The sequence below is a fragment of the Arthrobacter sp. efr-133-TYG-118 genome, assembly GCF_030209755.1.
Classification (GTDB): domain Bacteria; phylum Actinomycetota; class Actinomycetes; order Actinomycetales; family Micrococcaceae; genus Arthrobacter.
Genome location: NZ_JARVRH010000015.1, coordinates 1 through 55466 on the forward strand (window position 1 = coordinate 1; position 55466 = coordinate 55466).

Annotated in this window: 55 protein-coding genes and 3 riboswitches (1 of these 58 running past the window's edge); of the genes, 33 read left to right on the plus strand and 22 right to left on the minus strand. The window is 64.3% G+C overall.

Translation table 11 applies throughout. The features are described 5' to 3' along the window. Positions 1-149: 149 nt before the first annotated feature. A riboswitch (glycine riboswitch) is annotated at positions 150-253 on the minus strand. A 1-nt stretch (position 254) separates the two neighbouring features. Continuing rightward, a riboswitch (glycine riboswitch) is annotated at positions 255-353 on the minus strand. A gap of 119 nt (positions 354-472) precedes the next feature. Continuing rightward, complete coding sequence (gene trmB / locus QRN59_RS13890; RefSeq protein ID WP_284983093.1) at positions 473-1396, minus strand: tRNA (guanosine(46)-N7)-methyltransferase TrmB; 924 nt, start codon at positions 1394-1396, stop codon at positions 473-475. A 77-nt stretch (positions 1397-1473) separates the two neighbouring features. Between trmB and QRN59_RS13895 the strand changes: the two genes are divergently transcribed. From QRN59_RS13895 to QRN59_RS13925, 7 genes are all read left to right on the plus strand, one after another. After that, entirely contained in the window at positions 1474-2760 is a 1287-nt protein-coding gene (locus QRN59_RS13895) for an MFS transporter (RefSeq protein ID WP_284983094.1), read from the plus strand. Positions 2761-2831: 71 nt separating this feature from the next. Then, positions 2832-3803: an Lrp/AsnC family transcriptional regulator gene (locus QRN59_RS13900; protein WP_284983095.1), complete on the plus strand. Its 972-nt coding sequence runs from the start codon at positions 2832-2834 to the stop codon at positions 3801-3803. Between the two features lie 204 nt (positions 3804-4007). Continuing rightward, a complete protein-coding gene (locus QRN59_RS13905) occupies positions 4008-5438 on the plus strand; it encodes an amidase family protein (protein ID WP_284983096.1) in 1431 nt (476 codons plus the stop codon). Next, a complete protein-coding gene (locus QRN59_RS13910) occupies positions 5435-5749 on the plus strand; it encodes a hypothetical protein (RefSeq protein WP_284983097.1) in 315 nt (104 codons plus the stop codon). Before QRN59_RS13905 ends, QRN59_RS13910 begins: the two co-directional genes overlap by 4 nt. Further along, on the plus strand, positions 5749-7245 hold the full coding sequence (locus tag QRN59_RS13915) for a sodium:solute symporter family protein (protein WP_284983098.1): 1497 nt from the start codon (positions 5749-5751) through the stop codon (positions 7243-7245). The genes QRN59_RS13910 and QRN59_RS13915 overlap by 1 nt, the downstream gene beginning before the upstream one ends. Further along, positions 7242-8486: a CaiB/BaiF CoA transferase family protein gene (locus QRN59_RS13920; RefSeq protein WP_284983099.1), complete on the plus strand. Its 1245-nt coding sequence runs from the start codon at positions 7242-7244 to the stop codon at positions 8484-8486. Before QRN59_RS13915 ends, QRN59_RS13920 begins: the two co-directional genes overlap by 4 nt. Then, positions 8483-9949 (plus strand): carboxyl transferase domain-containing protein, encoded by a 1467-nt coding sequence (locus tag QRN59_RS13925; RefSeq protein ID WP_284983100.1) that lies wholly within the window; start codon positions 8483-8485, stop codon positions 9947-9949. The genes QRN59_RS13920 and QRN59_RS13925 overlap by 4 nt, the downstream gene beginning before the upstream one ends. 81 nt (positions 9950-10030) lie before the next feature. Here the strand turns inward: QRN59_RS13925 and QRN59_RS13930 are convergent, their stop codons facing one another. Next, positions 10031-11323, minus strand: coding sequence for an MFS transporter (locus QRN59_RS13930; protein WP_284983101.1), 1293 nt, complete (start codon positions 11321-11323; stop codon positions 10031-10033). 27 nt (positions 11324-11350) lie between these two features. Then, on the minus strand, positions 11351-12583 hold the full coding sequence (locus QRN59_RS13935; protein WP_284983102.1) for a M20 metallopeptidase family protein: 1233 nt from the start codon (positions 12581-12583) through the stop codon (positions 11351-11353). Positions 12584-12726: 143 nt separating this feature from the next. Here QRN59_RS13935 and QRN59_RS13940 point away from each other — a divergent pair, with 143 nt between their 5' ends. The 3 genes from QRN59_RS13940 (at position 12727) to QRN59_RS13950 (ending at position 15554) form a co-directional block, all read left to right on the plus strand. Continuing rightward, positions 12727-13782 (plus strand): Lrp/AsnC family transcriptional regulator, encoded by a 1056-nt coding sequence (locus QRN59_RS13940; RefSeq protein ID WP_284983103.1) that lies wholly within the window; start codon positions 12727-12729, stop codon positions 13780-13782. Positions 13783-13874: 92 nt separating this feature from the next. Beyond that, complete coding sequence (locus QRN59_RS13945; RefSeq protein ID WP_284983104.1) at positions 13875-15338, plus strand: MFS transporter; 1464 nt, start codon at positions 13875-13877, stop codon at positions 15336-15338. Positions 15339-15350: 12 nt separating this feature from the next. Further along, a complete protein-coding gene (locus QRN59_RS13950) occupies positions 15351-15554 on the plus strand; it encodes a hypothetical protein (RefSeq protein WP_284983105.1) in 204 nt (67 codons plus the stop codon). Between the two features lie 470 nt (positions 15555-16024). On the opposite strand, the gene QRN59_RS13955 is transcribed toward QRN59_RS13950, so the two are convergent. After that, positions 16025-16564, minus strand: coding sequence for a MarR family winged helix-turn-helix transcriptional regulator (locus QRN59_RS13955; protein ID WP_284983106.1), 540 nt, complete (start codon positions 16562-16564; stop codon positions 16025-16027). A gap of 100 nt (positions 16565-16664) precedes the next feature. Here QRN59_RS13955 and upp point away from each other — a divergent pair, with 100 nt between their 5' ends. From upp to QRN59_RS13990, 7 genes are all read left to right on the plus strand, one after another. Then, entirely contained in the window at positions 16665-17363 is a 699-nt protein-coding gene (gene upp / locus QRN59_RS13960) for a uracil phosphoribosyltransferase (protein WP_284983191.1), read from the plus strand. After that, a complete protein-coding gene (locus QRN59_RS13965; RefSeq protein WP_284983107.1) occupies positions 17354-18307 on the plus strand; it encodes an EamA family transporter in 954 nt (317 codons plus the stop codon). The genes upp and QRN59_RS13965 overlap by 10 nt, the downstream gene beginning before the upstream one ends. 26 nt (positions 18308-18333) lie before the next feature. Further along, positions 18334-22218 carry a non-ribosomal peptide synthetase family protein gene (locus QRN59_RS13970; protein WP_284983108.1) on the plus strand — a complete coding sequence of 1295 codons (3885 nt, stop codon included), beginning with the start codon at positions 18334-18336 and terminating at the stop codon, positions 22216-22218. After that, positions 22215-22352, plus strand: coding sequence for a hypothetical protein (locus QRN59_RS13975; protein WP_284983109.1), 138 nt, complete (start codon positions 22215-22217; stop codon positions 22350-22352). The genes QRN59_RS13970 and QRN59_RS13975 overlap by 4 nt, the downstream gene beginning before the upstream one ends. Next, on the plus strand, positions 22349-23257 hold the full coding sequence (locus tag QRN59_RS13980; protein ID WP_284983110.1) for a pseudouridine-5'-phosphate glycosidase: 909 nt from the start codon (positions 22349-22351) through the stop codon (positions 23255-23257). The genes QRN59_RS13975 and QRN59_RS13980 overlap by 4 nt, the downstream gene beginning before the upstream one ends. Positions 23258-23334: 77 nt before the next feature. Beyond that, positions 23335-24027 carry an HAD family hydrolase gene (locus tag QRN59_RS13985; RefSeq protein WP_284983111.1) on the plus strand — a complete coding sequence of 231 codons (693 nt, stop codon included), beginning with the start codon at positions 23335-23337 and terminating at the stop codon, positions 24025-24027. A gap of 376 nt (positions 24028-24403) precedes the next feature. Then, a complete protein-coding gene (locus tag QRN59_RS13990; RefSeq protein ID WP_284983112.1) occupies positions 24404-26857 on the plus strand; it encodes a hypothetical protein in 2454 nt (817 codons plus the stop codon). A gap of 59 nt (positions 26858-26916) precedes the next feature. Here the strand turns inward: QRN59_RS13990 and QRN59_RS13995 are convergent, their stop codons facing one another. Together QRN59_RS13995 and QRN59_RS14000 are read right to left on the minus strand one after the other, a co-directional pair. Beyond that, the gene (locus QRN59_RS13995; protein ID WP_284983113.1) at positions 26917-27102 is read right to left on the minus strand and encodes a hypothetical protein; all 186 of its coding nucleotides are present in this window, start codon (positions 27100-27102) and stop codon (positions 26917-26919) included. A 22-nt stretch (positions 27103-27124) separates the two neighbouring features. Further along, positions 27125-27805: an SAM-dependent methyltransferase gene (locus QRN59_RS14000; RefSeq protein WP_284983114.1), complete on the minus strand. Its 681-nt coding sequence runs from the start codon at positions 27803-27805 to the stop codon at positions 27125-27127. Positions 27806-28135: 330 nt separating this feature from the next. On the opposite strand from QRN59_RS14000, the gene QRN59_RS14005 reads away from it, so the two are divergent. Then, entirely contained in the window at positions 28136-29860 is a 1725-nt protein-coding gene (locus tag QRN59_RS14005; RefSeq protein WP_284983115.1) for a DEAD/DEAH box helicase, read from the plus strand. 219 nt (positions 29861-30079) lie between these two features. Here QRN59_RS14005 and QRN59_RS14010 read toward each other — a convergent pair whose 3' ends face one another. From QRN59_RS14010 to QRN59_RS14030, 5 genes are all read right to left on the minus strand, one after another. Next, entirely contained in the window at positions 30080-30730 is a 651-nt protein-coding gene (locus QRN59_RS14010; protein ID WP_284983116.1) for an MBL fold metallo-hydrolase, read from the minus strand. A gap of 36 nt (positions 30731-30766) precedes the next feature. Continuing rightward, positions 30767-31786 (minus strand): aldo/keto reductase, encoded by a 1020-nt coding sequence (locus QRN59_RS14015; RefSeq protein WP_284983117.1) that lies wholly within the window; start codon positions 31784-31786, stop codon positions 30767-30769. Between the two features lie 76 nt (positions 31787-31862). After that, positions 31863-32228 carry a DMT family transporter gene (locus tag QRN59_RS14020; RefSeq protein ID WP_284983118.1) on the minus strand — a complete coding sequence of 122 codons (366 nt, stop codon included), beginning with the start codon at positions 32226-32228 and terminating at the stop codon, positions 31863-31865. Between the two features lie 2 nt (positions 32229-32230). After that, the gene (locus QRN59_RS14025) at positions 32231-32545 is read right to left on the minus strand and encodes a DMT family transporter (RefSeq protein ID WP_284983119.1); all 315 of its coding nucleotides are present in this window, start codon (positions 32543-32545) and stop codon (positions 32231-32233) included. 9 nt (positions 32546-32554) lie between these two features. After that, a riboswitch (guanidine-III (ykkC-III) riboswitch) is annotated at positions 32555-32620 on the minus strand. Positions 32621-32819: 199 nt separating this feature from the next. Further along, complete coding sequence (locus QRN59_RS14030) at positions 32820-33482, minus strand: HutD/Ves family protein (protein WP_284983120.1); 663 nt, start codon at positions 33480-33482, stop codon at positions 32820-32822. 133 nt (positions 33483-33615) lie between these two features. On the opposite strand from QRN59_RS14030, the gene QRN59_RS14035 reads away from it, so the two are divergent. The 6 genes from QRN59_RS14035 to poxB all read left to right on the plus strand — a co-directional run bounded on the left by QRN59_RS14035 (position 33616) and on the right by poxB (position 38314). Then, positions 33616-34212: a phosphoribosylanthranilate isomerase gene (locus QRN59_RS14035; protein ID WP_284983121.1), complete on the plus strand. Its 597-nt coding sequence runs from the start codon at positions 33616-33618 to the stop codon at positions 34210-34212. 255 nt (positions 34213-34467) lie between these two features. Next, positions 34468-34818, plus strand: coding sequence for an ArsR/SmtB family transcription factor (locus QRN59_RS14040; protein ID WP_284983122.1), 351 nt, complete (start codon positions 34468-34470; stop codon positions 34816-34818). Continuing rightward, positions 34815-35288: an SRPBCC family protein gene (locus tag QRN59_RS14045; protein ID WP_284983123.1), complete on the plus strand. Its 474-nt coding sequence runs from the start codon at positions 34815-34817 to the stop codon at positions 35286-35288. The genes QRN59_RS14040 and QRN59_RS14045 overlap by 4 nt, the downstream gene beginning before the upstream one ends. A gap of 116 nt (positions 35289-35404) precedes the next feature. Next, a complete protein-coding gene (locus QRN59_RS14050) occupies positions 35405-35890 on the plus strand; it encodes a hypothetical protein (RefSeq protein WP_502871058.1) in 486 nt (161 codons plus the stop codon). A gap of 196 nt (positions 35891-36086) precedes the next feature. Next, positions 36087-36488: a YccF domain-containing protein gene (locus QRN59_RS14055; RefSeq protein ID WP_284983125.1), complete on the plus strand. Its 402-nt coding sequence runs from the start codon at positions 36087-36089 to the stop codon at positions 36486-36488. A gap of 89 nt (positions 36489-36577) precedes the next feature. Beyond that, the gene (gene poxB, locus QRN59_RS14060; RefSeq protein WP_284983126.1) at positions 36578-38314 is read left to right on the plus strand and encodes a ubiquinone-dependent pyruvate dehydrogenase; all 1737 of its coding nucleotides are present in this window, start codon (positions 36578-36580) and stop codon (positions 38312-38314) included. On the opposite strand, the gene QRN59_RS14065 is transcribed toward poxB, so the two are convergent. From QRN59_RS14065 to QRN59_RS14100, 8 genes are all read right to left on the minus strand, one after another. Continuing rightward, complete coding sequence (locus QRN59_RS14065) at positions 38311-40068, minus strand: sialidase family protein (protein WP_284983127.1); 1758 nt, start codon at positions 40066-40068, stop codon at positions 38311-38313. The two genes, poxB and QRN59_RS14065, sit on opposite strands and share 4 nt — an antisense overlap. A 38-nt stretch (positions 40069-40106) precedes the next feature. Next, complete coding sequence (locus QRN59_RS14070) at positions 40107-40868, minus strand: ABC transporter permease (RefSeq protein WP_284983128.1); 762 nt, start codon at positions 40866-40868, stop codon at positions 40107-40109. Continuing rightward, positions 40865-41665: an ABC transporter ATP-binding protein gene (locus QRN59_RS14075; protein WP_284983129.1), complete on the minus strand. Its 801-nt coding sequence runs from the start codon at positions 41663-41665 to the stop codon at positions 40865-40867. The genes QRN59_RS14070 and QRN59_RS14075 overlap by 4 nt, the downstream gene beginning before the upstream one ends. Continuing rightward, positions 41662-42042 carry a DUF1048 domain-containing protein gene (locus QRN59_RS14080; RefSeq protein ID WP_284983192.1) on the minus strand — a complete coding sequence of 127 codons (381 nt, stop codon included), beginning with the start codon at positions 42040-42042 and terminating at the stop codon, positions 41662-41664. Before QRN59_RS14080 ends, QRN59_RS14075 begins: the two co-directional genes overlap by 4 nt. Before the next feature lie 2 nt (positions 42043-42044). After that, positions 42045-42374 (minus strand): PadR family transcriptional regulator, encoded by a 330-nt coding sequence (locus QRN59_RS14085; protein ID WP_284983130.1) that lies wholly within the window; start codon positions 42372-42374, stop codon positions 42045-42047. A 100-nt stretch (positions 42375-42474) separates the two neighbouring features. Continuing rightward, on the minus strand, positions 42475-43254 hold the full coding sequence (locus QRN59_RS14090) for a 2-phosphosulfolactate phosphatase (protein WP_284983131.1): 780 nt from the start codon (positions 43252-43254) through the stop codon (positions 42475-42477). Continuing rightward, complete coding sequence (locus QRN59_RS14095) at positions 43251-44120, minus strand: DUF4031 domain-containing protein (protein WP_284983132.1); 870 nt, start codon at positions 44118-44120, stop codon at positions 43251-43253. Before QRN59_RS14095 ends, QRN59_RS14090 begins: the two co-directional genes overlap by 4 nt. Before the next feature lie 17 nt (positions 44121-44137). Further along, a complete protein-coding gene (locus tag QRN59_RS14100) occupies positions 44138-44494 on the minus strand; it encodes an SRPBCC family protein (protein ID WP_284983133.1) in 357 nt (118 codons plus the stop codon). A gap of 234 nt (positions 44495-44728) precedes the next feature. On the opposite strand from QRN59_RS14100, the gene clpB reads away from it, so the two are divergent. Next, complete coding sequence (gene clpB / locus QRN59_RS14105; protein WP_284983134.1) at positions 44729-47398, plus strand: ATP-dependent chaperone ClpB; 2670 nt, start codon at positions 44729-44731, stop codon at positions 47396-47398. A gap of 16 nt (positions 47399-47414) precedes the next feature. Here clpB and QRN59_RS14110 read toward each other — a convergent pair whose 3' ends face one another. Further along, complete coding sequence (locus QRN59_RS14110; RefSeq protein WP_284983135.1) at positions 47415-48017, minus strand: septum formation family protein; 603 nt, start codon at positions 48015-48017, stop codon at positions 47415-47417. Between the two features lie 243 nt (positions 48018-48260). On the opposite strand from QRN59_RS14110, the gene QRN59_RS14115 reads away from it, so the two are divergent. Continuing rightward, positions 48261-48494, plus strand: a complete 234-nt coding sequence (locus QRN59_RS14115; protein ID WP_028265518.1) for a DUF3073 domain-containing protein — start codon at positions 48261-48263, stop codon at positions 48492-48494. 154 nt (positions 48495-48648) lie between these two features. Here QRN59_RS14115 and QRN59_RS14120 read toward each other — a convergent pair whose 3' ends face one another. Next, positions 48649-49275 (minus strand): GntR family transcriptional regulator, encoded by a 627-nt coding sequence (locus QRN59_RS14120; protein WP_284983136.1) that lies wholly within the window; start codon positions 49273-49275, stop codon positions 48649-48651. A gap of 111 nt (positions 49276-49386) precedes the next feature. Between QRN59_RS14120 and QRN59_RS14125 the strand changes: the two genes are divergently transcribed. From QRN59_RS14125 to QRN59_RS14155, 7 genes are all read left to right on the plus strand, one after another. Next, positions 49387-50463 carry a succinylglutamate desuccinylase/aspartoacylase family protein gene (locus tag QRN59_RS14125; protein WP_284983137.1) on the plus strand — a complete coding sequence of 359 codons (1077 nt, stop codon included), beginning with the start codon at positions 49387-49389 and terminating at the stop codon, positions 50461-50463. Further along, positions 50450-51394: an ABC transporter substrate-binding protein gene (locus tag QRN59_RS14130; protein WP_284983138.1), complete on the plus strand. Its 945-nt coding sequence runs from the start codon at positions 50450-50452 to the stop codon at positions 51392-51394. Before QRN59_RS14125 ends, QRN59_RS14130 begins: the two co-directional genes overlap by 14 nt. Beyond that, complete coding sequence (locus QRN59_RS14135; protein ID WP_284983139.1) at positions 51391-52332, plus strand: amino acid ABC transporter permease; 942 nt, start codon at positions 51391-51393, stop codon at positions 52330-52332. The genes QRN59_RS14130 and QRN59_RS14135 overlap by 4 nt, the downstream gene beginning before the upstream one ends. After that, complete coding sequence (locus QRN59_RS14140) at positions 52329-53129, plus strand: amino acid ABC transporter ATP-binding protein (protein WP_502871059.1); 801 nt, start codon at positions 52329-52331, stop codon at positions 53127-53129. Before QRN59_RS14135 ends, QRN59_RS14140 begins: the two co-directional genes overlap by 4 nt. A gap of 43 nt (positions 53130-53172) precedes the next feature. Then, positions 53173-53523 (plus strand): ArsR/SmtB family transcription factor, encoded by a 351-nt coding sequence (locus tag QRN59_RS14145; RefSeq protein WP_284983140.1) that lies wholly within the window; start codon positions 53173-53175, stop codon positions 53521-53523. Then, complete coding sequence (locus QRN59_RS14150; protein ID WP_284983141.1) at positions 53520-54500, plus strand: TIGR03086 family metal-binding protein; 981 nt, start codon at positions 53520-53522, stop codon at positions 54498-54500. Before QRN59_RS14145 ends, QRN59_RS14150 begins: the two co-directional genes overlap by 4 nt. A 110-nt stretch (positions 54501-54610) precedes the next feature. Continuing rightward, on the plus strand, positions 54611-55396 hold the full coding sequence (locus QRN59_RS14155; RefSeq protein WP_284983142.1) for a VOC family protein: 786 nt from the start codon (positions 54611-54613) through the stop codon (positions 55394-55396). 67 nt (positions 55397-55463) lie between these two features. On the opposite strand, the gene purM is transcribed toward QRN59_RS14155, so the two are convergent. Next, on the minus strand, positions 55464-55466 hold the final stretch of the coding sequence (purM, locus tag QRN59_RS14160; protein ID WP_284983143.1) for a phosphoribosylformylglycinamidine cyclo-ligase. 1158 nt of this gene lie beyond the right edge of the window; only the last 3 of its 1161 coding nucleotides appear in the window; its start codon lies beyond the right edge, outside the window; the stop codon is at positions 55464-55466.

The following is a 55466-nucleotide window of genomic DNA, read 5'->3' on the forward strand; positions in this document are numbered from 1 at the left end:
GGACCTTGGCCTTGATCCACTCGGGCTTGCGTTCGACCGGGACGGCTTTGTTGCGTTGTTCAACGCGCAGCAGCTTACGGCCTTCAGGTGCCAGGGTCATGAGGAACTCCATAATTCAGGTGGCGCGGGCGCACCACGATGATTCGGTTCCTCCCCGCTCTGTATTGGACCTGAGAGTTTCCGCGTCTCCGCCTCGCGGCTGGACGCTTGCACCGTCGGTGAGTCCGGTTGCCCGGGCTGCTTTCCAGAGTTGCCTTGCCGCGGCGGTACATGGGCCTGAGAGATTCCTGGGGAGGATTTGCTCCTACGGCGCCTGCTGAAACGTACCGGCAGGGCTCTCCCGCCGCAGATCATAAGCACGTGCCGCCTTTCGGTGACACGTCTCACATGGTATCCGGTGCCTGTGCGGCACGCAAAGAATCTCTGCGCAGATGACGTGACTGCGGGCTCGCTCCGAGCCAGCATGGCGAGGCTAGATCCTGCGATAACTCAGGTCGAAGATCATGCGTCCTGCCTCGTGGGCCTTGTTTTCGAAGCTCGTGCGGATCCGGCCATCGAAACGCGGAGCCCATCCGCCTACGTGGTCCACTCCCTCGTTGGGGCCAGTGTGCTCGGTGCTGACCGGTGCGCGGCCTTCCTTGACGGGGGCCCCGCCCACCATGGATTCGACTCCGGATTCCCACACTTGGGTGAGGGGGCTGTCCGCGCCGGTCCGTTCGCCGTCGTGCACGTTCTCAAACTCGGTGGAGCCGGCAAGGACCTCGCGGACGTGGATGGCGTAGTTGGACCAGTCTGTGGCGATCCGCCACAGGCCACCCTTCTTGAGGGACCGCGCAGCAAGTTCGGCGAATGCGGGCTGGATGAGGCGGCGTTTGTGGTGCCGGGATTTGTGCCATGGGTCCGGGAAGAAGACCCAGAGCTCGCTCACCGAAGCCGCGGGGAGCATGGTGGCCAGGACCTCCGGGGCGTTGGCTTCCACCACGCGTACGTTGCTGAGCCCGCGGCTGTTGATTTTGATCATCGTGTTGGCCAGGCCCGGGGTGTAGACCTCCACGGCGAGGAAGTCCTTGTCCGGGTTCTCCTCCGCTGCGTGGCACACTGCGTCGCCGAGTCCCGAACCGATTTCGACGATCAGCGGTGCCTTGCGCCCAAACTCGGCTTCGGCGTCGAACACGTAGTCCGGGTGCACGGAGGTGTTGGCGACATGCCGCGGAACCTGGATGGCCCAGCGGTCCGAGTGCTCTTCCCACGCTGCCTGGCGACGGCCCTGAAGACGCGTCCCGCGGCGCACGAAACTGACCGGCCGGCCACCATACGTGCCGAAGGAGGCCTGGCTGCCTGGGGTTACGGGGCGCGAAGACTGCGGTGTTTCAGGGGATTCTGGGGTTTCACTCATCTCCTCCAGAATACCGTTGCAGGGCCAAACGCCCGCGGCGGAACCTGCGTATGTGGACAAACTGCCAGAATGGGTTGGTGACCCGTGCCTCAAGCTCCCCCGAGAACACCAAGCCGCACTCCGGCGTCCCGGAGATCCTCGTCGACGCCGAGATCGACGAGGTTCCCGCCGCCGAGCCCACCCAGGTCCAGACGCGCGCCGGACTCGTTTTCCTGGGGATCTGCCTGGTGCTCATCGGCCTGAACCTGCGGACGGTGTTTTCGAGCTTTTCGGCGGTTCTTCCGGAAGTCACCGCCGACGCCGGGCTGCCGGGCTGGGCAGTGGTTGTCCTCACCACTGTGCCAGTGACCTTGTTGGGTGTCTTTGCGCCGCTGGCGCCGGTCCTGGCGCGTCGTTTCGGCGCCGAGAGAGTATTGCTCGGCGCGATGGCAGTGCTAACGGCGGGGCTGCTGCTCCGTCCCGTGGACCTCGCCGGCGCCGGGCACTTGCCGGCCCTCCTTGCCGGTACCGCGGCGTGCGGCGCCGCGATCGCGCTATGCAACGTGCTGCTTCCCGGCGTGGTCAAGCGCGACTTCCCGCATCGGCTTGGGCTCATGGGCGGGCTATATACGACGGCGATTTGCGCGTCCGCCGCACTTGGTGCCGGTTTCACCTATCCCGTCTTCACGGCGGCCGGGCACTGGACCTCGGCGCTGTGGTTCTGGGCGCTGCCCGCCGCCGTCGTACTTTTGCTTTTCTTGCCGCTGGCGATCCGTCAGCATCCTGTCCGGCACAACGCGGCCGACGGCGGTACGAACGTCTGGCGTTCCGCCGTCGCCTGGCAGGTCACCATCTTCATGGTGTTGCAGGCGATGATGTCCTTCAGCGTGTTCGCCTGGCTGGCGCCGATTCTGCGCGATCGCGGAATCGACGGCGGGACGGCCGGCTTGATCGTGTCCGTCTCGATTGTGCTGCAGATGCTTGGTTCGTTCATTGCCCCGGGGCTCGCGGCCCGTTTCAAGGATCAGCGCGTCATCAACACCGTGGTGGCCCTCATGACCGGCGGCGGCTTCGCCTTGAGCATCTTCGGTCCCACGAATTTGATTTGGGTGTGGACCGGACTGTTGGGCCTGGGGCAAGGGAGCCTCACGGCGGTGGCGCTGACCATGATCATGCTGCGTACCCGTGATTCGCATACCGCGGCGCACCTTTCCGGCATGATGCAGGGCGTCGGCTACGGCTTGGGCTCCACGGGAACCCTGATGGTCGGCCAGTTGCACCACGCGACCGGTGGGTTCGCGGCTGCGGGCATCCTGTTCCTCGTGGTGGGATCCTTGGCGGCCTTCTTCGGCTTCCGCGCCGGCCGGAACCGCTACGTCAGTTAAACGAAGGCGGCGGCGCGGAACGGGATTTGTCATGTGCTGGATTTGTCCAGCCAGGCGGCATAATCGGGTACATGGTCATGCTGGCACCCTCGCGCGAGCTGGACGGGCTCGATCGGCGGATTGTCGGTGCTCTCCAGGTCAACGGCCGTGCTTCCTGGCGGCGCATTGCCGAAGTCCTCGGCGAGCCGTTCAGCACGGTAACCCGCCGCGGTATCGCACTGCTGGATTCGAGTATCGTGCGCGTGGCCGGCCTGGTGACGCTCGGCCCGACCCATCTTGTCGAGGTTCACTGTGAGCCCGCGCGGTTGGTCGCCATCGCGGACGAGCTCTCCCGCGACCCGGACGCTATTTTCGTCTATGCGCTCACCGGCCCCACCCGGCTCCTGTTCGAAGTGCAGGCCCGTCCGGGACGCCTCTCGAGCCTTGTGCTGGAGGAACTGCCAGCCCTCGACGGCGTTGTGCAAGTGAGCGCTTCGCCCGTCATGGAGTACTTCCGCACGGTGGCCGAATGGCACCCGGGCCCGGTCACCGTCGAGGAAACTGCCGCGCTCCAGGAAGTGCCGCCTCCGCCGTCCCGGCCGAGTGCGAGTGGAGCGCTCGACGACGTCGACTCCCACCTTGTGCGGATCCTCGTGGCTGACGGTCGCGTTCCAGTCGCCGAGCTGGGGGAAGCCGTAGGGCTCTCCGCCCCTGCCGTGCGCCGACGGCTCAACACCCTTCTCGAGGAGGGCACGCTGAGTGTCCGGGCGATCGTTGAGCCCTCGGACATCGGCCTTCCGATCGAAGCCGTGGTCTGGGTCCGCACCGCCCCGTCCGACGCCGTTGAGGTTGGCCGGCTGCTCGCTGAAGCACCCGGGGTCCGCTACGCGGTCATGGCAATGGGCGAATTCCAGCTCATGGCCAACGTCACCCTTGCCAGCTTGAACGAACTCCGCGATTTCCTCACGTCATCTCCGTGGGCTGCGCGTGCCCTGGCTGTGCGCAGTTCCCTGGTCGTGCGAGCGTACAAGCGCGGTGGCGTGCGCATGCCCGCCCTCGGCTGAGGCTTTCCTAGGCCTTCCCGGCCGTTTGTTCCTTTAGCGCGCCCACTCCCGGTTCCCTCCTGCCCTGATCTGGGTTTCGTGTGCGCGAAGAAACATCGCGCACACCCCTAGTCAAATGTGATCAACCGCACTATCGTGGTTCATTAATTCCACTTGAGACAAAGAAATGACTCAAAAGGAAACTAGATGAAAGCAAGATGAATCATGACAAACGATTTGATTTACCGCGGAGCCGTGGAGCTCGCTGGGCTCCTGCGCTCCCGGCAGGTGTCCGCCACCGAGGTCCTCGAGGCGCACCTGGACCAGATCGACAAGCTCAACCCGCTGATCAACGCCGTGGTGACCCTCGATGAGGAGGGTGCCAGAGCGGCGGCCGCGGAAGCCGATCGGAAGATTGTGGCCGGAGAGCCAGTGGGGCCGCTCCACGGGCTGCCCATTAGTTTCAAGGACACCGCGAACACCGCGGGGATGCGCACCACCTTCGGCCACCCGCAATTCCGGGACCACGTTCCAAAGGAAAACGATCTGCACGTCCAGCGCATCCTCGACGCCGGAGCCATTCGAGTAGGCAAAACCAACGTCCCCGAGTTCGCCGCCGGATCCCATACCTTCAATCGTGTTTTCGGTGCAACGCGCAACCCCTATGACCCAGGCAAGTCCGCCGGCGGCAGCAGCGGTGGTGCGGCGGCGGCCCTGGCAGCGGGCTTCCAACCGATCGCCGACGGAAGCGACATGGGCGGCTCCCTCCGCAACCCGGCGTCGTTCTGCAATGTCGTAGGCCTTCGCCCAACGCCCGGCATGGTCCCCAACACGGACGGCAACAATGTCTTTTTCCCGCTAGGTGTGGCCGGACCCATGGGTCGCACGGCGGCGGACACTGCGCTCTTGTTTGAAGTCATGAGCGGCGCGTCGTCAGCGGATCCCCACTCGGTATTCCTGCCGGATCCCGAAGGCCCTTCCACCGAACCGTCCCCCACGGATTTCGCCGGCCTGCGTATCGCGTTCGCCCCGAGCCTCGGCGGCCGGATTCCTGTGAGCCGGGAGGTCCTCGATGTCATTGAACCGCAAGCGGCTGCCCTCGCTGCCCTCGGTGCCCACGTCGAACTGGACTGCCCGGACCTCGACGGTTCCGAGCAAGTGTTCCGCGTACTGCGCGCAGCCTCTTTCGATTCGATGTGGGGCGAGCAACTCGCTGCCGAACCCGACGCGTTCAACCACTTCCTGGCAGGCAACATCCGCGAAGGTGGCCTGCTCACCGGCCGCGACGTTGTCCGCGCCGAAGAAGGAATGACCCGCCTGATTCGCAAGGCGGCCGGATTCTTTGAGCGTTACGACCTGGTGATCGCGCCCGCGTCCCAGGTTGTCCCGTTCGACGTCGATCTCGAATACCCCACGGAGATCGAGGGGCAACCGCTCCAGAACTATCTCGACTGGATGCGTGCCCCGTACCTGTTCACCCCGCTGGGCCTCCCGGCCCTGTCGGTTCCGGCCGGTTTCAGCCCGGCCGGACTTCCCCTAGGCCTCCAGATGGTCGGAGCGCGTGGCAGCGACGCCCGCCTCCTCCGACTGGCTTCCGCTTTCGAGAAGATCTCTTCCTGCTCATCCGTTCGCCCCCAAGGAGCTGCAGTTCTATGAGCACTACCCTGGCATCCCCCAAGAGGCTGACCATTGCCTCAGTCCCCATCGTGGGCATGATCATCACACCGTTCCTCCCCTTCGTTTCCACACCAACGCTATGGCTTGGCCTTCCGTCGGCGATCGTCTGGATGGGCCTCATGATCGTCGCCACGATCGTCGCCCTGCAGATTATCGAGCGCACGTACCTTCGCGAAGGGGGTGCCGAACTCGATCGGCTCGAGGCTGAGCGAAGCGCCTCTGATCGCGCCGCCGAGACGAACGGCGCTGCCAACAGCCCGGCCATCATCCCCGAAAGGCAGGCCCACTGATGCTTGCAGTCGCCATCATCATCGGAATTGTCGGCATCGGCGCCCTCGGTATCGTAGGCCGCCGGCGCCAGACGGAACTCTCCAGTTGGACCGTCGGCAAGCGGGATTTGCCCCGTTGGACCAGCTGGTTCCTCCAGGCGGGCGAGTCGCTGACCACCTTCAGCTTTCTCGGCCTCGCCGGAATCGCCTTCGGAGGTGGCGTTGCCGCGCTCTTCGCCGTCGCCTATCTGACCATCAACTGCATCGTCCAATACTTCGTGATTCCCCGGCAGCGGGAGCTCGGCGCAAACCGTGGCTACCTGACCATGGCGGACTTCTTCAAGGACCGATTCAACAGCAAGGCCTTGGGCAAAACCGTGGCCCTCGTCGGAGCGGTCTTCCTCATCCCGTACCTGCAACTGCAAATCACCGGGCTCGGGCTGATCGTCCAGCTCGCCACCGGGAGCGAATCGGCCCGCGGATACAGCATGGCCGTGGCCAGCGTGCTGGTTGTAGTCTTCGTGATCTGGGCGGGGATCCGGGGACTCGCCAAGGTGGCTGTTTTCAAGGACTTCGCCATGCTGGCTGCCCTGGTCATCGTGTTGGCCGGTGTGGTGGCCGGGATTGGTGGCATTCCGGATATCTTCGCCAAGGTCATGGATACCGCCCCGAGCTACCTCACCATCAGCCGTCCGGGATTCGACGGGACCTTCTGGGTGACCTCGGTCATTGTGACCAGCATCGGCGCCGGGCTCAACACCTTCCCGCACTTGTGGCCGCCGGTCCTCGCCGCGAAAAGCGGTGCCGTGCTGCGGGATAACGTCAAATGGCTTGCGGTCTACCAGTTCCTCCTGCTCATCCCGATCACGGCCGGAATTGCGGCCACCTTGGTCCTCGATCCGAAGACCAAGAGCAACTTTGTCCTTTTGGGCATCGCCCAGCACACCTTGCCAGAGCCACTGATCGCGATCATTGCCATCGGCGGCGCGGCGGCCGCCATGGTTCCTGCGGGCGCGATCGCGATGGGCATTTCCTCGCTTGTCTCGAACAACCTGCTGTCCGTGAAGAACCCCAAGCTGCGGTTCCGGATCAATCACGTGGTGGTCGCGATCGCCGTCGGACTGGCGCTGGCTTTCGGGCTCGCCAAATCGGACATCGGAGCGCTGCTCCTGCTCACGTACGGCGGCCTCACCCAGCTCGCACCCGCCGTCGCCATCGCGATCGGCCGCAAAGTGCGCATCGGTGCCGTTGCAGTCAACTTGGGGATCATCGTCGGCACGCTCACGGTAGCCGTCATTACCTTCGGCAACATCCCCACGGGCGGCGTGGATTCCGGCCTTATTTCCCTCGCCCCGAACCTTGCGGTGCTTGCCGTCGCTGAACTTATCCGCCGTCGTCGCAACCCACAGCCGGCCGCTGACGGAGCGGACAACGTCGATGATTCAGTTCCGGGACAGCACGCCGTCGCGGGGCACAGCGCGGTTGAAGGGCACAGCACCGTAGGAGCCGAAGCATGACCCGGCCCGAGCTCCCCAACCACAAGCAACACCACCAGGGACCGCTCGCCGGCACCCTCGTCGTCGACCTCTCCCGCGCCCTTGCCGGTCCGCACGCCGGTATGATGCTCGGTGACCTCGGCGCCCGCGTCATCAAGGTGGAGAATCCCGACGGCGGTGATGACACCCGCGGCTGGGGGCCGCCGTTCGTCGACACCCCTGAGGGTCGCGAGTCCACGTACTTCCTTTCGTGCAACCGGAATAAGGAGTCCATCCGGCTCGACCTCAAGGCAGCGGAAGGCAAGGCCGCGTTGCGGGAACTGCTGCGGCGGGCGGACGTCCTCGTGGAGAACTTCCGTCCGGGAACCCTGGACCGCCTCGGCTTCGACCCAGCGAGCCTCGAAGAGCTGAATCCGCGGCTCGTGGTCCTCGCCATCAGTGGCTTCGGCCACGACGGGCCGGAGGGGCATCGGGCCGGTTACGACCAGATTGCCCAGGGCGAAGCGGGGCTGATGTCCCTGACAGGGTCAAGTCCGGGGGATCCGCAGCGGGTAGGCGTCCCGATTGGGGATGTCCTGGCTGGAATCCATGGAGCCTACGGTGTGCTGGCGGCTCTGTTGGAACGCGAGCGGACGGGCCGAGGCCAAATAGTACGTACCTCGCTGTTGTCCTCGATCGTCAGTGTGCTCGCTTTCCAAGGCACGCGCTGGACGGTGGGTGGCGAGGTTCCGCAAGCCCAAGGCAACCATCACCCGTCGATCGCGCCGTATGGGCTGTTCCGCTGCGCGGGAGGCACGGTGCAAATTGCCGTGGGATCCGAAGGCTTGTGGCGCCGTTTCGCGGAAGAGTTCGGTCTCAGCACCGAGGACGACCGCTGGCGGGACAACCAGTCCCGGGTGGCCCACAGGGCCGCGCTGATCGAAGCCATCGAAGCCGCGTTCTCGGACTTCGATGCCGAAGAGCTGCTCGCACGGCTTGAAGCGGCCGGGGTGCCGGGAGGCCGAGTCCGTTCCCTCAACGAGGTCTTTGCCTGGGAACAGGCTCGAAGCCAGCACTTGGCGGTTGAACTCCAGCACCCCACGCTGGGACGTATCGAGGTCCCAGGATCGCCGTTGCGCTTCTTCCAGCCGGACGGCGTCGAGACCACCAGGTTGCGGCACTCTGCGCCGCCGAGGCTCGGAGAGCACGACGACGCCGTCCGGGCGTGGCTTGACGGCGCCGCGTTGCTCGGCGACGCATTGATTGGTTCGGGGGCGTCATGACGGCGGTGACTGAGGCGCGGCCCTCGGAGCCGGGCCCCGTTGGAACGCGGCAGCGCCGCCTTGGCGGGGCGGAGTTTCTCAACCAGCTCCTCGACGCAGGTAGTTTCCGCAGTTGGGACCGGCCGGTCCCGGCACCGCCGGGGGCGGATCCCGCCTACCTCGCGGACCTCGCCCGGGCCCGCGACCGTAGCGGTGCGGACGAGTCCGTGTTAACAGGCCAGGGGACGCTGGATGGGCAGCCCGTGGCCGTCCTGGCTAGCGAGTTCGCCTTCCTCGGCGGCTCGATTGGCCGGTCCGCCGCCGAGCGGATCGTCGCAGCAATTGAAGAAGCAGGCCGACGTCGGCTGCCCCTCGTGGCCGCACCGGCGTCAGGTGGGACTCGAATGCAGGAGGGCACCCTGGCTTTCCTGCAGATGGTGCGGATTACCGAGGCGCTCACGGCGTACAAGCGTCTCGGACTGCCCTATCTGGCCTATCTCCGGCACCCGACCACCGGCGGCGTCTTCGCTTCGTGGGGATCGCTGGGGCACGTGACAGTGGCGGAACCAGGTGGGCTGTTTGGCTTCCTGGGGCCCAAGGTCTACGCCGGACTCACCGGGCAGGAGTTCCCGGAAGGCATCCAGAGGAGTGAACATCTCTTCGCCCATGGAACGGTCGACGCCGTGTTGGACCCACGGGGATTCAGGAGCCTTGCCGCTGAGGTCGTGGGGATTCTCGCGGGCCGGGGATCGTGGATCGATGCAGGAAGCCCTCTTGTCACAGATAACAGCAGCGGCGACGTTTCCGCATGGGATTCGGTCCTGCGGACCCGCGACACCGGACGCCCCGGGCTGGCGGAACTTCTCGACGGCGGGTTCGGCCGCCTCGTGCGCTTGCGCGGCACCGGCCGTGGGGCAGCTTCGGCGAGTACCGCCGTCGTGCTGGCCGAACTCGAAGGGCGGCCCGTCGTCGTCGTTGGCCAGGACCGCGCCGCCCAGCGGGCGGGGAGCGTCCTCGACGCGGCGGGCTTGGCGCAGGCCCGCCGGGGAATGCGCCTCGCAGAGAAACTGGGGCTGCCGCTCGTGACGGTGGTGGATACTCCGGGGGCCGAGCTTTCGGCGCGAGCCGAGGAGTCCGCAATTGCGGGCGGGATCGCCGATTGCATCGCGGGAATGCTCGGACTTACTGTGCCAAGCGTTGCCGTGCTCCTCGGCGAGGGGACCGGGGGCGGTGCGCTCGCTCTTGCGGCTGCCCGTCGCACGGTGGCGGCAGAGAACGCCTGGCTCGCTCCGCTGCCCCCCGAAGGTGCCAGCATCATCGTGCACGGTGACACGTCCTTGGCGGCCGAGCTGAGTGGGCGGCAACGGATCGGAGCGCGCGCACTCCTCGAGGATGGTGCCGTGGACGAGGTGGTAGGCGAGGGCGAGGGTTTCATCAAGCGGCTCGCTGAAGCGGCCTCCCGGCAGATCGCCGCGCAGCTTTAACCCAACTGGCTCGCAGTTGTTGTCGTTTTCAGGCCTGTAAACGACAACAACTGCGAGTCAGTTGGGTACGGACGGGGGAGTTTAGTGTGTCAGGTCCTTGCCCTTGGTTTCCGGGATCATGAAGGCGAACGCGATTCCGATGGCCAGCAGGATCACGGCGTAGACGTTGAACATATTGGCCTGACCGATGCTGCCGAGCCAGGTCTGCAGGTACGGGGCCGTGCCGCCGAAGACCGCAACGCAGATGGAATACGGGACGCCGACGCCCACGGTGCGGATCTTGGTCGGGAACAGCTCGGCGTACACGGCAGGGACAATCGAGGCGCTGCCGGCAATGAAGAACAGCATCACGGACATCGAAACGGCCAGCTGCCACGGGGAATCCTTCAGGAGCCACGTCATGGGGAAATGCAGCAACGCCGCACCGGCGGAACTCACGATCAGTACGGGCTTGCGGCCGATACGGTCGGACAGCTTGCCCCAGAACGGCAGCGCCGCGATGAACGCAATGTTGCCGATGACGCCGGCCCACAGGGCTGCGCCGCGGTCCATCTTGAGGGTGGTTGCCGCATAACTCGGCGCAACGACGCCCCAAATGTAGTAGACAACCGTGAGGCCGACGGTCAGCCCGATCACTTGCAGGGCCTGCTTGCGGTACTTGACGATTTGCGGCCACATCGGCTCACGCTTTTCTTTCGGAGCTTCGGCTTCGAATGCCTCGGTTTCCTTCATCTTGGCCCGCATGACCAAGGCGTAGATGCCCAAGGCGCCGCCCACCAGGAACGGAATGCGCCAGCCCCAGGCGTTCATGTCGGCCTTGCTCAGCACACCGGTCAGGATGGCGCCAAGCAAAGTTCCGGCGAGGATGCCGGCGGTGCCGGAGGTGTAGATGAGGGTCGCCCAGAAGCCGCGCTTTTCCTTGGGCGCCATTTCGGACAGGTACGTTTGCGACGACGGCAGCTCGCCACCGTGGGCGAGGCCCTGGATGAGGCGGGCCACCAGCAGCATGACGGATGCCAAGGCGCCAACAGCCTGGAATGTCGGGGCAATACCGATCAGCAGGCTGCCGACAGCCGCGAGACCGACGGCGAACGTCATGGAGGTCTTGCGGCCGATCCTGTCGCCGATCCAGCCGAAGACGAAGCCGCCGAACGGTCGGGCCACGAACCCGACGGCGAAGATCGCCAGGGTGGAGAGGACCGCGGAGGTAGGGTCGGCACTGCTGAAGAGCGCGCTGGCAATGAAAGGCGAGAACGTGGCGTAGATTGCCCAGTCGTACCATTCGACGGCGTTGCCGATGCCGGTGCCGATGAGGGTTCGCAGATGGGACTTGTGAACCTGGACTGTGGCTGAAGAGCCTACGGTAGCGGTCATGTCGTGCTCCAAGGTTTGGGGTGGTGGTTAGTTGCCGGCGGCGAGGGTGGCGATGCGGGAGACCGCGAGCTCTGCGTAGAGCGCCGCGCCGTCGGACAGTACGCCGTCGTCGAAGGTGGCGAAAGGCGAGTGGTTGAACGGTGAGGTGGTGTGGTCCACGCCCCGCGGTACGGCGCTGAGGCCTACGAAGGTTCCCGGAACTTCGGCCAGGACCCGGGAGAAATCCTCCGAGCCGCTGATCGGCGTGGCCCAGCGGGAGAGCCGGGAATCGCCGAACATGTCCGAGATGACGTTCTCAGCGGTGTGGGTCTCGTCCTCGTCAGTGACGGTCATGGGGTATTCGCCGCGGTAGTCGACGTCCACCTCCACGCCGTGCGCCGAGGCGATGCCCTTGAGGAGCTGGGGAATCGCGGTCATCATACGGTCGCGGGAAGCTTCCGAGAACGTGCGGATGGTGGCTTCGAAGCGCGCGGATTCGGGGATGACGTTGCGCTTGGTACCTGCCTGCAGCACGCCCACGGTCAGGACTACGGGATCGAACATGTTGAACTGCCGCGTGATCATGACCTGCAGGGCCGTCACCATTTCCGCGGCCGCAGTCACGGGGTCCTTGGCCGAATGCGGTGCCGAGCCGTGACCGCCCGCACCGAGGACCGTGACGAAGAGCCCGTCGGAGGCGCTCATCATGACGCCCGGCTTGGTGCAGAACTGGCCATACGGTTCCAAGGAGGAGAAGACATGCATGCCGTAGGCGGCGTCAACACGACGGCCTGCGGCATCCAGGACTCCTTCGCGGATCATGTGGCCCGCACCGTCGAAGCCTTCTTCACCCGGCTGGAACATGAGGACGACGTCGCCCGCCAGCTGATCGCGTCGCTCGGCCAGCAGGGTTGCGGCCCCGGCGAGCATGGACGTGTGGAGGTCGTGTCCGCAGGCGTGCATGGCGCCGTCGATCTTCGAGGAGAACTCGACGCCGGTGCGCTCCTGGACGGGAAGGCCGTCCATGTCGGCGCGGAGCAATACGGTTGGCTTCCGGACCGGTTCCGCGCCAAGCGCACCGGGCGCGCCGCCGCGCAAGACCGCGGTGACCGACGTCGTGCTTTCGCCAAGACTGATTTCGTACGGGAGTCCGTCGAGCGCCTTGAGCACCTTTTCCTGGGTGCGCGGGAGGTCCAGGCCGATCTCCGGTTCCTGGTGGAGCTCGTGACGGAACCGGGCGATTTCTCCCTGCATCTCTTTGGCGTCTGCGGCGATCGACATCTGTTCTCCTGTTTCCTGAACGTTTGGTAGGTATCCATAGCCATTGTGGAGTGATTAGCCTCACAATCTTCAAAAGCCATGGAAAAATTCAGCATCATGCAAGAATTAACAGGAATCACGCACCGCCTTGGAGAGGATCGCTGATGGAACTCAGTGAAGAGGACCTTCGGCTGATCAATGCCCTCCAGATCTCGCCGCGGATCAGTTGGTCCGACGCCGCCGAGGTCCTGGACGTCCACGCCACCACGTTGGCCTCCCGATGGGATCGGCTGCGCGAGTCCGGAGCCGCCTGGACCACGGCGCACCTCATGGGCGACCCCAAGCACGCCTGCCTTGCCTTGTTGGACGTGGACTGCGAAATGCACCTCAGGCCCGAGGTCACGGCCGCGCTCGCAGCGATTCCGGAGATCATCACGGTTGAAGAGGCCGCCAGCAACCGGGACCTCATGCTCACCGTGATCACCCAGGACCTGGGCGAGTTCAGCAGCCGGCTATTGCCCCAGCTCAAGGAAATCCGGGGGCTCACCAAGTACCGGACCTCGCTCTGCACCCGGATCCACACGAGCGGCTACGCGTGGCGGCTCAACGTCCTGAGCCGGGCGGAGCAGCAAGCGCTGCGCGCCCTCGCCGGGCCGGAAGCGCTCAATCCGTCCGCCCCTTACGCACAGGTCACCCCGCTGCCGGAGAGCCATATGGCACTCTTTCCCTTCCTCGCGCGGGATGGAAGGACCTCTGCCGCGGAGATCGCACGCGCCCTGGGACGACACCCTGCCACGGTGCAGCGGCAGCTCGGCCGGGTGCTCGCGAGCCGGATGCTGTCCTTCCGCTGCGAAATCGCCCAGCAATTCTCCGGGTATCCCGTGACGTGCCAGTGGTTCGCGAATGTTCCAGCAGGCCAGCATGAAGCCGCGGCCGCCGAGCTGCGGGCCGTCAGGAACGTCAGGTTCACGGCCTCCACCACCGGCAGCACCAACTTTGTGATCATCATGTGGCTGCGCTCGCTGGCCGAGGTACTAGAGATGGAACTTGCCATCCAGCAGCGCATTCCCGGCATCGAACTCGTCGAAAGCGTCGTGATGCTGAGCACGGCCAAACGGGTCGGCTGGATGCTGAACCCGGACTCGACGGCGACTGGTGCCGTCGTGCCGACCGCCGCCGGTGAGTTGCTCCCCGCAATGGAATGGACGACGACGGCGTGACTCACCATTGGTGGGTCTGCCCGGCAGCGAGTCAGGTGCGTCGTGCGTTGGGTTCGTGGCCCCAAACTCGTTTGGGCTTCTAGGCTGGGATGATGACTAGCGACGACGCATCAGCGGGCATACTCCAACGGCCCTACCTTTTGGCCACGGTAGGTTCATGCGCTCTGGTGTTCCTTGCCGCCTTCGAATCGATGGCGGTGACCACCATCATGCCGCTGGTAAGCCGTGAATTGAATGGCGCCGGGCTCTACGCGTTGGCCTTCGCCGGGCCTCTCGCCACGGGTGTGATCGGGATGGTAGTGGCAGGGAACTGGGCGGACCGGCGCGGTCCGGCTGCCCCGTTGTACGCTTCCGTGGCCCTGTTCGCAGCAGGACTGCTCATCGCTGGTACCGCGGTCTCCATGCCGATGCTCGTGGCTGGCCGGCTCGTCCAAGGCCTCGGCGGCGGGGCCATGACAGTCGCGCTCTACGTGGTGATTGCCAGGGTCTACCCCGCCAGGCTGCATGCCCAGGTCTTTGCCGCGTTCTCGGCGGCATGGGTCATTCCATCGATGATCGGTCCTTTCGCGGCCGGCGTCGTTGCCCAGGTGAGCAGCTGGCACTGGGTTTTCCTCGGCGTCGTGGGCCTGGTGGTTCCGGCGTTGGCAATGATCCTGCCCGCCATGCGCGGCATGCGATCAGCGGAAGGCTCCGACGGAGCCGCCACGCACGCTCCAAAGTCCGAAGCCACAGACGTCCCCTGGTCGTTCGGCCGCATGGGATGGGCTGCGCTCGCGGCCGTTGCCGTCCTCGGGCTGAACCTGTCCGGGCAGGTGCCCAGTGTGGGTTGGGTGATCGCCGTCGTCGCGCTCGCCATCGCGATGCTGTCGGTGCGGCCATTGGTCCCTCGCGGGACGCTCCGAGCGGGCCGCGGACTGCCGAGCGTCATCCTGATGCGCGGATTCGCCTCCGCGGCCTTCTTCGGCGCCGAGGTCTACGTGCCGTACCTTCTCACGGATCGATACTCCTTCACGCCAGCGTTCGCCGGGCTGGCCTTGACCGGATCGGCGCTCGCCTGGGCGGGGGCCTCCGGCGTCCAAGGGCGGCTGGGTTCCCGGCTTGGCAATGCCCTGGCGGTCCGGATCGGTTCGGTGTTGGTGCTCGGTGCTATCGCCGTTCTCCTCGTGACTACGGTGTTCGCGTGGCCCGCCGGAGTGTCGATTGCTGGCTGGCTCTTCGCGGGCGCCGGCATGGGCTTGATGTACCCGCGCCTGAGCGTCATGACCTTGGCCCTTTCCAAGCCGGAGGACCAGGGCTTCAACAGTTCCGCAATGTCCATCGCCGATTCCTTGGGAGGCGCCCTCTCGCTCGCCGTGACGGGGCTCGTCTTCAGCGCGCTCACGACGACGGCGGCCACTTTCGCCGGGGTCTTCGCACTGACGGCGGGGATCGCCGTCGTCGGGCTCATCATTGCGCCGCGCGTTGCCGGCGGGCGGCCTTTGGAAGCGGAAAGCGCGGAAGGTGAAGGGGCCGCCGAGGCGCGCCCAGCCGACGAAGCGGACGACGTGCGGGCCTAGGTGCGCCTGTGGTTGACGAGGGTTTGCCGCTCCTCGCTCGTCGCCCTGACTGAGCAGGGGGACAAGGTGCATGACCAGGGTTGCGTGGCCCTTGAGGATCAGCTGGTTTCCCTGTTGTCAGGGGCGTTGGGCGAGAAGGAGTTGCAGGACCTGGCAAACAGCCTGATCGTCCTCCGCGACCACCTTCGTGCTTCCAGCCAGGCGGTGACCCTATGACGGGCGCTGCTTCACTGTGATGCTCTCCGACCAGTGGACGATCCCCGAGTTCTACCCAATGGACTGGCTGCCAAACGGCGTACCCCTGACCGCGTACTCCGGCGGGGCACTCGATCTGCAGGGAGCGGACAGGCCGCTGGATACCAGGTCATCACCAACCAGGGCAGCACCGGGAACGCCCGACCATCGTTCCCGGATGCGGCGGCCCATCCGTCTCCCAAACCGTGTCCGGACCTTCGGAAAGGTGGGTGAACCGATGAAACGACTCCGGAGCTTGCTTGGCCGCGGTGAGGAAGGGAGTTCCTGCGGGCGAGAGAGCTCGGCGATTCGGCAGTTGCCTTCGTGCTCCTTGTCCCGGTCCTGATTCTCGTTATCGGGCTCGTGGTCGACGGCGCAGGACAGATGCAGGCCTCCGAGACTCGATGAAGGCCTGGGTGTCTGCGGTGGCCTTCTGGTCACGGTTGTGGGGCTCAAGTGCCGAGACTGGCAGTCGCGCGGTCGTTCTGCGAGATGAGGAATAGCCGGAGGATCCGGGATAGCTCGGAGACATCTCTCGGTGAGAGAGCGGACAACAGGTCACGTTGGCGTTCTATGTGTGCATCGAGCACCTCCTCCAACTTTGCAGAGCCCGCTTCGGTGAGCCTGATCCGCAGTTCACGGCGGTTGGCCTCGTTTACTTCTCGCGTGATCCACCCCTGTTTGACCATTTGATCGAGGCGGTTCGTCATGGCCGCGTTGCCGACCATGGTCTGCTTTGCGAGCTCGCCGGGGGTCAGGCTCGGCTGCCCGGCGCGGTACAGCGTCGCCAGGACATCGAACGAACGGGGGTCGATGCCGAAGCCCCTGTGGAGCTGTTGGAGGCTGTTGTGCAGGAGGTATTGAGCGCGGGATATCCGGCCGAGTGTGGCCATCGCGGACACGTCGAGATCAGGCCGTGTTCGGCCCCACTGCTGTACGACGGTGTCCACAGCATCTCGGGCGTCGCCGGATCGATCGTCTGATTTCGTCACAGTGCCCCACCGCTCTTCCGCAGGCCACACTATCATGCTAAAACTGTTTGATATCGAACTGTTCGAGATGAAAGCGACTTCTCGCATGTCTTCTGACTCCATGACCACGGTCCCTGGCGAGCCCGGCAACGCGCTGGGTGCGGAAAGCCGGGTTCATCTCATTCCTCAGACTCCATCCCTGATCGACGCGCACACGCGAATCCGAGATCGAAGTTCTCCCCGGCGGGATGTGCTTGCTCACGGGCGGCGGGTGATTCGGTTTCTCCTTGAGGAGTCATTCGGGTTCCTCCCCCGAGATGTAGTGCGTGTCATCACGCCCGCCGGGCACACGTACGTCGGCGCCCGTACCACCGATGATGTGTGTGCTGTCTCCGTTGTCCGTGCCGGTGAAGCACTGGAAGCCGAACTATGGTCGATCGCGCCGGAAGTGCGCATCGGGAAGATCCTCATCCAGCGCGATCACGTGACGAAGCAACCGAGCCTGCACTGGGCGCATCTTCCCGACGGCATCCAGGACGGGCATGTGCTGCTTCTCGAGCCCATGCTCGCCACCGGAGGGTCGCTGATGGCCGCGCTCGACGTGCTCAACGATGCCGGCGTCCCAGACGATCGCATTATCGCAGTGTCCATGCTTTCGTCCCCTCAGGGAATCGAGCACGTCACCCGGTTGCGACCGTCGGTGAGGATCGTCACTTCATCCATTGAGGAGCGGCTCGATGAGGCCGCTTACATGGTGCCCGGTATCGGCGACTTCGGAGACCGGTGGTTCGGCACGGACGGGAATGTCACGTGGCTGTAGCCAGGCGGGCCTCCGACGCGGCGATCATCGCCCTTGCGCCCATCGTATGGGGGTCGACGTACGCAGTGACGACCGAGCTCCTCCCTGCCGATCGGCCCTTGCTCGCGGCTACGGTGCGCGCACTGCCGGCAGGCATCGTGCTTCTCCTCATCACGCGCAGGTTTCCCCCAACAGCCATGTGGTGGCTGCGGGCCGCGGTCCTCGGCGTACTGAACATCGGCGTGTTCTTCTATCTGCTCTTCGTCGCAGCATACGAGCTGCCCGGGGGCGTGGCAGCACTCGTAGGTTCCGTTCAGCCGCTGTTCGTGCTCATCATATCCGCGTGGTTCTTAGGCGCCACGATGCGGGGCAGGCAATTGTGGGCCTGCCTCATCGCAGTCGGCGGTATCGCGATGCTCGTCCTGCGCAGCGGTGCGGGGATCACCCCCGTGGGGGTGGCCGCAGCCGTGCTCGGCGCGTTGAGCATGGCACTCGGCGTCGTCCTCACGAAACGGTGGGGTCTCCCTCCTGGCGCGAGCATCTTCGCCTTCACCGCCTGGCAGCTCACCGCCGGGGGTCTTGCAATCCTCCCGCTCATGCTTGCCCTCGAAGGGCTTCCGTCATCGTTGGAGCCTCGGAACCTAATCGGTTTCACGTACCTGACGGTCATCGGCGCGATGCTCGCTTACGCAGTCTGGTTCCGTGGCATCGATCGGCTCACCCCGCTCGCTGTCTCCTTTCTCGGCTTCTTCAGCCCATTGACCGCGACCGTGCTCGGAGCGCTGCTGATAGGGCAGGGCTTCACAGCGGTCCAGATCCTCGGCGCCGCCCTTGTCTTGGCGTCCGTGCTCATGGTCCAGCTCTCTCCAGCGAGGGGTGACGCGTTGTCCGACACGAAGATCACGGATCAGGTCTCCGTGGCGGACGGCTCCACCCAACCGAAGCCCGATCGAACAGCCATCTGACACAACAGCACCAATGGGGGACGAACATGCTCACCGACGACAAGATTCAACGACCTCGCACCATCCTCGAGGCGCTCGAGATGCACGCCGCGGAAGGCCCTGACCGCGCCGCGATCACTAGCGCGCTGAACGGTAAGAGAAAGGAACTCACCTTCGCGACGCTCGTCGATCGAGCACGTCGGCTGGCCGCGCACCTCGACGAACTCACCCAGGGACAGGCCCCACCCGAAAGACTCATCGGGCTGTTCATGGAACCATCGCCTGAACTCGCCGTCGCGACCTGGGGTGTGCTGTTCGGGGGAGCGGCGTACGTGCCATTGGAGCCGGAGTATCCGGACGAGCGGCTCGCCTACATGATCAACGACTCGGGCCTGCACATCGTTATCACCCCGCCATCGCATGCAGAGCGTGCACGGGCGCTCGCCCCAGCGCACGCGACCGTTCACGTGCTCGAAGGACTCGACTCACTCCCCGCGCCAGCGCCCGCGGCCGACCGCCCGGTCGGAGCGAATGACCTCGCTTACGTCATCTTCACCTCCGGCAGCACAGGACGGCCGAAGGGGGTAGGGGTCACGCACGCAGCGATCGCCCATCAGCTCTCGTTGATGAACGCCGCCGGCCACCTCGACCAGACAACAACCGTCCTGCAGAAAACGCCCATCAGCTTCGACGCCGCGCAGTGGGAGCTCCTGGCATGCGCGGCGGGCGCACGGGTGGTCCTCACGAGCCGTGGGGTTCACCGCCAGCCCGATGAAATCCTGCGGACCGTCGCCGATGAGGGCGTCACGGCCCTGCAGTGTGTTCCCACCCTTTGGGCAGCCCTCCTGGACGAGACACGGTTCAGGGAAGCCACGAGCCTCGAACGCATCTTCTCCGGCGGTGAAGCGTTGAGCGCATCGTTGGCGGGCCGCTTGAAGGAGGCACTCCCCTCAGCAGCGCTCATCAACCTCTACGGACCGACCGAATGCACCATCAACGCCACCTCGCATACCGTGACAGACAGGGACCTCAAGGAGGAACCGCCTGTCGTGTCGATCGGCCAACCGATCGACGGGGTGCTGGTCCGCATCGTTGATGCCACACTTACCGCCGTCCCCGACGGCACACCGGGAGAGCTCCTCCTCGGAGGCCCGCAAGTCGCACGCGGCTACGTCAACGACCGCGAGAAGACAGCGTCCCGTTTCATCACGGACGAAGAGGGAACCCGCTTCTACCGAACGGGTGATATCGTCCACCGTGGCCACGACGGTGCCCTCCACTTCCACGGCCGCGAAGACGACCAAGTCAAGCACAATGGGCACCGCATCGAACTCGAGGAGATCAGCAACCGCGTCGAAGAGCACACCTGGGTACGACGCGCCTGCGCTGCCTTGGTCCCTGACGGACAATCCGGACGTGATCACCTCGTGGTCTGCGCCGAGCTCGACCCGCTCGAAGCCGTGCTGATGGATCAAGAAGAAGCCGGGGTCCACCACCGGTCGAAAGCATCGCGGGTGCAAGTACGGGCACAGCTCGCGAACAGCGGCATCCGCGACCTCCAAGCATTCAACCCCGAGGACATCCTGACGCTTCCGCAACCGCCGAACCTCCCGAACATCCGCCGCGCCGCGTTCGCCCGGAAAACCTACCGGCGCTTCCAAGGTGGCCACACTTCCCGCGCAGAGCTCGCCGCCTTCCTGTCCCACAGCGCCGCCCCCGCCCCGAGTGCCACCCAACTCGAGATCTCGGCACTCGGCGAGATCCTCAGATGGTTCGGGCAGTTCCACAGCGGTGAGCGTCTGCTGCCGAAGTACGCCTACGCATCGCCCGGCGCGCTCTATGGCGTGCAGCTCCACGTCGCCATCTGCGCAATTCCTGGCTTGGCAGACGGTGTCTACTACTACGACCCGACGTCGCATCGACTTGCGAGAATCGCGGATCTCCCACCCACCGCAACTGGCCCGGGCGTCGAGTTCCACTTCCGCGGCTTGCCTCCTGTGATCGAGGCGGTCTATAAGCAGAACGTCCGAGAAGTCCTCGAATTCGAGGCTGGCCACATGACCGGACTGCTCAGCCTGGTCCTCACGGGACATGGGCTGGAGGCGGTGCCGGTGGCTGATACAGACGCCGGCTGGTGGAAGACCCTCCTGACCACATCACAGGACGAGGACCTCTATCTCGGAGGCGTGCGCGTACTCCGACACGGTGAAGGACAATTCCCCGAGGTCGTGCGGCCATTCGTGCAAGTCCACGACGACCGTGTCTCCGGACTGCGAACCGGGATGTACGAGTGGACGGGGCGGGACTTCCAGCCAGTCACAACCGAGGTCATCGAGCCCAAGCATGTGATCGCCATCAACCAACAAGTGCACAGACAGGCTGCCTTCGGGATCGCCCTCGTTGCGGAGAACACCAGAGAACTGTCATACATCGCCCTCGGGCGGGTGTTGCATCTTCTGCAGGCGAACCCCCACGGATTCGGCCTCATGTCCTCCGGATACAGCTCCAAGACCGGCCATCCGCTCCCGTCGGCGCGTCGCCTCGAACACCTCCTGAGCGAGTGGAACATCTCGATGGAGGCCTCCTACTTCGCGGTCGGAGGACGCATTTCGGCCGCCCAGATCGAAAGCGAAGGAATGGAGGAAGACGCAGTGCACATGCAGGGACCGGCCGAGCTCATCAGGCCGGACCTCGCACGGACGCTGCCGTCGTACATGTTGCCGACGAAGGTCCTCCTCCTCGACCGACTACCCCTCGCGCCGAACGGCAAGATCAGCAGAGCCGATGTCGCGCAGATCGTGGCCGCAGACACCTCCTCGAGCAGCAACCCCTTCGCGGTCCCCCAGACTCCGACCCAGCGCTGGCTGGCCTCGCTATGGTCCGAACTCCTCGGATATGAACCCGTCTCCGCTGGCGACGACTTCTTCGCAGTCGGCGGTACGTCCTTGAAAGCAGTGCGTCTCACCAGCCGCCTGCGCAACGAGCTCGGCCGATCACTTCCCGTTCAGGAGGTGTTCAGCAATCCACGCCTCGACGCCCTCGCCCAGCGCATCGACGAACTCGATGCCGGCCGAAGCCCACAGATGCGGCTCGTCGGCCTTCATTCCCCACGAGCACGCCCAAGACCGCCCGTCTTCGTCTGGCCCGGGCTCGGCGGCTCGCCCGCGGGCTTGCGCAAGCTGGCCTCCAAACTGGGCGAGCGTACCGTATACGGCGTTCAAGCACTCGGCATAAACGAAGGTGAGACACCGATCTCCTCCATCGCCGAGATGGCGGCGATGGATATCGACGAGATCCGGAGGGTTCAGCCCAAAGGACCATACACGCTCGCCGGATACTCCTTCGGGGGACGGGTGGCCTTCGAAGCGGCATGGCAGCTCGAACAAGCGGGCGAGACCGTCGATGCGCTCCTGCTCGTATGTCCGGGCAATCCATCGATAGAGCCACAACCGGATTCACCCGTCATCGGTGCCGGGAGGGATGCGTCCTGGACGAACCACCGCTACCTGACCATCCTGGCCTCCGTCTTCACCGGCACTGCCTGCGGTCCCGCAGCCGAACGGATCGTGCGAGAAGTACGTGGCCTCGATTCCTTCATCAGCTACATCGACGAGGTTACGGGCGGACTCGACGCGGACACCGTCAGCCGAATCGTCCGCGTCGTGGAGACCACGTTCTCGTTCGAGTACACCATCGAAGAACTCGCCATTCGAGACCTCGCCGTTTCCATCGGTATCGTCAGGGCGGCCGGGGACGACTACTCCTTCATCGACAGCGTCGCCGATCGAGCTCCCGCCAACGTCACCTATGTCTCCGCGAAGGCCGACCACTATTCGATCCTGCGGGAGGACGTCGACGAGCTCGTCCTGCTCATCGACACGCACCGGCTCCTGGATCCCGCGGATGTCCCGTCCGGCGCAGGCGGTGCATGATGCCCCACATCACCGTGGACTGCCTCGGCGCGGATTCCGACGCGGTGCTTGTACGCGCAAACGCTGAAGGTCCCTTCGTGCGCCTGCCGCGCTACCCGACGACCGCTAAAATCACCCGGATCGAGGAGTCATGACTTATCTTCCCATGCGGGTGACCGAGGAGGTCGCACAGGCAATCAGGGACGGGACCCCCGTCGTCGCGCTCGAATCAAACGTCATCGCACATGGATTCGACTACCCGGCGAACGTGGACGCGGCCAAGGCCGTTGAACGCGCCGTCCGGGAGGGCGGGGCGGTTCCCGCGACGATAGCAATTGTCGACGGCGCGGTCGTCGTCGGTGTGGACGAGGCAACGATCGAACGCCTGGCTATCGAGGAGAACGTGCCAAAAGTTTCCAGCCGCGACATCGGGTACATCCTTGCCACGGGTGGCAATGGGGCGACAACGGTAGCCTCGTCGCTCGTGTTCGCCGAGCTCGCGGGCATCCGCCACTTCGCCTCGGCCGGGCTGGGCGGAGTCCACCGCGGAGCGACGAGAACGATGGACATTTCCTCGGACCTGATCCAGCTCACGAGATCCCGGGTGATCGCCGTCTGCGCGGGCGTCAAGAACATCCTCGACGTGGGCCTGACACTGGAATTCCTCGAAACGCAATGCGTCCCGGTCATCTCATTCCGCTCAGATGACTTTCCCGCGTTCTACTGCCGCACGAGCGGTCATCGCAGCCCTCTTAGGGTCGACGAACCGCGCCTGCTTGCTGCCATGGCGCAGTCGCATTGGGCCGCAGGCAGCCCTACCGGCCTTGTCGTTACCGTCCCTCCAACGATTGAGGACGCACTCGACATCGATCTCGCGGAGAAGGCGGTCCTGGAGGCGCTGTCTGATGCCGAAACTGCTGGCGTCACGGGGAAATCAGTCACTCGCTACCTCATGCGAGCCGTCGACCGGCTCACCGGCGGCAGGAGCGCAGAGGCAAACCAGGCAGTGCTTGTCAGCACGGCCCGCACAGCCGCGGCAATCGCCGTGGAAGGCCGATGATGAGGCCCGGGGGCAAACATGCAGTACGCGGCACACAGTCAAGACGCGTGGGATGCACACGCGGAAGAGGAGATGTCATGGTTGCCGTAGCACTGTTCGATCTCGACGGGACGTTGCTTCACACGCCCCGCGCAATCGCCCATGCGATGGCGGAGTCCGCGCAAGCGGTCACGGGGAAAACCGTGCCGCACGGTGAGGCTCTGGCGCTCGTAGGCCTGCCACTGCAGGTTATTACGGAAACGCTGGCCCAGGCCGTCGACAATCCGGGCGCTGCTGAGCGCATACGCGATGCATACATGGAGCGGTTCGAGACAGTCATCATGCCGCAGGCCCCCTCCTTGGTCTGCGATGGGGTGCTAGAGAGCATCCTGGCCCTGCGCGGCTCTGACGTCGCCATTGGCGTGGTCACGAGCAAGAACAGACGAAGCGCCGAAGCCATCCTCGACGCGGCGGGCCTGCTCGAGCACTTCGATCTCGTCGTCGGCGCCGACGACATCGCCCACCCGAAACCTTCCCCGGACGGTATCCTGTTCGCCCTCGCATGCCTCGGAGGGACAGACAGGGCATCCGCGTTCTACGTCGGTGACACAGCCCACGACATGGTCGCTGCGAAAGCGGCCGGCACGCACGCGATCGGAGTGACATACGGCGTGGGGACGTCGAAAGAGCTCCTCGATGCTGGAGCGGAACTAGCCCTTGTTTCATTCATCGACGCCTGCATCTGCGGAGGAATTGCCATCGGTCGGTCCCTGGATCTGACCGCCTATTGAGAGGGCCCAACACAAACCCGCCCCGGAAAAGGCCTGTTGACCGCATAATCCAGGTCAACAAGCCACCGGCCCGCACACGCGGGGGATGGCTCCCTGTACTAATGTCACCAAGACCAAAAAGGGCTGAGAGAAGGGAACGCAATGGCCAGCACGCCAAATCCAAAAACCAATTCTCAAGCGGGGTCATGCTCGATGTTATGACTTGACACTCGTTCTCAATATTTCGAAATATGGATTAATTAGTCGGGGTTCTTCCGACGCCTCGGGGCGTTCCGCGTTGCCTCTCATGACGAATTCGCGGAATCCGGTGGTTATTATATTTGGGGGATTTATGACAGAGCATCCGCATACTCAGCAGGTTCAGATGGAGCCTTCCGTGGCTGAAGGGCATCCGTTGCCTCCTGCACGGTCTTTCGATGTCAGGATGCTCTTTCCTGGCGCCATTTTGGGGGCTGCGGCGTACGCTGTCACTCTCGCGGTTTCTCTTGCTGCGTTGGCGCTCTCGGTGGCGGGGGCCGGGTTCGGGCAGGACGGTGCAGGGAAACTGCCTTCGAATCTGCCGGTTCCGGCCGGTACGGTGCCCTCTCCGTGGCAGATCTTCTTCCAGCTTGCCGTTCAGTTGGTGGCAATGAGCCAGTTCGGGGCCTTGGGTACGAGCGTGGAGGCGAGCGTGCCATTCCTGGGGACCGTCCACGGTTCAGGTTCAGTGTTCGCCGTCCCGCTGCTGCTGACTGCGGTGGCTGCGGCCGTTTGCTTTTTCGGAGGTCGAAGGGCCGGGAACCGGCGGCCATCCGGTTCGACGGCTCACGTCTGGGTGGAGTCGGCCGCGACGGGTGCGGTGTTTTGTCTTCTGGTGAATGTCGCGGCGGCGGTCTTCGCGATTGCGGTCCCGGCTCCGATGGTGAAGATCAGTCCGTTGAGCGCGGTCTCGTTTGGCTCGATCGTCGTATCGCTGGTCGTGGCGACCCTCGCTACCGTCGCAGGAAGGGCTTCCGCGCGGCCGGGAACGATCTCTGCACGCTGGAGTCCTTGGCTCAGGCCCTTGTGGGCGGTGTCTGTCCACTTCGGGATCTTCCTCGGGGTAGCTGTGCCGCTAGCTGTCCTCGTCCTGGGTGTCCAGTTTGGATGGCCCATGACACTTTCGACACTGCTGTGGGCGCCGACCGCGGGCCTGTACTTGCTGGGACTTGGGCATCTGAGCCCCCTAGCCCGGTCGTGGGGCATGTCATCCATCGGTTCCTCCTCGTCGAACGTGGCCGGGTCAGACTTTTCCTTCGGGATGGGCCTCGCCCAGTTCGGGCTGCCTGTGTGGGCTGCGTGGTTGCTCGTCCTCCTGGCTGTCGTGGTTTCCTTGGCCACCTCCGTTTTCTGGTACCTGCGCCGAAACCCGGAACCCGGCAGCGGTATCAAGCAGTGGGCCGAGCTGCCCGTGGCGTTTCTCGCTGCCGGGCTTCTGGCGTCCTGGATGAGCACAGTCTCGGGTTCCTTCGACGCTTCATCGCTGGCTTCGGGAAATGGAGCCTTGACTCTGACCCCGCTCACCGGTCTGATCTTGGCGGTTTGGGGTTTGGGGATCGAGGTGTCCGCGCGGCACGCCGCACCACGCCTGGTCTCGTATATCCCGCTGAGCATTATCCACCGGATCCTCCCGCAATCCCTCCACGCGGCCCCTGGCGTTGGTGTGATCCCTGACGCCGGCCTCTTCGGGGCCGAAGCACCTCTCGAAAGGCATCCCGCGGCCTCCGGGGATGCCTCCAACGCCAGAGCTCCTCACGAACCAGCCCCCTTGCATCCCGCCTTGGCTGCAAGGGAACCGCTCTCTGCCCGTTCAAAGCGGAACCTCGTAACGGTTCTCGGGGGAGCCGGTTTGGTGGCCGTGCTTGTTGTCGGGTTGACGGTCATGGTCAACGTGATCAAGGGATCGAACGGGCCCGACAAGCTTGTGGCTTCCTATCTCCAGGCTCTCGAGGACGGACAGGCATCCAAGGCCTTGACTCTCGCAGACCCGGGCCTGGCCAACGACCAGAGATCCCTCCTCACCGATGCCGTGTACTCCAAGGCAGCCAAGCGAATAGACGGATTCACCATCCTCTCGACCAAGACCACTGATACGACAGCGACCGTCGTCGCAGAGCTTCGCCAGGACGGCCGAAAGCAGCAATCCACCTTCACTCTCCACAAGACGAACCCCGAGCTTCTCGACGACCACTGGACAATGGACTCGGCTCCACTGGGCAAGCTCACAGTCTCCTCCACCAGCCCGATTCAGAAAGCCCTCGTCGATGGCCAGGAAACCACGCTGGCCATCACCGGCAGCGAATACGGCAACAAGGGCACCCAGTTCCCGGTTTTCCCGGGTGAGTACACCATTGAGCTGCCTCCCACGGAAAAGTACCTCACCGCGCAGAAGGCCGTCGTCCTGGTCTCAATCGACAACTACACGGGCTCGGCCAACCTGAGCATCGAACCCTCTGAAGCGTTGAAGACCGAAGCGGCCGCTCAGGCCGACGCGCTCCTGGCCACTTGCGCCAAATCCACCGACTTCAGGCCCAAGGGCTGTCCTTTCGGAACCTATTCCTTCTCGACAACCCGCAACGTGCAATGGACCCTGACGAAGAAACCCACCTACAAGCTCAGCGGTACCAGCGGATCCGGGTGGGCGCTCAGTACCGACACCTCGGGAGAAGCTAAAGCCAACTACGAACGCGACGCCTCATACGGTTTCGGCGCGGCTGACTGGAAACCGGACAGCACCACCGCGACGATATCCTTCTCAGCCACCGTGACCGCCCAGGACAACACCGTTCACCTCAATTACAACGGCTACTGACAGCAAAGACACGGATTTTCCCGCCAAACCAGCACCCTCCGCGCTACGACCACTGAAGGTCAGACCCGGGCAAGGATTGGCGAGCTCCAGGCCGTCAACGTCAACCGCTCAGAGAAGGCCCTCGGAGCCAGGGCCTTCTCTGAGGCATCCTCGGCTTGGTTTGCGGTCTTGTCCACGGAGGCTGTTGGAATCGTCTCGCTGGCCTTGAACTGGGTGCGATTCAGCGAGATGGCATGTTGCTGCATGAATGACCACGCAAGACGCGGTTCAGGCTGGGTGACTTCGGGTGGCCCGGAGAACACTGTCGATGGTGGTGGCGTGTTGGCCCTCCGGACCCGTCACGGCGCGTTCCCGGGAATCGGCAACATTGATCCTCCATGAGCCGGGGCCGCTGGTGAGCGCCTCGACCAAGTCCTCGGGAGTGAAGAACTTGTCCTTCATGTCCTTGTGCCCGCTCCACGGGGTCAGTCCATCCGGATGATGTCCGACCATCAACAAAGCGCCGCCGGGAGCCACGGCTGCCGCGGCCGAGGCAAGGGAATCGCGCCACGGCAGGAGCGGAGAATGAAGGAATTGGGAGGACACCAGATCGAAACCCTCGTGGGGGTGCCACGAGCCGAAGTTCCGTTGCAGCCACGAGATCCGGTCCTGGAGCCCGACGTCGGCGGCATGGGCTTCTGCCCGTTCAAGCGCGACGGCGGAGACGTCCACCGCGGTCACCGTCCAGCCATGTTGGGCGAGCCAGATGGCGTCCGCGCCTTCCCCGCAGCCGAGATCCAGGGCGGTGCCGGGAACCAGTTCCTTGGCTTCGGCGATCAGCTGCGGATTGGGATTCCCGCTCCATCTCTTTGGCTTTTCCCGATACACCTCGTCCCAGAACTGCGCCGGGTCGGCGTCCTGGCCGGTTTCGTTGTGGAGGTGGGCTCCGCTGTCGTGCTGGTGCGTCATGGCTCAAGCCTGCCCCGAGGTGCCCCCGTGAGGCAACGGCCGCCCAAAGGACCCCGTGGAAAGGCTGGCTGTCCGCGGATGCTAGAATAGATCTACTTGATGTGCAGTGATGCCCGCTTAGTCCCCGAATTTGGCTTGGTTCCAAACTTGGGAAGTGGGCTTTTTTCATGTGAGAGGCACATCCTGCGTCGATGAACGCGTTTTCTCTGGTCCCGGCCACGGCTTATTGCCTACCGGTCGATCACTGACTTTTTCCTCGGCGAACCCTTGGCCCAACCGGCGTCGGGGGACGATGTCCGTTGGACACCGCCAGAAAGACCCTTGAAACACATGACTACTTTTGCTGCCCTTGGCACGCCCAAGGCCATCGCCGAGTCCCTCGCTGCAGATGGCATCGAAGAAGCTTTCCCCATCCAGGTCAAGACCCTTCCGGATACGCTCGCAGGCCGCGACGTCCTGGGCCGTGGCCGCACCGGCTCCGGTAAGACCATCGCTTTCGCTATCCCGCTCGTGGCACGTCTCGCCGAGCGCGAAGCCAAGCACTTCCGCAAGCCGGGCCGCCCGATGGGTCTGGTCCTCGCACCGACCCGCGAGCTGGCCACCCAGATCAACGCCACCATCGAGCCGCTCGCCAAGGCCATGGGCCTGAACACTACGGTCATCTACGGCGGTATCTCCCAAGCCCGCCAGGAAAAGGCGCTGCGCGCCGGCGTCGACATTGTCATCGCCTGCCCGGGCCGCCTTGAGGACCTCATCCGCCAGCGCATCCTGACGCTCGAAGCCGTCGAGATCACCGTGCTGGACGAGGCCGACCACATGGCTGACCTCGGCTTCCTCCCGGTAGTCAAGAAGCTCATGGACATGACTCCTACCCAGGGTCAGCGTCTGCTCTTCTCCGCGACGTTGGACAACGGTGTTGACAAACTGGTCAACCGTTACCTGTCCAACCCGCTGACCCACTCGGTGGATGACCCGCAGGCCGCCGTCACCACCATGGAGCACCACGTCCTGGTGGTCAACGACCAGACCGTCAAGAAGCAGCTGATCGTGGAACTGGCTTCCGGCGCCGGCCGCCGCCTCCTCTTCATGCGGACCAAGCACCACGCACGCAAGTTGGCCAAGACCCTGACCGATTGCGGCATTCCCGCCGTCGATCTCCACGGCAACCTGTCGCAGAATGCCCGTGACCGCAACCTCGCCGAGTTTGCCAGCGGCGAAGTCCGGGTGCTGGTGGCCACCGACGTCGCGGCGCGCGGCGTCCACGTCGACGACGTCGAACTCGTCATCCACGTCGACCCGCCCACAGAGCACAAGGCTTACCTGCACCGCTCCGGCCGTACGGCCCGTGCCGGTTCCGACGGCACCGTGGTCACGCTGACGCTTCCCGAGCAGCAGTCCGACGTCAAGAAGCTCATGAAGGCTGCCGGCGTCGACGTCTCGTTCGAGCGCGTCACGGCCAACTCCCCGTTGATTGCCGAACTGGTGGGCCAGGTTGCCGACAAGGTTGACCCGCGCACTCGTGCGGCATTGCTTGCGGCGAAGACCCAGCAGCCGGGCGGCGGTACCTCCACCGGTGCCAACGCCCAGCGCAAGCGCAACCGCCGTTCCACCCAGGCTGCACCCACTGCGGGTGGCCGTGGTGGTCGCGGTGGCCGTGGCAAGGTTGCGGCCGAGCCTGTGCGCACCGACATCAACCGCGCTGATCGCCGCGCAGCAGCGAACGACGACGTCGCCCGCAGCTCACGTGGACGCGGCAACGCCGCTTCCGGTCACCGCAACGACGTTCCTGGCGCACAGGGCCAAGGTGGTCGCAGCGGACGTCCGGCAACCGGTCAGCGTGCATCTGGCGGTAACCGCTCGGCGTCGGCTCCGCGCACGGAATCCGCTACTTCCACGCGTACCAGCGGCAACAAGTCCGTATGGTCCTCGAACACCGGTGGCAACTCCGGTGGCTCCTACGGCTCCGGCTCAGGCAACTCGGGTTCCGGCCGTCCGGCCCGGAGCGGCCCGCGCCGTGCCTCGGCTCCGGCGTCGAACGAACGCCGCGGCCGCTAAGCCACTTGTGGTCCAGGTTCTCCGCTGGACATGCTCAACCTTGGTAGCAAGGAGTGGACATATTCCTGATATGTCCACTCTCTGACCCAAGAGCGGAGCATGCTCATTGTCCGTTCGCCAGGTTCTCCGCTGGACATGCTCAACCTTGGTAGCAAGGAGCGGACATATTCCTGATATGTCCACTCCTATGCTCGAAGAATGAGCATGTCCCTATAGGGATTACCAGCCGCGCTCGCGCCATTCCGCAAGGTGTGGCCGCTCCGCACCGAGCGTAGTGGGATCTCCATGGCCCGGATGCACCACGGTGTCGTCCGGGTAGGCCTCGAACAGCCGTTCGCTCACGTCGTTCAACAGCGAAGTGAAGCGTGCGGCGTCGTTCTGGGTGTTGCCGACGCCTCCGGGGAACAACGAGTCGCCGCTGAAAATGTGCGCGGGCCCTTCCGGGTCCCGGTACACGTAGGCGATCGAACCGGGAGTGTGGCCGCGCAAGTGCACCGCGGTGATGTCGAAACCGTCGAAGTTTCCCACATCGCCATGGTGCAACAGCACGTCAACGGGCACGGGCAGCGTCTCGGCGTCGTCCGCTCCGGCCGAGGTCTTCGCGCCCGTAGCTTCCACCAACCCGGGAAGCGCGCGGACGTGGTCCCAATGCTGGTGCGTCGTGGCGATCAGGGCCAGTTTCGGCGTGGCCGTGGTGTCCGCGGTCGAGTCTTCGATCATCTGTTGGATGGCCGGAAGGTCGTCCGCGGCGTCGATCAGGAGCTGCGCGCCGCTTGCCTTCGAGGTGAGCAGGTACACGTTGTTGTTCATCTCGCTGACCGAGATTCGCCGGATGGTGATGTCACGCAGTGAATGAATGAGTGAGTCCATTCGTCCACTCTACGGAAGCCGCCTGCGGCTTACCGCCTATTCGCGGCCCTGCGAAACCCAGGCGGGATCCGCGGACCGTGAGCCGACGACGGCGTCCGCGGCGCCGTCGAGCACGCCCAGTTGAGCGGCACTCAACTCAAGCGACAAGGCGCCCAGGTTCTCGTCGATCCGATGCGCTTTGCGCGTACCGGGGATGGGGACCACGCTGAGCTGGAGACGGCGGCCCTGGGCGAAAAGCCAGGCCAACGCCACTTGGGCGGGGGTTGCATCCCGGCCGGTGCTTTCGGACAACTCGGTGGCCACGGCACGTACCGCGGCAACAACCGCTTGGTTGGCGTCGAGTGCGCCGTCGGCAAAACGGGGGATGCGGTGCCGGAAATCGTTCTCGCCGAGTTGATCGGCGCTGACGGTTCCCGTGAGGAACCCCCGGCCAAGCGGCGAATAAGGCACGAAGCCCACACCCAGCTCTGCCGCAGTCGGGACGACGTTGCGTTCAACGTCCCGGCTCCAGATGGACCATTCGCTCTGCACGGCGGCTATCGGGTGCACGGCGTTGGCTTCCCTCAGCTCCTCGGCTGTCACTTCAGACAGGCCAAGGTGCCGGACCTTGCCTGCCCGGACAAGCTCCGCCATGGCCTCCACGGTTTCCACAATCGGAACGCGGAGGTCTCGGCGGTGCATGTAGTAGAGGTCGATGACGTCGGTGCCCAGGCGGCGGAGGCTCGCTTCCGCCGCCTGGGCCACGTACGCGGTATCTCCGCGGACATCGGTGTAGCCATCGCGCGGGTTGCCCACGATTCCAAACTTGGTGGCCAACTGGACATCGTCGCGCCGGTCCTTCAGCAGTTTCGCGATCAGTTCCTCGTTGTCGCCCGCGCCATATACGTCAGCGGTGTCGATGAAGCTGATGCCAGCATCCACGGCGTGATGCAGCGTCTTGAGGGATTCGGCGGGGTCAACCTCACCGTACACGGGCGTCAACGCCATCCCGCCGAAACCGAGGGGGCTCACGATCAGGCCATCGCCGAGCTGTACGTTCGTGGTTTCCGGGCTCATGGTGCTTCTCCTTCGCCGAGTGTTCGTCTCATTGCTGGCAACTCCGGGGAGCGGGGGAGTATTCCGGGTCTGGTGCTTATGGCTGGGCCGGCTCTGTTACTTCATCCCGCTCCTCCGCGGGAAGGGCCTTCAGCCCGGCCGCGCAACCCACGATGCCCGCAATGAACAGCAGCTTGAGCGGGCTGGCCGGTTCGACGCCGGTGGCCATCGCCCAGCCGACCGTCAGTGCTGCCCCGATACCGACCCAGACGGCATATGCCGTGCCCAAGGGAATCCGCTTCACTGCGATGCCGAGGCCGATCATGCTGAGGCTTGCCGTGACGGCGAAGACCACGGTGGGGAGGGCTTGGCTAAAGCCGTCGGACAGTCCAAGGGCCGTCGCCCACACAGCTTCGAGCACGGCGGAGACGAGCAATATGGCCCATGTGAACTTAGCGGTCATGGCTACGCCACCACCTTCAAGCCGACCACGCACACGCCGATCCCGGCGAGCAGGAGCAGCCGGGCCGCCGTCGGGCGCTCAACTTTGGTGATCATCGCGTAAGCGGCCGTGAGCACGACGCCGACTCCCACCCACACGGCATACGCAGTTCCGGTGGGGATGGATTGCATCGCGAAGGCAAGCCCCGCGGTGCTCGCAACCACGGTGACAAGGAAGATGGCGGAGGGGACCGGTTTGCGGAAGCCGTTGGAACGGTGGAGCGCTGCGGCCCAGACGGCCTCGAGTGCGCCGGACAGAATGAGGATTAACCACGACATGACAGATCCTTTGGCCAGTCTTGTCGCGTGCCGGGTACTGAACCGTCGTCCGGAGGTCCCTGTGCGGGCCTTCCTTCGAGGCTAGCAAAGCCCGACGCCGGGTGGCCAGCTTTGGTGGCGAGCCTCACCAGGGGACATGCGCGGTCATGGGCCTAATCAAGGGACATGTCCAACGTTGGCCTCAGCGAGTGGACATATTGCGGACACCATGATGGACATGTCCAGTGGTGGGCTCAGCGAAGGCGCATGTTGGCATTATGTCCAGTGCTGGGACCTAGGAGTGCGCATGCTCCACTCGGTCGATGGAGATGACGGCGATGAATCCACGGCCCAGGATTTCCGGGCTGCGGGTGTCGGAACCTACTACGGCGTCGTAGCGGGCGAGTTCGACGGGTTCGGCGGTCGGCGCGGCAGTCTCCCCGTCCGAGCCGTCCGATGGCTCTTCCGTTTCCGCAGGCTCTTCCGTTTCCGTAGGATCCGCGCCGGGACTAACTGAAGCCTTGCCTGCCAGAAGGACTGCCAACTGGCCTTCGAACACAGGGTGTGCGCGCTTCTTGGAGAGCTCGATGATGGACGTATAGCCCTTGAATTCGCCGGCCCGGGCGATCACGTTGAGGTCCCGGATGTCGCCGGTGGGAAGTGCGCTGGCCGATGCAGCCTCGCCAGAAAACCGGAACGGTCGGTACTTTTCCAGCGGGTGTTCTTCGCCGTCCACCGTGAGCAGCAGCAATTCGCCGTCGATCACGGTGATCACTCGCTCCATGCCCGGGAACGTCGAGAAATCGCCGGCCGATCCGACGTCGGCGATGCTGACCCGCCAGTCCCACGCTCCGTCTTGCGCCGACGCCGCTTTCGGATGGCTGGCGAGTTCGCGGGTCACCCCGCCTCCGTTGCGCCATGGTTCGGGTTTGAGCTCGGCAAAGCGGATGATCTCCATGCGCTCCAGCCTAGCCCGAGCCGGCCTTTGGCCGATTGAACGCCCGCGTAACATCGGTGCAATCTTGGCACGGTTCAACAATCCCGGAGGCCCTTGCTAACGTCGTAGGAAGGTAAACGGTTGGAGGCGCGGAATGTTCGTCAAAGTGTGCGGTTTGAGCACGCCTGAATCCGTGCAGGCCGCCGTCGAGTCCGGCGCAGACGCCGTGGGTTTCGTGCTGACGAAGAGTCCGCGCGAGGTATCCCCTGACCGTGCCCGAGACTTGCTGGTCCATGTCCCGGAAGGTGTCGCCGCCGTCGGGGTCTTCCGTCACGAGGCAGCCGCCGACGCCGTCATAACCGCGCGCGAAGCCGGTCTCGAATGGGTCCAGCTGCACGGAAGCCGCTCGCCGGAAGACGTTAAGACCGTGCACGACGCCGGCATGCAGCTCATCCGGGCCGTCACCGTGGGTGCCGCTCCGGACGAGTTCGAGGAGTGGGGCGAGGAACTGCTCCTGATCGACGCCGCTGTGCCGGGTTCGGGTGAGGCGTGGGACTATTCCTCGGTCCGGAAAATGGGCCTGGGTGCGCGCCACTGGTTGTTGGCTGGCGGGTTGACCCCGTCCAACGTCGGAGCCGCGGCGCTCGAAGCCGAGGCCTGGGGCGTCGACGTGTCCAGCGGCGTGGAGTCCTCGCGTGGGGTGAAGGACCTCGACCTCGTTCGCGCCTTCGTCGAAGCCGCAAAAGCCTGACGCCTCCTAACGCCCGCTCACCTTTATCGCCTTTCCCCCGAACGCCCGCTGACCTTTGACGCCTTTCCCCCGAACGCTCGCTCACCTTTATCGCCTTTCCCCCGAACGCTCGCTCACATTTAACGCGCTTTCGCGTGACGCTCGCTCAGATGATGTGAGCGGGCGTCCCAAGAAGCCCTTGACAGCCGCCACTCGCCGTCGCATATTTAACACATCGACTAATTAACTGATGTGTTAAATATGAAGGCGCTAGCGATGTCCGCAGACCGGCTCAGTCTCATCTTCTCGGCTCTTGCCGACCCCACCCGAAGGGCCATTCTGGCCCGGCTTTCGGAGGGTGAGGCTACCGTGAACGAGCTTGCCGAACCGTTCGACATCAGCCTTCCCGCCATCTCGCGGCATCTCAAGGTCCTGGAAAATGCAGGGCTGATCAGCCGGAGCCGGAATGCGCAATGGAGGTCTTCCAAATTGGAAGCGGAACCATTGCGCGAAGCCACCGAATGGATGGATAAGTACAGGCGGTTCTGGGATGCCAGCTTTATCCGCCTCGACGCCCACCTACGCAAGATTCAGAACGATTCAAAGGATCCAGGAGTCAAGCAATGAACGCGGAACAGCACATACTCACCATGACCCGCGAATTCGATGCTCCACGCGAGCTCGTCTTCCAAGCCTTCGTGGACCCCGACCAGCTCGCGGTATGGTTCGGGCCGGTGGGCGTGGATTCGCCGCGCGATCGGATAGCCGTCGACCCCCGGGTGGGCGGAATCTGGCAGCTCGTCATGACCTGGGACGAAAACGGCGTCGCCAAGGAATCACCTATCCACGCAGTCATCACGACGTACGATCCGCCCGCCCTGCTGGTCGCCACCCAGAAAGCAGAGCCCGACGCCGGGATCACACTTTTGCTGGAAATGCGCCTTGAATTCGAGGTACTGGACGGCGGCCGCACGCGGCTTCATCTTACACAGGGTCCCTTCGACTCGGACGAATGGGTGGAAATGACCCGCGAAGGATGGGGCACCTCGTTCACCAAACTGGACACCTTGCTGGTGCGGGAAGAGGGAACGGTCTAAAAGGCGTCCGAAGTCAACTTGGAAGGTCCGGGCCCATTCGGGCTACACTCCACGGCGGGGACAGAATGCCATTGCTCTGGAGACCGAACGGTTCCGGAGACAGACGATCAAGCAGAATGCGACCTTTGAAAATCCTTTCCAAACCTCTTAACGGTCCTATCCGATACCTGACAGTCGCCCTCTTCGCCGCACTGGCGCTGTCCGGCTGCTCCACACAGGGAGAGGGCTCCGCCGCGGCGGGCACGCCGTCGTCCTCTTCTGCGGGCGACTCCGCAACCGCAAGCGCAAGCCCAACTCCTTCATCGGGGCCATTCGGGGGCTTCGCCTCGGCAGCCGAAATGTGCTCCACCATCTCTAAAGAAGCGACGGGAGCTTCGTTGCTGCCAATGTCTGCGGCGCAGGGAAAGACCGCCGAGCTGGAGCAATACAAGGCAGAGCTCGCCGCCACGGCGGATCGCGTCCCGGACGCGCTCAAGGCTGATTTCACCAATCTCAAGGACACTGCGATCGAAGGCCTGAAAGACCAGACCGTCTACTCGAGCGGCAAGTTCGAAAAGGCGATGGCTCCCGTCACCACTTGGCTGAGCGCCAACTGCAAGTAGTCCCTGACCTGGGAAGTCCCGTGGGCGCCGGCCGGCTCACACGTTCATATGTGAGCGGGCGTCCGCCGACAGGGCCATACATGTGAGCGGGCGTCCGCCGACAGGGCCATATATGTGAGCCGGGATCGGAAGATCAGGGGGATTTCAGGGCGAACCCCTAGGCCCAGGCCGCGTCCCGCAAGGGACAATGGGAGATATGAAAACGCTGCTCAACATCATCTGGCTCGTCTTCGGCGGCTTCGTCTTGGCCTTGGGATATTTCATGGCCGGAATTGTGTGCTGCTTGTTGATCGTCACCATCCCGTGGGGCATCGCGTCGTTCCGGATCGCCTCGTACACGCTATGGCCGTTTGGTCGCATGGTGGTGGACAAACCCGGAGGCGGGGGAGTCTTTCCCCTCATCGGCAATGTCATCTGGTTGCTGGTTGCGGGCATTTGGATCGCGATCGGCCACGTGGTCACGGCCTTCGCCATGGCCATCACCATCGTCGGGATCCCGTTGGCCATCGCAAACCTGAAGCTCATTCCGGTATCGCTCATGCCGCTGGGCAAGCAGATCGTGCCTAGCAACCGCCCGTTCGTCAGCACCTACCGCTAGCCCTCCCGACGCCGGGCATCAGGCTCCATGGACTGTTCCGGAGTAGCGTAGGCCGTGTCTGCACTGCCTCCCCTCGAAAGGAACAGTCCATGTCCGCCGCCAGGAACACCGTTGCCAAGAACATCGTCGCCACCCTCAAAGCCAACAACGTCCAGCGCGTCTACGGGATCCCCGGGGATTCGCTGAACGGATTCACGGATGCACTGAGGGAAGAAGAAAGCATCCGCTGGGTCCATGTCCGGCACGAGGAAGCGGCGGCGTTGGCAGCCGCAGCCGAGGCGGGTCTCACCGATGAACTGGCGGTGTGCGCCGGATCCTGTGGCCCTGGCAACCTGCACCTGATCAACGGCCTCTACGATGCCAACAAATCCAGGGTTCCCGTGTTGGCCATCGCCGCCCACATTCCCAGCGAAGAGATCGGCAGCCAGTACTTCCAGGAGACGCACCCCCAGGAGTTGTTCCGGGAGTGCAGCGTTTACGTCGAGCACGTCGCCCATCCTTCGCAGATGCCCCGGGTCTTGGAGATCGCCATGCGGACGGCGGTCGAGAAGCGGGGTGTCGCCGTCGTCGTGATTCCCGGCGATGTCGCCCTCGCGGAGGCGCAAAGCGAGCGCACAGCGGTGATCCGCGCCGCCCGGCCGGAGATCCGGCCCAACCCCCAGGAGCTCGCCGAGGCCGGGGATATTCTCAACGCGGCCGGTAAAGTCACCCTTCTCGCCGGCGCCGGCACTGCGGGTGCGCACGCCGAGGTCATGGCCCTGGCGGACGCGCTGGGCGCGCCGATCGTCCATGCGATGCGCGGCAAGGAACACATCGAATACGACAACCCGTTCGACGTCGGCATGACCGGCCTTTTGGGGTTCAGTTCCGGTTATCGCGCGATGGAGAGCTGTGAGGCCTTGCTCATGCTGGGCACCGATTTTCCGTACCAGCAGTTCTACCCGGAGAACGCCAAGATCATCCAGGTGGATGTCAGGGGCGAGCAGCTGGGCAGGCGGGCCCGGATCGATCTTGGCCTTGTGGGCACGGTCAAGGACACCGCCGCCGCGCTGCTGCCCTTGATAGGGCGCAAGGCGAAGAGAACACACCTAAGTGCTTCGCTCAAGCACTACGCCAAATCGCGCGCCAAGCTCGACGACCTCGCCTCTCCGGCCAAGGACGGGCAGCCCATCCATCCGCAGTTCGTGGGCAGGCTGGTGGATGAGTTGGCGGCCCCGGATGCGGTTTTCACGTGCGACGTCGGGTCCCCCACCGTGTGGGCGGCCCGGTATCTGACCATGAACGGCCGACGCCGGCTTCTCGGTTCGTTCAACCACGGAACCATGGCCAATGCCCTGTCGCACGGGATCGGCGCGGCGGCCGCGTACCCCGGGCGACAAGTGGTGGCCCTGGCCGGCGACGGAGGCCTGACCATGCTTCTCGGCGAGCTGATCACCTTGGTGCAGAACAAGCTCCCCGTCAAAGTGGTGGTCTTCAACAACTCCTCGCTGAACTTTGTGGAGCTCGAAATGAAGGCCGCCGGATTCGTCAATTTCGGCACGGAACTCGAGAACCCGGACTTCGCCAAACTCGCGGAATCCTTGGGAATTCGCGGAATCCGGGTGGATAACTCCTCCGGGCTGAAGGCGGGACTGGCTGAAGCCTTCGCGCACGACGGCCCGGCCCTCATCGACGTCCGCACGGCCCGGCAGGAACTGTCAATTCCGCCGGCAATCAGCGCCGAACAGGTCAAGGGCTTCACGCTCTACGCGATCCGGACGGTCCTCTCCGGCCGTGGCGACCAACTCATCGACCTCGCGAAGACCAATATCCGCCAAATTTTCTAAGAAGCGCCCCGAGCGCCGCCCTCATTAACCGTCACGGCTCCCGTGCGCAGATCGAAACTGAAGCTGCGCTCCACGGCCCGCGCGCCGCCGTCGTACGCCACCGCAAAAGCCAGCTCGAGCGAGTCCCGCGCCAGATCCTCCTCGGTGACGGTGTACACCGGCGTGAAGTACAGCGCTTCCGCGCCCGGTGCCAGATCGGCGGGCGGGAAGTCCCCCGGATTGGCGTGCGGTCCCAGGAGTACGACGCCGGTGGCCGGCCGGGTGCCCAGGTTGCGGGCGCGTCCGGTGAAGGCGAGGATGTCCCCGGCTTTGTAGCCCGGAATGACCGGTCCGTAGTTGAGGTCCTGGGCTTCGCGGGTGCCAAGGATCTGCGCCTGCTCCGCGGAGTAGCCTTGGCCCACTTCCTTCCAGGTCTGCACGTCCCAATCGCCGTCGTTCTCCGGGGAGATGACATGGAATTCGCCGGCGTTCTGCCACACAGCGGGCCGGCCGGGCGTGATGGAGCGCAGTTCCACGTGAAACTCTAGGCGGTCGGGCCGGGCTTCGGGCCGGGGCCCGGTTTCGGGTGCCCTGGCCGCACCGACAGCCGGGACGGGAAGCTGCTCCGTCAGCTGCTTCACCGACACGGAAACGAAGACGATCTCGCGGTATCCCTGCCGCTCGTACAAGACGCCGATGTTGCCATCCGGAAGCCGCGCCGCCGTCGAGTAGGCCGAGCTGCCCTCGCACAGGACCAGCTTGGCGGGCCAGCTGGCCCCGTTGTCCGCGGACAGGCTGAGGACAGTGTTCCGTCGCAGCGACGTGTCCTGGTTGTTGCTCGCGAGCAGCCAGCTGTTCGTGGCCGGGGTCGCCAGGGACGGCACGCCGGGCTGGCCGTCGAAGCGGATCAGGGATCCGTTGTCGCTCGGGTCGGGGAGGTCCTCGACCGGCTCCAGCCGGCTCCACGTCTCGCCGCCGTCATCGGAGACTGCTGCCAGGCGCCGGGGAGTGGCGCGTGAGTGCAGGAGGAGCCGGCCGTCGTCGAGGCACGCAACCTTGTTCTCGTTGGGGCCGACCCCGTCCGGACCCTTTCCGATCAGCGAACCAAGTGCCCAATTCTCGCCGTGGTCGTCGCTGTACGCGGAAGCCGCCATGATTTCACCGTCCACCAGTACGACGAATTGTTGCACCAGTCGCCCGGCGAACGGACCGGTGTGCATCTGGATTCCCTGCCCGGCAGCGGCGAAGATCCCCGTGATGCCGCGGTCGCGAGCACCGGCGCGAGCGCCCGCAACACTGCCCGGCTTGAGCTGTCCGGTGAGCCGCCGATGGTGCCAGGTGACGCCGTCGTCGTCGGAAAAGCTGACGTCGCAGTGCTGCACGTCGTCATCCGGTTCCAGGCCGCCTACTGCCTCGAAGAAACCGGCATGCGTCCCCGCGGCGTGGAACATGAAAATCCTAGCGGTCATCGTGTCCACCAGGAGGCTGGGATCACCGTAGCCGTTGAGCCCTGAGCCGCTGCGGACCACCCGTTGTTCTCCCCAGCTGCGGCCGTTGTCCGTGCTGCGCCGGAGCAGGAGATCGATCGGATTGGGCAGGTCGTCCAGGTTGGGCCGGCCGTCATAGGCGGCGAGCACTGTTCCGGCCGTGGAGACCGCCAGCGCGGGGATGCGGTACTGCCGGTAGCCTCCCGTGCCGCGCACCGCCAGGACGTGCTCGACGTCGGGACGGGCTTGGGGGAGTGCGGCACCATTGCGTTGGAGGTAGGAGGTCACACCTCCATGATACGAGAGGCGGCATGGGCCCCGGTTGCTTAGCTGATCCTGCGCCGGTAGGCCGCCGCGGCGAAGAAATACGCGAGAACGAGGATCCCGAGGCACCATGCGAGAGCGACCCAAATGTCGCTTCCGATCGGCCGTTGTTGAAACAGGTCCTGGATCGTGTTGACGATCGAAGTGACCGGCTGGTTCTCGGCGAAGGCGCGCACGGGACCCGGCATGGTGGCCGTGGGTACGAAAGCCGAGCTGATGAACGGCAGGAAGATCAGCGGGTAGGAGAACCCGCCGGCACCGTCCACGGACTTTGCTGTCAGGCCCGCAATGATTGCGAGCCAGGTGAGTGCGAGGGTGAACAGCCCCAGGATCCCGATGATGGCGAGCCATGCCAGCAGGCTTGCCGATGTGCGGAATCCCATGAGGAGGGCCACCACCACGATGATCACGAGCGAGAGCCCGTTGGCGACGAGGGAAGTCAGCACATGCGCCCACAGCACCGACGATCGTGCGATCGGCATGGAGTGGAACCGCTCGAAAATCCCGCTCTGCATGTCGTAGAACAAGCGAACGGCGGTGTACGCGATGCCCGACCCTATCGCGATCAGCATGATTCCCGGCAGCAGGTAATTGACGTAATTCTCCGTGCCAGTGTTGATGGCGCCGCCGAACACGTAGACGAACAGCAGCATGAGGGCGATCGGCGTGATCGCAGTGGTGATAATGGTGTCCGCGCTGCGGAAGATGTGGCGCATGGAGCGGCCCAGCAAGACGGCCGTGTCTCCGAAGAAGTGTGTGCTCATGACTGGTCCTTACTTGACGCGACCTTGCCCTCGTTCCCCACAAGTGCGAGGAAGATATCCTCCAGGGTGGGCTGCTTTTCGACGTACTCGACCTTCGCTGGCGGGAGGAGTCGCTTGAGCTCGGCGAGAGTGCCGTTCGCGATGATCCGCCCGTGATGAAGGATGGCGATCCGGTCCGCGAGTTGCTCGGCCTCGTCGAGATACTGCGTGGTGAGCAAAACCGTGGTGCCCTGATTGGCGAGCTCCTGGATCACCTGCCACACCTCGATGCGTGCTTCGGGGTCGAGTCCGGTGGTCGGCTCATCGAGGAAGATCACCTCGGGCTGCCCGACCAGGCTCATGGCGATGTCGAGGCGACGGCGCATGCCTCCTGAATACGCGGACACCTTTCGAGATGCTGCATCGGACAGGTTGAAGCGCGCGAGGAGATCATCCGCCGCTTGGCCGGGGTCCTTCAAGTGGCGCAACTTGGCAACCAGCACCAGGTTTTCCCGGCCGGACAGGATTTCATCGACAGCCGCGAATTGTCCGGTGAGGCTGATGGATTCCCGAACCCGCAGCGGTTGGGTCACGACGTCGAATCCATTGACGGTGGCCGTGCCGGCGTCCGGACGCAGTAGCGTGGACAGGATTTTCACCATCGTGGTCTTTCCTGCTCCGTTGGAGCCGAGAAGGGCGAAGATGCTGCCCGCTGCTACGTCGAAGTCCACGCCGCGCAGCACGTGCAACTCCTTGTAGGACTTTTCCATGCCCTGCACGCGGATCGCGGGTTCGCGGGTGGTGGATGCACTGGTCATGAGTTCCTCTCCTTCCCATCGTCTCCTGTAGCGGCGTCGATCGCCTTGACCAGGCGTTCACGCTCCTTGTTGATCCACTGGCCGCCCGTGTAGTTGCGCATGAACGTTTCGGCGAATTCCACCGGGTCGTCACCGACGATCGAGCGGATCGGAGTTCCGTCCGCGGCGCTCTCTTCGAAGAGATCGGTGAGATCGCCGAGCATCCGCAGCAGCACCTCGCCCTTGGTGATGGCCCCGAAGTACATCAGGTACCGTTCCAGCGCGGTCGCCGCCGCGCGATAGTCCGCGGGAAGCTGCTCCACGCGTGCCTTGTTTTGCCGGTATTGCTTCTTCTGTTCGAGCGATCCCGTGAGCTGCTCGATCCACCCTGCGGCCATGTTCACTTTCCTCCCTTTCGGAGCTGTTCCAGTCGCTCGGACAGGAAACTCCACGTATTCCAGAATTCGTCCAGTTCCTTCTCGCCCTGCTCGTTGAGCGAATAGACCTTGCGCGGCGGGCCCTTCTCGGACGGCCGCTTCTCGACATCGACGAGGCCTTTTTGCTCGATCCTGACGAGCAGCGCATACACGGTGCCCTCGGCGATCTCGGTGAAGCCCTGTCTCCGGAGCAGCGTCGTGATTTCGTACCCGTACGCGGGATTCCCGGTCAGGAGAGCGAGAACGATGCCCTCCAGGGTCCCTTTGAGCATCTCCGTCATCTGCCTGCCCATAGGACACCTCCTTTCACTACTCAGTGTTACTAGCTACTGGTACATAGTACCGCTAAGTAGTGGAGGCGCAAGCCCCTATGGAAACGGCACCGGAGCGCACTCAAGGCCGTTGGAATGCGCCGTCCCTCAAGAGGGCCACGGCGGTCCCGGCGTCAAGTTCGGCGGCGATCTCGACGTCGTCGGCGTACCCTGCGCCGATCAACTCCCGGCCGCTGGAGCAGCCTCGAAGGGCGTCATGGAGCCCGGGCTCGGCAGCGTTGAACACGGCCATCGCGGCATCAGCCTCCGGCGCGAAGCCTTCCCTGCCATCTTCCGGAGTGAAGCCGCCCCGCCCTGCGGCAATGAGCCCGGCAATGAAGGCGCCGGCCCCGATCTGATCCTCCACAGCGGGCCTGAGCGAACCGCCGGGCCATAGCTCGCCGGCTGCGATCACCGCCACCACCGCATCCGCGGGGAGTTCGGCCGCCACCCAATCCGCGGTGACGGCTGCATTCCGCAGTGACACGGCCGCGATAAGCGGGACTTCCCGGGCGAGCTGGTGCGCGATGGAGGAGCCGTTGGGCGAAGGCAGCACCACGCGGTTCAGCGTCCGGGCGTCCCGCAAGCTCGACGGCGAGAGGCTCAGTCCGCCTCCACCCCGCGGACCAGCCAGTTGGGCATCGTGGTGGGCAGCGAAATCCTCGGCCCCGGCGTCCTTCCACGGGTAGGGGAACACGATGGCACCCCGGTCGACGGCGACGCTGACGCAGGTGGTGAAGGAGAGGACGTCAACCACGACGGCGAGGTCCGCACCGGACGCAACCGCACGGGCGCCGTCGAGCCCCCACTCAAACCTCACCGTGAACGGAAGCTGCCGGTGCACCGTCCCCGCCGTGGTCATGACAGTTCGGCCTCCAGGTTGCGGCGGGCGGCATCGAGCCACAGGCCCTTTGCGCGTTCGCTGTGGAAGAGCGGATCCAAGGTGAGTAGTTGACGGACGACGGCGGCCCGGCCCGCAGCGAAGCCCGCATCGCTGACGTGGGCGTAGTCCTCGCGGACGTCGGTCAGGTAGCGGGCGTAAGCCGTAGGTTCCGCGCCGAGGATGGAAAGGTCGGCGTCGCACAAGAGGGCGCCCGTGTGGTCTCCCGGTTCGGGGCTGTGGGTGGAGGTCAGCCTGACCAGCCGGGCGACTTCGTCGATCACTTGCGCGGGAAGTCCCGCAAGGGCCAGTCGGTCCTCGGCCAGCCTGGCCGACTGCTCTTCGTCCTGCCCGGCGATTCCCTCGTAGACGGCGTCGTGGAACCACGCGGCCAACGTCACTGAGCGCGCGGGCGGCCCGGGTTCGGTGAGGATGTCCAAGGCTTCCAGGACCGCCAGCAAATGCGTGCGGCTGTGGTACTTCCGGTGGTCCTCGCCCCAGCGTTCGAGAAGCTCGAAACCCAGCTCCTCATGTCCCGGAAGTGTCGAATTCCAGCGCTCCAGCAAGGGCACAGTGAGGGCCTTGCTCCGTTGGCGGGCGGGGATGCGCAAGCCGCTCGCGATCAGTTTGCGGACCAGGATCCGGGCCTCCACGGGGATGGCACCTGCGGACAGGAGATCCTGGTATCGGCGTTCCGGGACGTCGTAATGGTCGCCGTCGAAGGCGCGCCCGGGAATCCCCGCGGCCTCGGCGAAGGCGTGCAGCTCCTCGAGCGATGTGTCCGAGACGAGGTGGGAAAAGACGGTCCCGTGCGCGGGCCACAGCGGCGGATCAACGTAGACGGCCATGGCCTGCGCCCGGGAAACTAGGAGTTTTTCCGGGTGGCTACCGCTGAGAGTGCGGTCAGGCCCTTTTCGAAGTCCCCGCCCACCATCTTGTCCATGTTCATGAACAAAGCGAAGATTTTGCCGAGGCCCTTGTTCTCACCGGGCTCGTCCGAGCCGACGATTTCCATGGTGCCGCTGCCGGCCTTGCTGTTGCCGCTCCAGGCATACTTGGCTCCGACGCCGGATTCGTTGCCCGAGTCGCTCCGGCTCAGCTTGGGGTCGACAGTTTCCCACGGAGACCATTTGGTCCACTCGTGGAAGTTGTTGACGAAGGGGAAGATGGCGGAGGGTGCAGCCGGGATCAGAGCATTGCGAGTGACTGTGAAGGGTGCCATGTGCATATCGTACGGCGCTTTACCGGGATCGTGGGTGCGGGCCGCGCGCTGCGTTCCGGCACGCAGTGCGCGGCCCGGACCCACGTTTTCGACGGCGGGTGCCGCGGTAAGCAGCGAAGGCTATGGACAGCAGTTTCGCCGTGGGCAAACATGGAGCAGGACGGACAATTTCGCAAAGTTGAGCATAGTAGACTCAACTTTGAGAAACAGTCTACTCCCGAAAGGAGCTCTTCCATGGACGTCAAATTCACCACCAAGAGCCAGGAGGCTCTTTCCGCGGCGGCCATGAACGCCTCCACCGCCGGAAATCCGCAAGTAGAGCCGGCGCACCTGCTCAAAGCACTCATGGACCAGCGCGAGGGCGTCGCCGTCGCGCTGTTGCGCGCCACTGGAGCTGACCCGGATGCCGTGAGCGTGCAGGCGAGTTCGGCGATCAAGGCCCTGCCGTCGTCGTCGGGCAGCTCCGTGCAGCAAGCGCAGCTTTCCCGTCCTTCCATGCAGGCCATCCAGGCCGCCCAGAACGAGGCCGAGAAACTCGGTGACTCCTTCGTGTCCACTGAGCACCTCCTTTTGGGGCTCTCTGCCGGTAGCGACGCCGTAGGGAAGCTACTGCGCGACGCCGGTGCCTCCCACGAAGCGCTCCTCGCCGCCCTGCCGGGTGTCCGTGGCGACCGGAAAGTCACCTCGCAGGACCCGGAAAACACCTTCCAAGCGCTCGAGAAATACGGTATGGACCTCACAGCCGTCGCGCGCTCCGGAAAGCTGGATCCGGTGATCGGGCGGGACAGTGAAATCCGGAGGGTCGTCCAGGTCCTGAGCCGCCGCACCAAGAACAACCCCGTGCTGATCGGCGAACCCGGTGTCGGCAAGACCGCCGTCGTCGAAGGTCTTGCCCAGCGCATGGTGGCCGGCGACGTCCCGGAAAGCCTGCGGGGCAAGACCCTGATCGCGCTGGACCTCGCGTCCATGGTGGCCGGCGCGAAGTACCGCGGCGAATTCGAGGAACGGCTCAAGGCCGTGCTGGAGGAGATCAAGAACTCCAACGGGCAGATCGTCACATTCATCGACGAAATCCACACGGTGGTGGGCGCCGGTGCCACCGGCGAAAGCGCCATGGACGCAGGCAACATGCTCAAGCCAATGCTGGCGCGCGGCGAGCTGCGGCTCATCGGCGCCACCACCCTGGACGAGTACCGCGAAAATGTCGAGAAGGACCCCGCCCTGGAACGCCGCTTCCAGCAGGTCTACGTGGGTGAGCCGAGCGTGGAGGACACCATCGGTATCCTCCGCGGCCTCAAGGAGCGCTACGAGGCCCACCACAAGGTAGCGATCGCAGACTCCGCCCTCGTGGCCGCCGCCACGCTCTCCAACCGCTACATCTCGGGCCGTCAGTTGCCGGACAAGGCGATCGACCTCGTGGACGAGTCCGCGTCCAGGCTGCGCATGGAAATCGACTCGGCTCCCGAGGAAATCGACCAGCTTCGCCGTGCCGTGGACCGTCTCACCATGGAGGAACTGGCCCTCGAACGTGAGACGGATGCGGCCTCCATCGAGCGCCTCGCTGCACTCCGCGCGGACAAGGCGGACAAAAAGGAAGCCCTGGCGGCGCTGAACGCCCGTTGGGAAGCCGAGAAGGCCGGGCTCAACCGTGTCGGCGACCTCAAGGCGAAAATCGACGAGCTGCGTTCGGCCGCCGAAAAACACCAGCGCGAAGGCGACCTTGAAGCTGCCTCTCGCATTCTCTACGGCGAACTGCCCGCATTGGAGCGCGAGCTCAGCGCCGCAGCCGAGGAAGAGTCCGCCCGGGAAGCGCGGGGTGAAGCGAAGCCCGCCCTGATGGTCGCAGACGAAGTCACGGCGGATGATATCGCCGAGGTCATTTCAGCCTGGACCGGGATCCCCGCCGGCCGCATGCTGCAGGGAGAATCCCAGAAGCTGCTGCACATGGAAGAGGAGATCGGAAAGCGCCTGATCGGCCAGTCCAAGGCTGTGGCCGCCGTTTCCGATGCCGTCCGCCGCGCCCGTGCGGGCATCAGCGATCCCAACCGCCCCACGGGTTCGTTCCTGTTCCTCGGTCCCACCGGCGTCGGTAAAACCGAGCTCGCGAAGGCACTCGCTGACTTCCTGTTCGACGACGAACGCGCCATGGTGCGGATCGACATGTCCGAGTACGGGGAGAAGCACTCCGTGGCCCGGCTGGTCGGCGCCCCTCCCGGATACGTGGGCTACGAGGAAGGCGGCCAGCTCACCGAAGCGGTCCGCCGCCGCCCGTACTCCGTGATCCTGCTTGATGAAGTGGAGAAGGCGCACCCGGAGGTGTTTGACATCCTCCTGCAAGTGCTCGACGACGGTCGCCTCACCGACGGGCAGGGCCGCACCGTAGACTTCCGGAACACCATCCTGGTGCTGACCTCCAACTCGGGCAGCCAGTTCCTGGTGGATCCAACGCTGGACGCCACGGCGAAGCGAAATGCGGTTATGGCAGTAGTCAACGCCTCCTTCAAGCCGGAGTTCCTCAACCGGCTCGATGAGATTGTGCTGTTCGATCCGCTCAGCGTGGACGAGCTCGCCAGGATCGTCGAGCTGCACGTGGATGAGCTGACCAAACGGCTGCACGACCGCCGGCTCACCCTTGAGGTCAGTGACGGCGCCCGCGCCTGGCTCGCGATGTCCGGTTATGATCCCGCCTACGGCGCCCGCCCGTTGCGAAGGCTGGTTCAACGCGAGATCGGCGACCGCCTTGCCAAGGAGATCCTCGCAGGAGAGATCGCGGACGGCGACACGGTGCTCGTGGACACCGCGGCCGATGTCGACGAACTCACGATCGAGGGTCTCAAAGCTTTGACGGGTCCCGACGGCGGAACTCCGGCGGGTAGCGGCCTGACGGTGCGGCGGAAGGACTAACTTCGGCCGGCTGGACTTACTTTTGCAGCACGGACTCCTTGAGCGTGTTTCCCGAGTTCACCACGATGAAGCAGTCCACGCGGCGGTCACCGTTGTCCCAGCTGGTGGCGCTCGGGTACACGTTCTGCTGCAGGAGTGCGTACTTCGTGGAGGCCTCGTTGAGCATCACATCACGGCAGATTTCGCGTCCTTTGTCACGCAAGGCAGTGGCACCCGGGAAGGTGTCGTCAGCCTTGTACCGGAAGATGGAGCCCAGCTGGGCCGAGTGGTCGGCGGTGCAGTCCACCACCTTGGACTTGGTGGCGTTGGAGTCGAAATCGGCGAAGCAATCGCCCAGCTGGTAGTCCTTTGCCTCGACATCGGCCGGGAGGGGGCCGCGGCTGTTGGACGTGGCTGGCGCGGGGGCGGGCGCGGCCACCGGATGGTTGGCCAGGGCTCCAACCAGGACCCAGATCACTACCCCGATGAGGATCAATACGGCCAGCACAATGCCGCCAATGATGAGCCGATACCGCGTTATGGCGTCCAGCGCAGTCTGCAGGGTCCCTGAACCAGGGTCTACCGGCGACTCGTTGTCGCCTGTACCGTTGTTGCCCGGGATCGTGTTGTCCTGGCCCATGTCTGAGTTTGCTGCCTTTCATACGTGCGGCCCGATATTAGGGCGACTCTACCCAAGTTTTTCATGCCAATGAATGGAGATACTGCCAGTTGGAACTGTGACGCCGCTTTCGCGAAGGTCGTGGCACGCAGTTGCTCCAGAAAGCATGTAATCTAGACATACGACAAATTGACCAAACATTCCGGGGCCTCACCGATCGCCAAGGTGACCACCTCCGGTCCAAGTACAAAAGGGGGTCACGCCATGGGGCGCGGCCGTCAAAAGGCAAAAGCTACCAAGCAGGCTCGGGACATCAAGTACTACTCCCCGAACACTGACTATTCGGCCCTTCAGCGGGAGCTGACTGGGCCATCAAGTCGTGCGACGAGCCGATTCGCGGACGATCCGCCGGAGCCGGACTACTCGGCTTACGAGGACAAGTACGCACAGGACTTGGAAGACGATGACGACGAGGTAGACACCCGCCGCATCGGATAGCTGTAGCAACAATCAGGTGCCTTTCGGCATCGAGTTGCGTACCGCCGTCGTACACGAAGTCATGTGGCATCCCCAGATGCCTCCCGAAACACAGAGCCCGTAGGGCGCGCCATGATTGACGCGCGCTACGGGCCTTTTTCGTCGGCTTTGCCGGTCAGTCCTTCTCGTGGCACAGATCCAGCAAAGGGATCAGCGTTTCGAGGTCATTGGCGCGGGCTGCAGCCAGGATCTTCCGGTGAGCGTCTGCCACGCGCTCAAGCTTGGCGTCGTCCAAGGGATACGAACGGCTGATGAGCCGTTGAACGGGGTTGTCCCACACGGATTCGAGCGTCTTCAGCAGGAATCCGTTGGGCGCAGGCGCCGCCAGGCCCAAATGAAACGCCCGCGTGGCGGCGAAGAGTTCCTCCGGGTCCGCGCTTGCCGCACCCTCGGCGATGAGCAGCTCGAGCCGGGCAAGCTGAAGGTTGGTGTACTTGGCCCCGCATTGCCTGATAGCCATGATTTCAAGGGCCTTGCGTACCTCATAGACTTCCTCGACGGCTGAGCGGGTCAGCGTCGTCGCAAAATAGCCGGAGCCCGGGACCAAAGTGGCGAGTCCTTCGTGCACCAGGCGGTTCAATGCATCGCGGACCGGTGTCCGGGAGACGCCGTATTCTTCGGCCAACTGTTCCTGGACCAGGGGAGCGCCAGGCTCGACCACTCCATTGACGATCTCATTGCTGATCCTGTCGTAGACGTGCTCGCTCAGCGGCCGCATCCCCTTGGCAGCTTGCGCGGCCATTCGCCTCATCCCCTTTTCGTTGTCAAAACTCGCTCAATCCTACGTGCTTTACATCACAGGATTCACTGTATACAGTGAATCCAATTCTACCAACCCTTTGAAAGTTGCCCTATGAGCCTGCACATTCCACGCATACCCGGGATCGATTTTGCTGCCGTCGGCAAGCAACTGGGTTACCTGGAGATCGAACATTCGGACAACGAGAATGACGCCGCTGTCATCCCGTCGCCGATCGCCGTGCTGAGTGGTGGAGACGGCCCCACCGTCCTCCTGGCCGCCGGCACGCATGGTGACGAATATGAAGGCCAGATCCTGCTCCAGGAACTCATCCGCACCTTGAACCCGGATGAGGTGACAGGGAGATTGATCATCCTCCCTGCCCTCAACATCGCTGCTGTCCGCGAGGGAAAGCGCGTTTCCAGCGTGGACCGGGTCAATCTGAACCGGGCCCTCCCGGGCCGCGCCGACGGCGGGCCGGCCCTGCAGATCGCCTCGATTGTGGCCGGAGAACTCATCCCCATGGCTGACTTTGTCATGGACATCCACTCCGGGGGAATCGCCTCGGAGTATGTTCCGTCCGCGTTCGTCTACCAAGGACCGACGCCGGAGCTATGGGCCGAGAAGACGGCGGCGGTCGCCGCGTTCAATGCCCCGTATTCGGTCGTGGTGAAGCCCATGCTGAAGTCGGGCTCCATCAGCGGCGTTGCCGATCGGGCCGGCGTACCGATGATTTCGACCGAACTTGGTGGCAGGGGAACCGTATCCCTGCCGATCCTCAACAGGGCCAGGACCGGACTTCGTTCGCTGCTTGGCCACTGGGGCGTGCTCAAGGACGCCGCTGCCAGCGGCGAGGTGGCCTCCGACGACGGCGCGCGCGACGCCGGACCGGCCGCCGGAGCCCCGATCCAGTGGATCGAACTCACTGCCCAGTCCCCGGTCCATTCCACGATGGCAGGCATCCTTGAACCGGTCGTGGAACTTGGCCAGAAGGTCATGGCCGGAGACCTCGTGGCCCGGGTCCACTCAGTGGAAGAGCTTGACCGTTCTCCAAAAGACTTTTTTGCACCCATTGACGGGGTGGTCGCAATCGTTCGGCATCCCGCCCTCGTCAATGTCGGCACCACCGTGGTCAACATCGCCGTTGACCACGGAACAACCTATACGGAAGGCAATCATGAACCGTCCTAGATATATCTCTACAGGCGCCCTGCTGCTGGCAGCCGCCGTCGGGCTAAGCGGCTGCACCACGGCATCACTCGACGCCGGCAAGGAAGCCGCGACCGGTTCCATTCCCGGCAACGACGCCGCGATCCCGGCTGCACCCTTCAACCAGTCCGCCGCGAATCTCTTACCCCCGGACGTCAAGGCCAAAGGGACGCTGGTGGTTGGAACAGACCCCACCTTCGCGCCCTATGAGTTCTACGCCGCTGACAGCAAGACGGTTGTCGGTTGGGACGCAGACTTTGCGAAAGCCGTCGGCGAGACGCTGGGGCTCGAAGTCAAGATGGTGCCCGCGACCTTCGACACCATCCTGCCGGGCGTGAGCTCGAACAAGTACGACGTCGGCATCTCGGGTTTCAACGTCACGGCCGAACGCAAGATGAATGCCGATTTCGCCTCCTACCAAAGCAGCGGCTCAGGCCTTGCCGTCAAGGCGGGCAACCCCAGGAAGTTGTCCCTCAACGCGATGACGCTGTGCGGCACCAAGGTGGGTGGCGAGAAAGGGACCACCCAGGGGATCGAGACCCTTCCGGCGTTTTCGAAGCAGTGCGTCGACGCTGGCAAGGTGCCGATCGACATTCAGCTGTTTCCCTCGCAGAACGAAGCCAACCTGGCCCTCATCTCCGGCCGTGTAGACAGCGTCCTCTCGGGTCTTGTCGGCATGGGCTACGCAAGCAAGCTTTCAGGGGGCGCTTTCGAGCTCGCCGGCAATCAGGACTTCGAACCGACGCCGGTAGGTATCGCCATGCCCAAGGGTTCGGCATTGACCCAGCCGATCGTCGCTGCGGTCAGGGCGCTGGTCGCGGGCGACACGTACAAGGCGATCAACGCGAAGTACGGAATCCCGGACTCGGTGACCATCAGCGCCGATGCCGTGGACGCGAGCGGTGCGAAATGAGCGGCGTGATCACCGTCCCTGAGATTCGAACAACGGACCGCGGACAGTTCACCGTGGTCTCAGCCAGGCACCCCTGGCGGTGGGTGGCTGGTGCTGCGGTAGCCGCCGTCGTGATCTTGCTGCTTGTTTCCGCGGTGAGCAATCCCCGTTTCGGCTGGGACAAGGTGGCCCTGTATTTCCGCGACGTCGCCATCGTCAACGGGATCGGCATCACCCTGTTCCTGACGGTTGTTTGCATGGCTCTCGGGGTGGGGCTCGGCGTGGTGCTTGCCGTTATGCAGCTTTCGGCAAACCCCGTGGTCAAGGCCTCGGCAAGCGCCTACGTGACGATCTTCCGTGGCACGCCGGTCCTGGTCCAGCTGTTGTTCTGGTTCAACTTGTCGGCATTGTATCCCGAGATCACTTTCGGTATCCCGGGGGTCAGCCTGGACGCCAACCAGATCATCACGCCCCTTGCCGCTGCGATCCTTGGCCTGGGGCTTAACGAGGCCGCGTACATGTCGGAGATTGTCAGGGCAGGCATCCAGTCCATCGATCAAGGCCAGGGCGAAGCTGCGGGTGCCCTCGGCATGTCCCGTATCCAGACCCTCACCAGGGTGATCCTGCCGCAGGCCATGCGCGTCATCATTCCACCGACGGGCAACGAGTTCATCGGCATGCTCAAGATGACGTCGCTCGTCAGTGTCCTGGCTGTCCCCGAGCTCCTGTACTCCGCCCAGATCATCTACTCGAAGAACCTGCAGGTTGTCCCCCTGCTCCTGGTGGCCAGCATCTGGTACATCATCGTCACCACGGTGTTCACGGTAGGTCAGGGTTACCTTGAACGGCACTTCGCGCGGGGAACGTCCCGCTCCGTCCCGCCGACCGCTGCCGAGCGGCTGCGGAAATTCTTCAGGGTTCACTCCACGCACAGCTCAGGAAAGGGCGGGCAGTCATGACCATCGAAATGACGGACAGCCGGACCGCGCCGGAGGCGCTTACGCTGGTACGCGCGGAAGGCGTGCGCAAGAGTTTCGGCGACAACGAGGTCCTCAAAGGCATTGACCTCCACGTCCAAAGCGGTGAAGTGGTCTGCCTGATCGGGGCCTCCGGCTCGGGGAAAAGCACCTTCTTGCGGTGCGTAAACCACCTGGAGAAGATCGACGGCGGTCTGCTGTGGGTAGGGGACAGGGCCGTGGGCTACCGGATCAAGGGGGACAAGCTGCACGAACAGTCCCACAACGAAATCTGCGCCGACCGCACCGATATCGGGATGGTCTTCCAGCACTTCAATCTCTTCCCGCACATGACCGTGCTGGAGAACTTGATGGAAGCGCCGCTCAGGGTGCTCAAACAACGCAAGGTGGATGTCCGCCGTCGGGCATTGGATTTGCTGGAGAAGGTGGGCCTCTCGGAGAAGGCGGATGCTTATCCGCGGCACCTCTCGGGCGGGCAGCAGCAGCGGGTGGCGATCGCCCGGGCCCTGTGCATGCAGCCGAAGCTGATGCTGTTTGATGAGCCGACGTCGGCGCTGGATCCGGAGCTCGTGGGCGAAGTCCTCAGGGTGATGAAGGACCTGGCCCGGACGGGAATGACCATGATTGTTGTGACGCACGAAATGGGCTTCGCCCGTGACGTGGCGGATCGCGTGGTGTTCATGCACGGCGGACGGATCATTGAGGAAGGTGCCGCCGCAGAGGTCATTGGCAATCCGCAGCATGAGCGGACCAAGGCTTTTTTGTCGGCAGTTCTGTAGGTGTTGATAGTGCGCTCTCGAAAGTTGTTGACAGAATGCGTTAGTGACGGCTAACGTATTAAGCATGCTCGACCGACTGGAAGTTGCCGCGGAGCCGAACAGGCGGCGTCTGTTGCACATGCTTGCGGCGGGTGAGCGCACCGTGACGGAGCTGGCCGGCGAATTCACGGTGAGCAGATCCGCCGTCTCCCAGCACTTGTTGTTGCTGGAGCAGGTAGGCCTCGTTGCTGCCCGCAAAGAAGGACGCAACCGCTTCTACCGCTTGGACAATGCCGGCATGAGGGAACTGCGGATGCTTTTTGAGCAGTTCTGGACCGCTGAGCTGGACATGCTCCTCGCTGACGCACAAAACTTCACCACCGACCGACTTCAAACAACAGAGGAATCACCATGATTTACGACAAGACCGTTCTTCTTCCCCTTAACGTCGACCAGGCGTTCGAACTCATCACGCAGCCTGCACGCCTTCGCCGCTGGCAGACCGTTGCCGCACGCGTCGACCTGAAGGTAGGCGGCGAGTACCGCTGGACAATCACCCCCGGTCACCACGCGGCCGGAACGTTCACTGAAATCGAGCCGGGCAAGCGCGTCGTCTTCACGTGGGGCTGGGAGCAGCCTGAAGCCCCGGCGGACAACGTCTCCACCGTGGCCATCACCCTTGAGCCCGCCGACGGCGGGACCACCGTGCGCCTGGTGCACGAAGGCCTTCCGACGCCGGAAGCCGTCGCCGCCCACTCCGAGGGTTGGAACCACTACCTCGACCGTCTCCTCGCCGCGGCCGCCACGGGCGACGCCGGTGCCGACGAATGGGCAGCAGCCCCTGCCGATCTCAACGAACTCACTTCTGCGGACGCCACGCTTGCCATCGTGCAGCGCGTTCTGGCGCACGTCACCGAAGCCGACGCGCAGACCCAGACTCCGTGCGCCGACTTCAACGTGTCGCAGTTGCTTGACCACCTTGCCGGATCCATTGGCGGCATCGCCAAAGCCCTGGGTGCCGACGTAGCCGACGACGCCGGAAAGTCGCCTGAGGTGCGCATCGCCGACCTCGCCCAGCCCACGCTGGAAGCTTTCTACCGCCGCGGCCTCGAAGGCACCATCGACATGGGCTTCGCCGAGCTACCGGCCACGATGGTCGCCTCCATCCTCAACCTCGAGTTCCTGGTCCACGCTTGGGACTTCTCCAAGGCCCTGGGCCTCGAGGTGTCGGTGGCAGATGAGCTCACCGACTACGTCGAGGTCCTCGCGCAGAACACCATCAGCGAGCAGGTCCGCGCAAGCGGCAGCTTCGCCCCGGCCCAGGAAGTCGCCGAGACGTCATCCAGCCTGGAGCGCCTGGTCGCTTTCACGGGCCGGACTGTTCACGCGTAGAAAGTTCCTGAGGGGCCCGCGCCCGCTGGCTGTTGTCAGTGTCAGACCCCCGTACTACTTTGAACGTGGTATCCGCTGGCGTAAGCCGGCTACTCAACGAAGGGATAGCAATGCCGCAGGTTGATAGCTACAAGCAGGGAACTCCGTGTTGGGTGGACCTGTCGTCGTCGGACATTGAGGCTTCCAAGGCCTTCTATGGCGATCTGTTCGGCTGGGAATTGGACGCAATGGACGCCGGCAACGGCGGCACTTACTACATGGCCAAGCTGCAGGACCGCTATGTAGCGGGCATGATGCAGCAGATGCCGGATATGGCTGCGGCCGGTGCACCGTCCTTCTGGGCCAACTACCTCGCCGTCGATTCGGTCGATGAGGCCGCTGAGCGCGCGGCGGCGGCCGGCGGCAACATCCTCTTCCCGCCGGACAGCGTCCCCAACGGGAGCGGACGGATGTTCTTCGCCGCCGATCCGACGGGTGCGCAGATTGGTTTTTGGGAGGCCGGAAACCACCACGGCGCCGGCTTGGTCAATGAACCGGGCACGGTGGTCTGGAGCGAGCTGCAGACAAACGACGTCCCCAAGGCAGTGGCCTTCTACGAATCCGTGACGGGATGCTCCAGCGAGACGGCCGCAGCCGGCGATCTGCAGGAATACACCCAGTTCGTGGTGGACGGGAAGTCCGTGGCGGGCGCCATGAAGCAGCCCATGGAGGGTATGCCGCCGTTCTGGATGACCTACTTCAATGTCGCTGACGTCAATGAATCCGTGGCGAAGGCCGTGGAACTCGGAGCCCAGGTCTTCGCGCCTGCCTTCGATGTCCCCGGTGTCGGCCGCATGGCAGTCCTCGGCGATCCCGCCGGGGCAGCCTTCAGCGTGATGGCCGGCGAAAGCGCCTAAACAAATCGAGTGCCCACCCAACTGCCGGATCGGCAATTGGGTGGGCACTCGTTTGCGTTAGGAACCCTTA

Excerpts from the sequence above, each read along its gene's own strand:
- QRN59_RS14125 (WP_284983137.1), top strand. The coding sequence starts at position 49,387 with ATGAGCCTGCACATTCCACGCATACCCGGGATCGATTTTGCTGCCGTC.
- QRN59_RS14005 (WP_284983115.1), top strand. The coding sequence starts at position 28,136 with ATGACTACTTTTGCTGCCCTTGGCACGCCCAAGGCCATCGCCGAGTCC.
- QRN59_RS14030 (WP_284983120.1), bottom strand. The coding sequence starts at position 33,482 with ATGGAGATCATCCGCTTTGCCGAGCTCAAACCCGAACCATGGCGCAAC.
- QRN59_RS13925 (WP_284983100.1), top strand. The coding sequence starts at position 8,483 with ATGACGGCGGTGACTGAGGCGCGGCCCTCGGAGCCGGGCCCCGTTGGA.
- QRN59_RS13995 (WP_284983113.1), bottom strand. The coding sequence starts at position 27,102 with ATGCAGCAACATGCCATCTCGCTGAATCGCACCCAGTTCAAGGCCAGC.
- QRN59_RS14120 (WP_284983136.1), bottom strand. The coding sequence starts at position 49,275 with ATGGCCGCGCAAGCTGCCAAGGGGATGCGGCCGCTGAGCGAGCACGTC.
- QRN59_RS14055 (WP_284983125.1), top strand. The coding sequence starts at position 36,087 with ATGAAAACGCTGCTCAACATCATCTGGCTCGTCTTCGGCGGCTTCGTC.
- QRN59_RS13910 (WP_284983097.1), top strand. The coding sequence starts at position 5,435 with ATGAGCACTACCCTGGCATCCCCCAAGAGGCTGACCATTGCCTCAGTC.
- QRN59_RS13945 (WP_284983104.1), top strand. The coding sequence starts at position 13,875 with ATGACTAGCGACGACGCATCAGCGGGCATACTCCAACGGCCCTACCTT.
- QRN59_RS14150 (WP_284983141.1), top strand. The coding sequence starts at position 53,520 with ATGATTTACGACAAGACCGTTCTTCTTCCCCTTAACGTCGACCAGGCG.
- QRN59_RS14085 (WP_284983130.1), bottom strand. The coding sequence starts at position 42,374 with ATGGGCAGGCAGATGACGGAGATGCTCAAAGGGACCCTGGAGGGCATC.
- QRN59_RS13940 (WP_284983103.1), top strand. The coding sequence starts at position 12,727 with ATGGAACTCAGTGAAGAGGACCTTCGGCTGATCAATGCCCTCCAGATC.
- QRN59_RS14100 (WP_284983133.1), bottom strand. The coding sequence starts at position 44,494 with ATGGCACCCTTCACAGTCACTCGCAATGCTCTGATCCCGGCTGCACCC.
- QRN59_RS14130 (WP_284983138.1), top strand. The coding sequence starts at position 50,450 with ATGAACCGTCCTAGATATATCTCTACAGGCGCCCTGCTGCTGGCAGCC.
- QRN59_RS14135 (WP_284983139.1), top strand. The coding sequence starts at position 51,391 with ATGAGCGGCGTGATCACCGTCCCTGAGATTCGAACAACGGACCGCGGA.
- QRN59_RS14075 (WP_284983129.1), bottom strand. The coding sequence starts at position 41,665 with ATGACCAGTGCATCCACCACCCGCGAACCCGCGATCCGCGTGCAGGGC.
- QRN59_RS14040 (WP_284983122.1), top strand. The coding sequence starts at position 34,468 with ATGTCCGCAGACCGGCTCAGTCTCATCTTCTCGGCTCTTGCCGACCCC.
- QRN59_RS14035 (WP_284983121.1), top strand. The coding sequence starts at position 33,616 with ATGTTCGTCAAAGTGTGCGGTTTGAGCACGCCTGAATCCGTGCAGGCC.
- QRN59_RS13900 (WP_284983095.1), top strand. The coding sequence starts at position 2,832 with ATGGTCATGCTGGCACCCTCGCGCGAGCTGGACGGGCTCGATCGGCGG.
- QRN59_RS13970 (WP_284983108.1), top strand. The coding sequence starts at position 18,334 with ATGCTCACCGACGACAAGATTCAACGACCTCGCACCATCCTCGAGGCG.
- QRN59_RS13985 (WP_284983111.1), top strand. The coding sequence starts at position 23,335 with ATGGTTGCCGTAGCACTGTTCGATCTCGACGGGACGTTGCTTCACACG.
- QRN59_RS14090 (WP_284983131.1), bottom strand. The coding sequence starts at position 43,254 with ATGACCACGGCGGGGACGGTGCACCGGCAGCTTCCGTTCACGGTGAGG.
- QRN59_RS14020 (WP_284983118.1), bottom strand. The coding sequence starts at position 32,228 with ATGACCGCTAAGTTCACATGGGCCATATTGCTCGTCTCCGCCGTGCTC.
- QRN59_RS14080 (WP_284983192.1), bottom strand. The coding sequence starts at position 42,042 with ATGGCCGCAGGGTGGATCGAGCAGCTCACGGGATCGCTCGAACAGAAG.
- QRN59_RS13980 (WP_284983110.1), top strand. The coding sequence starts at position 22,349 with ATGACTTATCTTCCCATGCGGGTGACCGAGGAGGTCGCACAGGCAATC.
- QRN59_RS14110 (WP_284983135.1), bottom strand. The coding sequence starts at position 48,017 with ATGGGCCAGGACAACACGATCCCGGGCAACAACGGTACAGGCGACAAC.
- QRN59_RS14070 (WP_284983128.1), bottom strand. The coding sequence starts at position 40,868 with ATGAGCACACACTTCTTCGGAGACACGGCCGTCTTGCTGGGCCGCTCC.
- poxB (WP_284983126.1), top strand. The coding sequence starts at position 36,578 with ATGTCCGCCGCCAGGAACACCGTTGCCAAGAACATCGTCGCCACCCTC.
- QRN59_RS14115 (WP_028265518.1), top strand. The coding sequence starts at position 48,261 with ATGGGGCGCGGCCGTCAAAAGGCAAAAGCTACCAAGCAGGCTCGGGAC.
- QRN59_RS14140 (WP_502871059.1), top strand. The coding sequence starts at position 52,329 with ATGACCATCGAAATGACGGACAGCCGGACCGCGCCGGAGGCGCTTACG.
- QRN59_RS14050 (WP_502871058.1), top strand. The coding sequence starts at position 35,405 with ATGCGACCTTTGAAAATCCTTTCCAAACCTCTTAACGGTCCTATCCGA.
- upp (WP_284983191.1), top strand. The coding sequence starts at position 16,665 with ATGACCACGGTCCCTGGCGAGCCCGGCAACGCGCTGGGTGCGGAAAGC.
- QRN59_RS13935 (WP_284983102.1), bottom strand. The coding sequence starts at position 12,583 with ATGTCGATCGCCGCAGACGCCAAAGAGATGCAGGGAGAAATCGCCCGG.
- QRN59_RS13930 (WP_284983101.1), bottom strand. The coding sequence starts at position 11,323 with ATGACCGCTACCGTAGGCTCTTCAGCCACAGTCCAGGTTCACAAGTCC.
- trmB (WP_284983093.1), bottom strand. The coding sequence starts at position 1,396 with ATGAGTGAAACCCCAGAATCCCCTGAAACACCGCAGTCTTCGCGCCCC.
- QRN59_RS13915 (WP_284983098.1), top strand. The coding sequence starts at position 5,749 with ATGCTTGCAGTCGCCATCATCATCGGAATTGTCGGCATCGGCGCCCTC.
- clpB (WP_284983134.1), top strand. The coding sequence starts at position 44,729 with ATGGACGTCAAATTCACCACCAAGAGCCAGGAGGCTCTTTCCGCGGCG.
- QRN59_RS14015 (WP_284983117.1), bottom strand. The coding sequence starts at position 31,786 with ATGAGCCCGGAAACCACGAACGTACAGCTCGGCGATGGCCTGATCGTG.
- QRN59_RS13920 (WP_284983099.1), top strand. The coding sequence starts at position 7,242 with ATGACCCGGCCCGAGCTCCCCAACCACAAGCAACACCACCAGGGACCG.
- QRN59_RS14025 (WP_284983119.1), bottom strand. The coding sequence starts at position 32,545 with ATGTCGTGGTTAATCCTCATTCTGTCCGGCGCACTCGAGGCCGTCTGG.
- QRN59_RS14010 (WP_284983116.1), bottom strand. The coding sequence starts at position 30,730 with ATGGACTCACTCATTCATTCACTGCGTGACATCACCATCCGGCGAATC.
- QRN59_RS14045 (WP_284983123.1), top strand. The coding sequence starts at position 34,815 with ATGAACGCGGAACAGCACATACTCACCATGACCCGCGAATTCGATGCT.
- QRN59_RS14000 (WP_284983114.1), bottom strand. The coding sequence starts at position 27,805 with ATGACGCACCAGCACGACAGCGGAGCCCACCTCCACAACGAAACCGGC.
- QRN59_RS13905 (WP_284983096.1), top strand. The coding sequence starts at position 4,008 with ATGACAAACGATTTGATTTACCGCGGAGCCGTGGAGCTCGCTGGGCTC.
- QRN59_RS14095 (WP_284983132.1), bottom strand. The coding sequence starts at position 44,120 with ATGGCCGTCTACGTTGATCCGCCGCTGTGGCCCGCGCACGGGACCGTC.
- QRN59_RS13975 (WP_284983109.1), top strand. The coding sequence starts at position 22,215 with ATGATGCCCCACATCACCGTGGACTGCCTCGGCGCGGATTCCGACGCG.
- QRN59_RS14155 (WP_284983142.1), top strand. The coding sequence starts at position 54,611 with ATGCCGCAGGTTGATAGCTACAAGCAGGGAACTCCGTGTTGGGTGGAC.